Here is a 56,771-nt window from a genome sequence, read left to right on the forward strand (position 1 = left end):
GAGTCTGCTCTGTCGCTGAAGGACTGGCAGGCGCTCGCCGATGCTGACCTGGAGCCTGCCGGCCCGGTGGCCTTCGGTCTGGACGTCACCCCGCAGCGCGACTATGCGGCGATCGTGGCGGCCCGCCTGCTGCCGGATGGCCGCGTGTGGGTGGAGATCGCCGACCACGGTGTGGGGCTGGACTGGGTCCCTGCGCGCATGGCGGAGCTCAAGGATGCCTGGTCGCCGGTGCGGATCATGATCAACGCCGCCGACGCCGCCGGCGCGCTGGTGCCAGACCTACGTCGGTCCGGGGTGCCGACGACGCAGCTCACCGCACGGCAGTACGCCCAGGCGTGCGGACAGTTCCTCGACGACATCAACCAAACCCGTCTCGTGCATCCGGGCCTCCAAGAGGAGATGGACAACGCTGTCGCGGCCGCGCAGTTCTCCTGGATGAACGAGTCCCTGTTCCGGTGGAAGCGCAAGAACGTGACCGAGAACATCAGCCCCCTCTGCGCCGCCACGCTGGCCGCACGCGGGCTGCAGTACAAGCGCAACAAGCTCGCCACCTCCGACGGCGTCGGTGGTGCCAAGAAGAGACCGAGGAGGCTGGCCGTTGGGTACTGAAGTGGCACCTCGGCAGGCGCCGGCCATCACCGGCAGCCCCTGGGTCCGAGGACTGGACACGACCACCACGAACACCTTCCACAAGCTCGCCGATCAGCTGCAGTCCAAGGCGACCCGGAACATGCTCCGCCAGGGCTACTACGACGCCAAGGCGACGATCCGTCACCTCGGCATCGCCGTCCCACCCCACCTGCAGCGATTCCAGACCACGGTCGGCTGGCCGTCCAAGGCCGTCGACATGCTGGAGCGCCGCATCCGCTTCCAAGGGTTCGTCACTCCGGCAGCCGACCCCGGCATGCTCGGGCTCGACGAGCTGATGGCAGAGATCCAGTTCGAGATGCTGGTCTCCCAGGCCGTCACGGGCGCCCTGGTGAACTCCAACTCGTGGATCTTCACCACAGCCGGCCAACCGGGCACCGAGGACCCCGACGTCGTCGTCACCGCCCGGACCGCGCTGCACGCCACCGGCCGCTGGGACGCCCGCCGACGACGCATCACCGACGCGATCGACGTGCTCTCCGTCGACGAGCAGGGCGAGGCCGACGCGGTCCTGATGTACACCCGAGACTCTGTGATCGGACTGGTGAAGGTCAACGGCATCTGGCACGGCCGCCACCGGCCGCACCAGCTCAGCCGCCCGCCGGCCGTCATGGTCCCCTACCGGCCCAGCCTGGACCGGCCCTTCGGGCGTTCGAAGATCTCCCGGCCCATGATGGGGATCACCGACAAGGCCGTGCGGACCGCGCTGCGCTCCGAGATCACCGCAGAGTTCTACAGCGCGCCCCAGCGCTACGTGCTCGACCTGGACCCGGGCACCCTCGACGATGGCGTCCCCGGCTGGGCACAGCTCATCGGCCGAATCCTCGCCTACGAGCGCGACGCCGACGACCCCGACGCGAAGACCCCGACTGTCGGCCAGTTCGCCCAGGCGACACAGACACCGCATATCGAGCACATGCGGGAGCTCGCCGCCGAGATGGCGGCAGAGGCCAACATCCCCGCCGGAGTCCTGGGCGTCTACCACGACAACCCGGCCTCCGACAGGGCCATGCACACCGCCTACATGCCCCTCGACGAGGACGCCGAACGGGCCCACACCCCCATCGGCTGGGCGCTGGAGCAGGTCGCCGTCCTGACGGTCATGATCCGCGACGGCCTCACGGAGCCCCCGTCCGCGCTGCGCGGCATCAGGTCACGCTTCCAGGACCCCGCCCGGCCCACCCGGGCGGCCGCCACCGACGCGGTCGTCAAGCAGGTCGAGACCGGCATCCTGCCGGCCGACTCCGAGGTCACCCTGCAGCAGCTCGGCTACGACGCCGCCACCATCCGCCAGATCCAGGAGGACCGGCGTCGCTCGCGGGTGAATCAGCTCATCTCTGGGGCGATCCGGCCCGCCGCCGAGCAGGCCAGCGCGGTCCCGGAGGTGGCGGAGGTGATGGAGCGCCGTGGTGCAGACACTTCTGGGCTCCCCGAGCTCCGCTGACCTCGCGGGTGTGAGCACTCTGTTCACCCCCGCGGACCTCCAGCCCTACGACTCAGCGGTCGATGACGTTCTGGCAGTCGCCGCCGGGGTGGTGAATCAGGCGTTCCGTGATCTGCAGGCCGAGACGGTGGACACGATCCGGGACGAGTTGCTCATGACGGTCCCGGCCACGGTCAGCACCTACGGGCCACAGATAGCAGACGTCGCCGGGGTCCAGTACCAGGACATGAGGATGCTCTCGGGCATCACCGCTCCGCACGTCACCCGGCTCTCGCCGGGGCCCTCGCCGCAGCGGCAGCAGTCGCTGGTCCGGTGGGCGCTCTCGCCGATCTTCTCGCCGACGCCGTCGCAGCGGCAGGCCTGGAGCCTGCTGGCCGGCGGGCTGGTCCGGATCCTGCTGGATTACCAGCGGGAAACGATGCTCGAGAACATGATCGACGACGTCATCGACGGGCCGGTCGGGTATCAGCGGGTTCCCCGCGCTGGGTGCTGCGCGTTCTGCGCGATGCTCGCCTCACAGGCAGCGGTCTACGGTCCCGGCGCCGGGTCTGACCGGACCGTCGTCGGCCGCGGCGTCCCACTCACCCAGTGGCGGCCCGGTGACCGTGGCCGCCCTGCCGGCGGCCGACGTCCTCGCGGCTCCCGCGACATAGGTCAGCTCTACCACGACTACTGCCGGTGCCGTGTTGTCCCGATCTACCGGTCCTCCGGTGTCCAACTGGCCGAGGACGCCGAGTCCTACTACCAGGAGTACCTCAACGCTCGTCGGCAGCTCGATGATCGCAAGGTCCTGGACTGGACCGAGACCCGGTCCCCCGACGGCAGCATCCGCCGCAAGTACACGTGGCGAGACCGCGAAACCGGCGAGGCAATCACCGGTCGCCAGGACCGCATGATCCTCGCCTGGATGCGCCAGCAGACCGGCCGCGCCTGACGGCCGGCACCACACAGCTTCCCTCCCGCACGGGAGGGTCCAGTAACCCCCTGCACAGGAGGACCACCCGTCATGCCCGAGATCCCCACCCCCAAGGACCTCGCCGAGGCCGCCGACCAGCTCGGTACCACCTCGACGACCGACGACACCAGCGCGGCCACCGAGGACGACACCTCGGGCCAGGGGCCCGCCGCCGACGAGCAGCAGCAGGAGACCAGCACGGAGCAGTCCAACACCGGCGACGACCCGGAGGCCAGCACCGAGGAGTCCACCGACACGGAGGACACCCCGGACGGCCAGGACCCCACCGACTGGAAGTCTCAGGCCCGCAAGCACGAGCAGCGAGCCAAGAGTCACCTGCGCGACCTGCAGGCCGAGCAGCAGAAGACCGCACAGTTGCAGGCCCGCGTCGAGGAGCTCGAACAGGCCGGACTCCGCAACGAGGTCGCCGTCGCCAAGGGTGTACCGGCGAACCTGCTCAAGGCCCGCACCCGGGAAGAGCTCGAAGAGGAGGCCGACGCCCTCGTCGCATTCGCCGGCAACCGCCGCACCGGCCCGGTCGTTCCGGAAGCCGGCCACGGCAACAACGGGGATCCCATCAGCGATGAAGCCCAGGAGGCCCTAAAGGCCCTCGGCTTCGACCAGTAGCCCATCAGCACCGCCACACCGGCGGGGAAAGTAGGCGATCATGCCGCTGCAGACCAGCCACTTCCAGGAGCACAACCTCCTGGACAAGAAGATCAGCAACAAGATCTGGGACATCGCCGTCGAGAACTCGGTGGTCCCGTCCCTGACGACTCAGGAGCCGGTCATCATCGGCGACAACGTCGTGCCCACCGTCGAGAGCCGCCCCCGAGCCTCGATGATCAACGAGGGCGCACCCAAGCGAGCCTCCGAACTGCGCTTCGGATCCCAGAAGCTCTACCGCGGCAAGGCCGTCGTCATGACGGAGGTCTCCCTGGAGACCGTCCTCGCCAACCCGGTCGAGACCCTCCGGATCATCCAGAACAGCTTCGGCACCGCTCTGGCCAACCAGATCGACCTCGCGATCATCCACAACCGGGACGCCCTCACCGGCGGCCAGATCTCCCAGGACGCGAACTGCGTGGGCGACACGACCCAGTCCGTCGTCCTCGACGAGGACGTCAACCGAGTGAAGAAGGACATCAACGCCGCCCAGGCGCTGGTGGCCTCCCACTCCATCGCCCCCGACGGGATCGCGCTGGACCCAGCGCTGATCGCCCGCATGGTCGAAGCGGAGAACCAGCTCGGCCAGGAGCTCTACCCGAACCTCAACATCGGCGCCCGCCAGGCCGGCGTCGTCAACGGGCTGCGCTCCGCCGTCGGCGACACCGTCTCCGGCCGCGTCTACGAGGACTCCGACGACACCGGAGTCCGCGGCATCGTCGGCCGCTGGGACGCCGTCCGCTGGGGCAAGACCACCACCATCCCGATGCGCAAGGTCGAGTACGGCGACCCCACCGGCAACGGAGACCTGCAGGCCCGCAACCACGTCGCGTTCATCTCGGAGATCATCTTCGGCTGGCGCGTCCTCGACGTGGACCGCGCCTTCGCGTCCATCACCGCCGCAGCCCCGACCGAGGGCTGATCCTCCCCGTGAGTGACCCCGCCCCACTCCCACACGAGTGGGGCGGGGTCACTCACACCCACCAGACACCGGAAGGACCACCGCCATGAAGCAGCTGACCAGCCCCACCGGAGCCACCGTCGTCGTCAACGACAAGCACGCCGAGAAGCTCCAGGCCCAGGGCTACACCCCCAAGAACAAGACAACCAAGGCCGGCGGCGCTCGCGGACGTCGCAAGACCAAGCAGCCAGAGACGAAACCGGAGACCTCGGAGACCACCGAGGCCGAGACCCCCGAGAACGCCGGGGCGTCTGAAGCTGACGAGAACAGCTGAAGGTGAGGTGATCCCCGGTGGAGAACTGGACAGCGGCCGAGAAGGTAAGAAGCCGGTGGATCGCCGAGGAGCCGCCCGAAGACGACGACCTGCTGAACACGAAGATCGGCCAGGTCGAGCGGCTCATCCGCCGGCACTTCCCTGACATGCAAGCCCGCCTGGAGGCCACTGTCGCCGACGGCGGCCTGGCAGAGCCCGATCTAGCCGAGACGATCGCCGATGTGGTCGCCGATCTGCTCCAGGAGCACTTCGCGAATCCCCTCGGCGTGCGGTCCATGCAGGACACCGAAGGACCCTGGACGCTGCAGCAGACGATGGCCGGTGACGCCCCAGGCAAGCTGGTCCTCTCGGCCGAACACAAGAAGATGCTCGCCCCGCCGATGACCTCCCGCTCGCGGTTGCGCACCATCAACACCGAACAGGGCTCCTACCTCGCGGCCGCGGCCATGACGTCGTCCGAGACCCCGGACGGGTGGCCGACATGAGGTTCGGCGCGTGGGGCATGCGCCGCCGGAAAGCGAAGTACACCGAGGCCGAGGTCCACCGCGGCGGCCTAGACAACCGAGGCCGACCACTGGACCAGGCCGCCCCGGTGACACTGCCTCGGGTGCTCCCCTGGGACCGAGACTCCTCCGAGGCCCGAGACGGGTCGCCGGTCACCCACGATCGTGCAGCGATCCTCGTCAACTGGGCCGACGCCCCGGACGGACTCAGCATCTTCCCGGAAGACCAGATCCGGATCGACTCGGGCCGCCTCGTCGGGTGGTGGACCGTGGACGGTCGCCCCACCGAGTGGCCCCGAGGCCTCAAGGTCAACATCACCCGCGGCCGCCGTGCTGACTCCCGGAGGTGACCGACATGGCTCGCGGTGAGATCAGGTTCCGCAGCTACAAGCCAGACCGGCGGGGCCTCGCGAAGCTGCAGAACTCTCCCCGCCTGGGAGCCGCGACGCTCGCCCTGGCCGCCCGGGGCGCGCAGCTGGCCAACCAGGCCGACCCGGAGGGGAACTACACCGCCTCGCCCCGCACCGTGGCCGCCGGATGGCGCCTGGAGCGTCGTGCCGGTGCAGTCATCAGCCAGACCAGCCCGTCGTGGATCGCTGAGCGTGACCGGACGCTCGTCCAGATTGCCCGAGCCCTGAGAAGCCGATGAGGAGACACCGATGACCACCGCCCTCGTGTGGCCCGACACAGTCGAGGCCCTCTTCGAACTGCTGGACGGCACAGAACATGCCGGCCACCCGATCAAGCTCATCGAAGAAGAGCCACCGCCGATCCCGGATCAGGCCGAGCTCGGCGCAGATCAGCCCGTCGTGGTGGTCAACCTCGACGACTCCGCGATCGGGGAGATCGACCGGGTCGACAAGTTCCGGCTCGAGGTCCACGCGCACGGTCGGGCGCTGGCTCGCACCGTGGCTGAGTCGATCACCGCGCTGGTGTGTGTCGAGGGCGGCTGGGAGACCCCCTCGGCTCTGATCGACCTGGCCGAGCACCGCACCGGCCCCGCCGTCGTGCCGCACCCATCCCAGAACGTCCGGAAGGTCGCCGTGACCTTCTGGCTCACCACGCGCCCGCTGTAAGCCCCGCCACCGGGGACCCCTGGAAGAACACATCCCGAGCCCACAGGAGGGGCACACCATGTCTACCACCATCTCTGAGATCCGGCAGGAAGCCGACCAGCGGGAACTGGTGCGGAAGATCCGCCGGGCGGTCGCGTTCATCGCAGACACCACGGTCGAGCTGCCGGAGCAGATCACCACTGAGGACCACAAGATCATCGACCTGAAGGAAGCAGGCTGGACCCCCTTCGGTCTGGTCTCCCGCGACGGCTACACCTTCAACCGTGAGGTCGAGAAGTCCCAGGTGGACGCCCTCGGCTACATGGACCCGGTCCGCAAGGACGTCGAGAACATCGAGCGTTCCGTGGAGCTGCAGCTGCTCCAGTGGGGTCAGCGCAAGATCCACGAGCTCGTCGACGGCGCGGACTACTCCGGCATCCGGCCCAAGGCCAACGGCGAGATCGTCTACGACGAGCCCGACATCCCGTTCTTCGCGGACTACCGGATGATCGTCATCGGTGAAGACGGCCGCATCACCAACAACTGGATCATGGGCAACGGCTACGGACTCGTGCAGCTCGGCTCCGCGGACTCCATCACCTGGAACCAGGAAAGCTCCGTGGCCCAGGCCATCACCCTCGACGTCCTCGTCGACCCCGCACTCGGCTCCCCGAAGCGGAACTACCTCGGCGGCTCCGCCATCGGCCAGTACCACGACGTGCTCGGCTGGGGCGAGCCCGAGACCGCCCCGGAGGGCTGATCAAACGGGGGTCGCCGGCGCCGGAAGTCTGGGCGCGTGGGACGGCGCCGGCGGCCCCTCCATTCCTCCCTCCCCACGTGCCACTGCTCACGATCACTGAGAGGACAGGACTATGCCGAAGTTCGTCAAGAAGGACCAGCCCACCATCACCACCAACCACCCGGCCACCCAGGTCGAACTGCTCGCCTCCGGCTACACCAAGCTCCCGGACGAAACGACAGATCACGACCCCAAGACGGAGGCCACCAGCCCAGACAAGCCCGCGGACGACGCCCCTGCCGCCAAGCCGGTCCAGGAGGTCCCCACAACCTCCGCCGGGCGCGGCGCAAAGAAGCCCAGCAAGTAAGTCCCCCCTCCCCCACGCCCACACAGGAAGGCCCAGACACATGACCGACAGCCTCAAGCCGACCATCACCGTCGCGGAGTTCCTCGCCAAGCACGGATCCGAGGAACGCCCCTTCGTGTTCAAGCTCGGCGGCAACCGCGGCAACATCGTCTTCCCCGACTACAACGCCGGCAGCGTCGACGAAGCCCGCCAGACCGAACACCGCATCCAGCGCGCCATCGACCCGATGGACGCGATGAAGGAATGGCTCCCCGCCGAGGACTACGCAAAGCTCGAGAAGCTCGACCTCAACGCCCGCAAGATCGAGTCTCTCTTCGCGATGGCCCACGCCTACGTCAATGGAGAGAAACGGGCGCGCTCGCAGATCACCCGCAACGCCCTCGACGCGGAGTGCCCAGACCCGACCCCGTTCAGCATGATCTCCGGCGACGGCAAGCGCATCATCTTCCCGGACTTCGCCACCCAGAGCGTCGAAGCCGTCCGAGAGTTCTACGAGACCCTCCGCATCCACCAGCACGCGCCGGAGATCATCCTGCGCACCTGGCTGGATGAGAAGTCCTACGAGAACCTCATGGCCCTCGACCTCAACGCCCGCCAGCTGTCCAACCTGTGCAACGACGTCGTCGAGCACTACATGGCAGCCAAGGGCACCCCGGGGGAATCGAACGCCTCCTAGAGCTCCTCGAGAAGTTCCGCCCCGAGATCCGCGCCGACCTGCTCCAGCATTTCGGCGTGGATCTCGGGCTCTGGTGGAGCCAAGGACGATGGCGCCCCCTGCTGGAACTCATCGAGAAGATCCCCCAGGCCTCACTGCTCTGGGAGGCACGACTCAACGACCCCGTCGAGGCCGCCAAGATCCTCGACCAGATCGAACACGACGAAGCAACCAACCCCGGGCGCTCGCAGAAGCCCCGGGTCGCGATCCGTGAACACGATCGCCAGTCGCAGCAGATGGAGAAGCTCACGGCGGCCGTCATGAGCCTCACCAACACGGTCCGGAAGGCGCTGAAGGCCCAACCGATCAAGTACGAGGCCGACCAGCCGGAGACCCTGCTCGAGCAGCTCCGCTGGGAACGCGACGTCGACAGTGCGGCGCCGCTGCTCGCGGCCGCTGGATTCGACCCAGACGAGGCGATGCCTCGGATCTGACCCACAGCCCAATAGCGCATCGGAGGTGCCGACATGGCCGTCGTTGGTGTCGCCGATGTGGAGGTCCGTCCCTCGTTCCGTGGGCTGCAGACCCAGGTGGGCCGGGAGATGCGCGGCGTCGGCCGCACCATGGAGGACCAGTCGGGCCCCGGCCTCGGTGCCCGACTGATGTCCGGGATCGGCCGAGGCCTGCGACGCACCGCGCAGGTCACCGGTGTGGCCGTCGGCGGCATCTTGGCCACCGCCCTCGTGAAGGGCTGGCAGCGCCTGACCGCGATCGAGGACGCCGAGGCCAAGCTGCGCGGCCTCGGACACACGGCCTCAGACATCGAGTCCATCATGGACAACGCCCTCAACGCTGTCCTGGGAACCGCGTTCGGCATGGACGAGGCCGCCACCGTCGCGGCCTCCGCTGTCGCCGCTGGCATCCAGCCGGGCCAGGACCTCGAGGACGTGCTGCGCCTGACCGCCGACGCGGCCACCGTCGCCGGTGCCGGCATGGACGAGATGGGATCGATCTTCAACAAGGTCGCCTCCTCCAACAAGGTCCAGGGCGACGTGATCGCTCAGCTCCACGACCGCGGCATCCCCATCATCCAGATGCTCGCCAAGGAGCTCGGCACCTCCGTCGAGGAGACCTACCGTCTGGCCTCCGCCGGCGAGATCGGCTTCGACACCTTCCGCGCAGCCATGGAAGACGGCCTCGGCGGAGCCGCTCAGTCCGCCGGCGACACCACCACTGGCGCATTCGCGAACATGATGGCCGCCCTCGCCCGGTTCGGAGCCCAGCTGCTCACCGGCGTCTACCCGCTGGCCAAGCACGTCTTCGGCGGCATCACCAGCTTCCTCGACGACCTCACCCTCGGGATCGAACCACTGGTCACGGGACTCTCCGAGCGCCTCGTCGACGGACTGAAGGCCTTCGCCGGCGCCTGGTCCGGCACCACCTCCGACGTCGAGGCCACCGGGTTCGTCGGATTCATGCAGCGCTTCGGCGACACCGCCCGCGACGTCTTCGACTCCGTCGTCGGGTGGATCACCCGGTTCCGCGACGGCTGGAAAGAATCGGCCGACGACGTCGAGCGGTCCGGCATCGCCGGGTTCTTCGAACGCTTCGCGCTCGCCGCTGGGGATGCGGGCTCCATGGCATCGACCACGGGCGGAATCGTGGAGTCCCTGTCGAGCATCTTCGCCGGCGTCGCGCAGGTGCTTCCTGGGCTGATCGACTCGGGCCTGCGGATCCTCAGTGACGTCCTGGGCTGGGTCGCGGACAACATGCACATCATCGCGCCGCTGCTGCCGATCGTCGCCGGCGGGTTCCTGGCCTGGCGGGCGGCCTCCTTCGGGCTCACCGTGGCGATGACGCGCCTGCAGGCCGCTCAGGTGGCCATGGCGCCGGTCATGCTGACTTCCAACCTGGCTCGGCTGGCCGCCGTGCGAGCAGAGCAGCGTCTGGCCCTGGCCACTGGAACGACCACCGCGGCGACGACGACTCAGACGGGCGCCATGCGCGGCAAGGCTGCGGCCACTGCAGTGGCCACGGGTGCACAGCGCGGCCTCAACGCGGCGATGCGCGCCAACCCGATCGGGGCGATCATCACCGCGATCACGCTGCTGATCGGTGCGCTGGTCTGGTTCTTCACCCAGACGGAGCTGGGGCAGGCGATCTGGCAGAACGTCTGGAACGGAATCAAGACCGCGACCGCTGCTGTCGTCGACTGGTTCCAGACCCATGTGGTCCCGGTGCTGGAACGTGTCTGGAACGCGATCGCCACGGGCGCGATGTGGCTCTACGAGAACGCGATCCGCCCAGCCTGGGACGGCATCATGCTCGCCGTCCGGGTCGCCTCCGCGTGGATCCGGGACAAGGTCGTGCCCATCCTGCTCACCGCCTGGAACGCGGTCGCTTCCGGGATCAGCTGGCTCTACGAGAACGTCGCGAAGCCACTCTTCCGCGCCTTCTCAGCTGCCTTCAACACGGCCGCCTCGGTGATCCAGTGGATCTGGAATGGGGTGCTGAAGCCCACGTTCACCCTCGTCGGCGACATCATCGTCTGGCTGTGGAACAACATGGCCAGGCCGTACTTCCAGCGGATCCAGGACGGGTGGAACCTGCTCAAGGACGCGCTGGTGTACGCCTGGCACGTCCACATCCGGCCGATGATCCACTCCTTCGGCGCCTGGATCAAGGACCTGTGGCAGAACCAGATCCAGCCTCGCCTGCAACGCATCCAGGACCGGTGGAACCTGCTCAAGGACGCCCTGGTCTACGCGTGGAAGGTCCACATTCAGCCGATGCTGCAGACCTTCGGACGGTGGGCGAAGCGGCTCTACAACGAATACGTGAAGCCCGCCCTGAACTGGATCTCGGACCGGTGGGACTGGCTGTCGGGGAAGATCTCTGACTTCTGGGAGAACACGATCAAGCCGGTTCTCAACGCCTTCGGTGACTTCATCAAAGAAGACGTGCCCGACATGGTCGAGACCGGAGTCGAGATGATCGACAAGGCCTGGCGGAAGGTCGCGAACTTCTTCCGGGACCCCATCAACGGCGTGATCAACTTCGTCTGGAATGACGGCATCAAGGCTGCCTTCGACGCGGTCGCCAAAGCGGTGAACTCCGATGCCCGGCTGGCTGAGATTCCGGAGATCCCAGAGTTCGCCCGGGGCGGCCACCACCGCGGCGGCTGGGCGGTCGTCGGCGAGGAGGGCCCTGAGCTCGCCTACTTCGGCTCCGATGCCCGGATCCTGACTGCCTCCCAGACCCGCAACGCCTTCGTCGACGCCTACTCGTCCCGCGGAGAGGACGTCCCGGAGGACGCCGAGCGGTCGCTGCTGGGCGGCTCTCCGGCTCAGTCGCTGCTGCCGGCGGGCAACTGGTTCACCGATGCGGCCTCCGGAGCTTGGGACTGGGTCTCCGACACGGTCTCAGGAGCCATCTCCTGGGTGCGAGGCGGACTCGCCAAAGCCGCCGAGACGCTGCTGAAGCCAGTCAAGGACACCGTCGTCGGCATCGTCGAGAACTTCGGGTCTATGGGCAAGCTCGCCGGCGGTCTCGCGGACTGGGGGTTTGACCAGCTGATGGACTGGATTCGCGGCGAAGACACCGTCGACGAGGACAGCGCCGACTACACCCAGTACACGGGCGACCTCGGATCGTTCTTCCGGCCATCCGCTGGTCCGATCACCAGCCGCTACGGCCCCAGGTGGGGCTCCCACCACGCGGGAATCGACATCGCTGGCGGCGGCAGGGTCTATGCGCCCTGGAACGGCCGAGTCGTCCGTACCGGCTCCAACATCGGACCGGGCAGGACGGGTCAGGGCATCTTGCTCTCGCACGGGAACAACGTGTGGACCTACACCGGCCACCACCCCTACGGTGCGATCCGTGTCCGCGCCGGCGACCGAGTCTCCGCCGGTGACTGGATCGGCGCCCAGGGCGCCACCGGCAACGTCACCGGGGTGCACACGCACTTCGAACTCCACCGCGGCCGCCCCTGGGCAGACGTCAACCCCGGGTTCCTCTTCGACAAGGGCGGAGTGGTCCAGCCCGGCACGACGATGATCCACAACCAGCTCCGGCAGCCGGAGGCACTGCTCAACCCGGGCCAGTGGCGCGACATGCACTCCATCGCCCAGGCCGTGGCCGACTCCGGTGTCGGTGAAGGGATCAACCTGACCCAGATCAACAACGACTCCCGGAGCCGTTACGCGGACGCCCAGGATCTCCGGTTCGCCATGCGGCAGGAGATGCGGAAGTCCAGAAAGGTGGGGGTCTGATGCTGGTCCGATTCCAAGACATCGAGGTCGGGCAGGTCGGAGGGCCCCGCAACGTGGTCATCGAGAACTTCGAACCCTCGTACCCGGAGATCCGGTCCTCTGACGCAGCCCGGGAGTCCCGTGATGGCGTGCTGCCGGGCCGAGACTACTTCGGGGCTCGCACCCTCGGCTTCGACCTGGTCTCGAACCGCCACACGATGGCGGCCGCCCGAGAGTCGATCGCGGAGTTCCTCACCGCCTGGCGCGACACGAAGGTCCGTCTGGTGGCCGGAGCCATGGTCCCTCTCGAGTATCGGGCCGTCGATGACCCCCGCTGGCGGCGGGTCATCGGCCGACCTCGTCGAGCCGACGAGCCAACCTTCGACTTCCAGATGCGCCAGGGCGTCGGCAGGTTCACCGTCGAGTTCGAAGTCCTGCAGCCGCAGGTCTACGCCGGCGGCGAGGAAGGCCTGAACCGGGTGAGGTTCAACCAGGTCGCGGACTTCACCCCGGGCGGCTGGCGGTGGCCCCGTGATCCCGGATGGCCGGTCCTGGGCCAGACGGTCACCGGCACCCGGGAGGGCTCCATCACCGTCACAGGCACCGAGACCACCCCGGCGATCGTGACCTTCCACGGCCCGGGCCGCCGGTTCTCGTTGGACGGGAACCGCGGGTGGCACGTCGGACTCGACCCGGAGGTCACCCTGGCCGCTGACGAGGCCATCACGATCGACCCTCTGGCCGGCACCGTCACGGACAACTTCGGTCGCAGCCGCTTCGGAGCACTCGACCGGCGGTCCGGGCTCTACGACGTCCAGTTGCAGCCGGGGTCGGAGAACGTGTTCTTCTCCGCCGACGACGTCACCCTCGAGGCGCACGCCGTCCTGTCATGGCGGTCCGCCTACTCAACCATGGTCTGAACAGGAGAATCATCGTGGTAGCCAACGATTCCACCCTCTGGGCGGTCAACGGGCCGGTCGAGACCGACGCCCGCCAGCCTCGACACTTCGCGCACTCCGCCCTCGGCGGCCAGACCGGCATCATCGGGCCGCTCTCCTGCGAGGTGCTCGCCCAGCCCACGCCGAACAACACGGTCCGTATCCTGCCGGGTGGCTTCTGCATCGAGGCCAACCACGGCGGCGGTCCTCTGGGCTACCCGGAGGCCCCGCGGCAGATGTATGTGCACGACCTTATGCAGACCATCTCGCAGGAGATCGACCCCACTGACTCCTCCGGCGGGCGCATCGACGTTGTCGGCATCGTCATCGACGACCCCCAGTTCGAGGGGACGACCGAGCTGATCGACTGGGAGACGCACCGGTTCTGGCGTCCCCACGTCGCCAAGGGAGTGTCTTCGATCGCGAACCGCCCCCAGCACTTCCCAGAGGTCGGTCGCCCCTTCCTGCCCCTGGCCCGTGTCACGATCCCCGCGTCCACGGCGACGATCACCCAGGACATGATCACCGACATCAGGTTCCTGGCCGTGGAGCGGACGAAGTTCGACACCATCGTGCAGCGCCCCGACGAGTCTCGGACCCTGACGACCTCCAACGCCTCGGACTACGTCAGCCTCGACCAGATCCGCAGCATCATCATTCCCCAGTGGGCCACCCACGTGAAGCTCGACGGCGAGATCATCGGCTGCGCCGCCACCGGATCGGGTGACGTCAACGGCCGTGTCCGCTTTGTCTTCTCCCCCGGCACGGGGAACAAGTACACCGGCAGCGTCCCCTTCAACGAGTCCAACGCTTGGTCACGGTTCACACTGCCGGCCTTCGGCACCATCCCTCTCGACGACAACGAACGCGGCCGCCGATCGTTCTTCCGCTTCCAGGTCCAGCGCACCACCGGATCAGGAGGGCTGAGCATCGCCTCCCACCTCACTGCCTACAAGATCCGCGTGACCTTCGTCGAAGACCCCATCACCAGCTGAGGAGCACCCCATGAAGTGGATCGCGTTCGCTCTGCCCAGCCTGGAACAGCTCCACCCGGATGTGCCCCTCCGTGATGTCCACGTCACTCAGGGCATCAACGAGCCCGACGCCCTGACCGCAGTCCTGGACAGCGCCCGGGCCTTCGAGAGCATCTACCTGGAGCAGTCAGGACGAACCCGTCCCCTGCTCCAGAAGTACGGGACACTCATCGCCTCCCCGGGGACCACCACCAGCGGTGCCGGGGCACGGGCATTCATCATCGACGACGTCCCGCCCGACGCCACCGACCAACAGACCCTCAAGGTCTCCGGCGTCGGCATCGGCGCCATCCCCGAGGGAACCCCGTGGCTGGCCTCCCGATTCGACGGCATCGAAGTCGACCCCCTCGACATCGTCCGACTCATCTGGGACCACCTCACCGAGCACCCCGACGACCTGACCGTCACAGTCGACTCGACGCGCTCGCCGGTCAGGGTCGGTGAGGAGGAACGCGAGGTCAACTTCACCACCAGCGATGGCCGGGACGTGACCTTCGACGCCGGGCCCCGCCGCCTGAACTGGTGGAGCACCGACGACCTGATGCGCACCCTCGACGACCTGGCAACAGAGACACCGTTCGAGTGGTCCGAGCGGATCACCCTCTCCCCGACCGCCGACACGCCCCCGGCGTTCCACATCCAGCTCGGGTACCCAATGATCACCCCACGCGTGATGCGAGACCTGCACTTCGAGATCGGCGTCAACGTCTTCGAACCAGAACCACCCGTCGAAGACGAGTACTTCAGCCACGTCTTCGTCCTGGGACGCGGCGACGGGTCCGCCAAGAAGCGCGGATCCGACAGCCGTCCGGCCACCGGCCGACTCCGCCGCGTCAAAGTGATCACCGACCAGTCGATCACCACCAACCGGCAAGCCAACGAAGTCGCGAAAGAGGAAGTGGCTCGCGCCGAACGCGACGCCCACTTCATCGAGACCTGCCGGATCCACGAACACCCGGCCGCCCCGATCGGCAGCTTCCGCAAGGGAGACGTCATCCACATCAAGGGCCACACCGCATGGGGCCCACACCAGCAGTGGTGCCGCATCGTCCGCACCGAACACCGCCTCGAGGACAACACCATCGCCCTCACCCTTGCCCGCTGGCGCGAAAACTGAACCAGGAGGACCCCAGTGCCCCAGTCGTCTATGGACCTCATTGCCGCACGCCTCGCCGCACTCGAGCGCCAGCAGCGCGCCCTCGCCGCCCAGCCCCGCCTCGCCGACGCGTCCCTGGACGACACCAGCCTGCCGATCCGCGACCGCAACGACCGCATCACCGGCACCATCGGCAAACAGCCCGACGGCTCCTTCGGCACCATCGTCCGCAACAGCCCACCCCAGGGAACCCCCACCGCAGCCCACCTCTCAGCCGGCGAGATGGGAGCCGTCGAGAGCACCTGGGACGGCAACGTCACCGAAGGCCAGGTCTACGAAGTCCACGGACACATCGAAGTCCACACGGCGCTCGCCGATGGTGACGTGGCCCCGACCCCGGAGGACGCGCACTTGGCGTCGACGATTCGGGACAGGGAGGGTGGGACGACGACGGTCGTGTGCTCGCGTCCCGGCACGTGGTGGGTGTGGCTGCGCATGGTCGGTGCTGATCGGGTCACCAAGGGCGAGTTCTCCGAGCCCTCGCAGATCGAGATCACCGAGCTGGTGGACACAGGCGCGATCGAGGAGCGCCTAGACGAGGCTGAGCAGCGGATCGCGGATGCCCGGAGCGACTTCGAACAGGGCCAGGCTCAGTTGGGAGACAACCTGGAGCATCTGAACGAGGTTCGGCTGCCGGGCCTGGAGAGCGACCTGAACTCGGCCATCGCCGCGGTGCAGTCTGATCTCGATGCGTTCCAGTTGGAGTGGGATGAGAACTGGGACCCTGCCGCGTTCGACGAGCTTCGCGACCGCGCAGACAGCCTCGAGCAGAACATCCAGGACGGGCTCGCCAACGCGGACGCGCAGATCCGATCCCTGGCCATCACGGACCCGCACAACCTCATTCGGGACGTAGCGTTCGAAACCCTCTATGAGTCAGGGGACCCTGTCCCCGACAGGCCGGAGTGGCACTCCACTTCATCAGGTGGTGCCTGGGAACCTGTCACGACCAGTTGGGGGGACCCGTACAAGAGCTTTCTTCGGTACAACCCCAGCATCCTTGAGGACTCCACAAACTACTTCCTCTGGTACGGCGGGCACCTGTTCGCGAACCGTTGGATCAAGGTGACCCCCGGCGAGCAGCTGAGAGTGCGGTGGCAGGTCCTCAGGTACGCCGGATGGACTGTCGACGATGGTTTCAGCTTCAACGCCCGGATGCAGGACGCCGAGGGAAACGGGGTCTCTTGGACACCAACCTACGACTGGTCCGACATCGAGAATCAGGGGTGGGCGGAAGTCATCGTTGAAGTGCCGGCGGGCGCTGCGTTGGTCGGCTTCCGGTGGTGGCGGTCCGGCAGTACCTCAGGGGCATCGCGTGGCCTGGGAAACGTGCACGTAACCCGGATGGCGGCCGGCGAGCTCATAGTGGACGGGTCGGTGCTCGCCCGCCACATCGACACCGAGAGCCTGTCAGCTCACGTCGGATTCATCGACCAGCTTGAAACTAGTCTGTTGAAGGCTCGGTTTCTGGAGGCCGAGGCCGCCCTGATCGATGGCGTACTACTGAAGGACGGTGCTGTCAGCACTCGGAAGCTCATCGTCGGAAACACGGAGAACCTCTTCCGCGAGGAATGGTTCGACCCGCAGGGCTCGGCGTACGTCTTCCAGGGGGCCGGCGCGTGGGCCGACTCCTCCGGTACCAGCGCGCGGTTCCTGGCCGAGACACACCCCATTGGCGCACAACACTGGGTTCCCCATTCTGAGGCTGGATACCGCGGGTTCCGCTTCACGGGTGGCACCAGCAACGTGAGCATGTGCTTCCGCATGGCACCAGGGAGGGGCATCCCGGTCCAGCCCGGAGAGCAATACACGATCCGATGCCGAGTGAAGGACTTGAAGGATGACGGCGTACTGCGCTGGATCCTTTACCTCTTCGCGCCGGACGGCACGGCGCTCTCGTCGAACCAGTCCGGGCTGTACTGGGACTTGAGGGCGATCGCAGACCCCAGCGCGGTCGTGTCGCATACGTTCACCATCCCAGCGCTGGGCTCCAACCCTCCCTACATGTGGATGGTTCCCACTCTTCGTAGCGTAGGCGGCTCAAGTACGGAGATCCGGACCGTCCTCGATCCGAAGATCACGCGCGCGGTTGACGGCCATGTCATCATCGACGGCGCAGTACAGGCACGTCACGTAGACGCCGAGTCTGTCTTCGCCGACGAGGCCGTGATCAACAAGATCTGGTCCGATATCGTCCGCGCCCGGATGCTGGAAGCTGACGAGGCGTTCATCGGTGGGGCCGTGATCATGGATGACGCGATCGACGTCTCCAAGATCAACGTCACGGAGTCTCTGGCGGCGGCTCTCGGTGAGTTCTTGCACCTGGTGACGGGCAGTATCGAGATGAACGAGTTCATCGCCAACTCGGGTCTGGTCGGCAGGCTGGAAGCTCTCGGCATCACGCTCTCTGATGAGGCGGCCGGCCGTCGGTTTGAGGTCTCCGGCCAGGGGTGGCGTCTCGAGGACACCACGACGGGGAACACCCTGTCGCAGATGGGCCTCCACGGTGACGATCTGCTGAGCATGCATGACTCGGAGACGGGCGAGCCGACCGTGTCGATGACTGGCGCTGGCGGGGTCTCGGCGGTGCAGCTTCACTCCGGTGAGGACATGACGATCGCGGGCAAGTCGCTGGTCGGTCGACTGATGGACACGGCTCCCTGGCATGCTGCCCAGTCGGTGCTGGAGACCATGGGCCAGGGCGCGCCTCGCGTGTTCATCCGGCAGGTGGCGGGTCTCTCGCACAGCAACTCGCGGGCGATCGCTCACCTGGAGGCGAAGATCATCCCGGGCCGGTCATATCGGATCTCGGTTCCGGACTTCCAGATGTCGGACCGCCAGCACTACTTCATGACGGCCTACTACACGACGTCGTCGGATCCGTCCGTGCGGCCGTCGACACCGACGAACTCCAGCGCGCAGCTGGGCACCACGACCGGCCGTGTCCCGCCCTCGGGCCTCGGCTGGCCGTCCACGACGCTCTCGTTCGAGAAGGTCTATGGCCCGCGGACGGCCCAGTGGATCCGGATTCTGTTCGTCGTCGGGAACTACGAGGGCACCGGGATCACATTCGGCTCAACCAACACCATCGCCCACAACCCGCGATTCCTCATCCAGGATCTCGGTCCACGTGTGGGGGACGGCGGTGTTCTGACCTGGCGGGACCCGAGCTCAGCGCTGGCGACGGCCGAGCCGTCGGACCTGGTCTCCCAGCCGTACCCGATCCTGCGGACCGCTACCTACACCTGGGACCCGAACACCGGGGAAGCGACGCGGCAAGGCATCGACGTGGAACCCAGGTTCGGGTACTGGCCGGACGGGACGTTCTATCTCACCCTCGTCCAGTTCGGAGCCTGGGACCAGGGCGGCCAGTTCAACAGCGTCGACGTCCAGGCCACCGTCGCCCGCTGGGCCACGAGCGCGGGCCAGGTGCTGCAGTCAGGGCTCACGACGATCACGGGCACACCGCCGACGAGCTTCCACGCCCCGACGGAGAACCACCGTCTGCCGGACCTGACCCGTGTCGGCGCCGGCAGCACCCGACGTCTCCCCACAGAGAAGGAAGAAGAAGCCGACCAGGCCGCCCAGGTGCGCGCCTCGGTGCTCATCGGCTGGTCCGGATGGACCGGCGCACACCTGAACAACGCGGCCGCCGGCGTCGTGCACCGCAATCACACCTACGCGATGCTCTCGACGTCCACGTCCACCCAAGACTGAGAAGTGAGGCCACACGATGGAGGGAATCCCACAGATGACTGACGAGGAGCTCGACGCCCTCGCACAGAAGCTGCAGGCCGAGACGGAGCGTCGCCGCGCCCTCCGGGACGCCCCAGCTCAGGTCGACAGCCTGGTCCAGAAGTACCTGGCCGCCCTGGGCCGGGCTGGTGGAGCCGACTGGCAGCAGCCGTCCTCCGCCCTGGACGCCTACCCCCTCGGTGCCGTCGTCACCCACGGAGACATCACCTGGGAGTCCATCATGGCCTGCAACGTCTGGGAACCCGGCGTCTCCGGGTGGCGCGAGGTCACCGAAGACGGCGAGCCCGCACCGTGGCGGCAGCCCACGGGCGCCCAAGACGCCTACCACGCCGGCGACGAGGTCATCCACGACGGTCAGACCTGGACCAGCGACATAGACAACAACGTCTGGGAGCCGGGAGAACACGGATGGTCCCCCACCACCCCGGAAGATCAGGAAGACCCCGACGGGCCCGACGAGCCGGCCGACCCCGATCCGGAAGACCCCGCACCCGAGCACCCGGCCCAGTGGCAGCAGCCCTCCGGAGCCCACGACGCCTACCAGACCGGCGACCGAGTCACCTACGAAGACCAGATCTGGGAATCCACCCAGGACGACAACATCTGGTCCCCCACCGACCACCCCGAAGGCTGGCAACTCATCGCGGACGGAGACGACCGATGAACGAAGACATCATCGCCAGCACCCGCACCAACTCCATCGTGCGGCTCTGGCACTTCATCAAAGAGCCCCGCAACATCACCATCACCTTCTGGGTCTTCTACGCCGCCCTCACCATCGGCGGCACATGGACCCTCATCCATCCCCCACAGTCCATCTCCACCTACTTCGGAGACACTGTCGCCACCATCGCCGTCATCACCTGGCCCACCCTCTGGGCCACCGGCGGCGCAATCGGGCTCCTCGTTACCCTCCAAGGCTGGTGGTGGGCCGAACGCATCGCCCTCGTCCTCATCGCCGGCGGCGCCTTCATCTACTACGGCTCCATCATCGAAGCCGCGCTCGCAGGAGGCGGCAGCAGATCCGCCATGCTCACCGCCGTCTCGGCCCTGTTCTTCCTCGTCGTCGTGCGGTTCATGCTCATCTCCCGCGCTGACTTCAACCCCGAGAAGGCCTGACCACCGCCACTGACACAAGAGGGGAGGCCTCGGGTGGAGGTCATGGAAATCATCACCGCACTCGGCGGCGGAACGTTCATCATCGCCGCCATCACCATGCTCGGCCAGGGCATCCGCAAAGCCTGGACCGGCCAATTCCGCAGAGAACGCGAAGCCGTCCGCGACATGCGACAACGCCGCGACGAAGTCCTTGACCGACTCAAGGCCGCAGAGACCCGACGAGAAGAGGCAGAAGAGCTCGCACGCACTGAACGGATCCGCGCCGACCGCCGCGTCCGCATCCTCTCCGAGTACGCCTCCGAACTCCGCCGCTTCTGCATCAACCACGGCACCCCCATCGGCGACCTACCACCCTGGCCCAAGACTGACCGATAGCCCAACCCACCACCCCAGCCCCGGCACTCGCCGGGGCTTTCTCATGCCACGAGGAGGCACCGATGGGAGACACCGAAGAGATCGAGATCCCTGACATCACCGATGAGGACGAGCCCTGTCCCGATGGGCCGCCCGCAGACGAGCAGGAGGTCGACCAGTGACCACGTACAGCTCACCAGTCCCAGCCCGCTCCCGGCTCACCTCGCCGTTCGGCGTCCGGTGGGGAACCTTGCACGCTGGCACCGACTACGGGCCTCCCACTCCTGGCCGGAAGGTGTCCGTGTACGCGGCTGCCGACGGTGTCGTCTCCCGCACGGGCCGCGGAGACGGCGGCCCCGGCGCGGCAGTTGTGCCCTGGCACTCCGGCCACGGCATCTGGATCGACCACGGAACCATCGGCGGTGATCGGATGCGGAGCTACTACGGGCACCTCGACAAGATCATTGTCCGGGTCGGGCAGCGAGTGCGTGCCGGTGAGCAGATCGGCGTCATGGGCGGGTCCGGTGCCCGGACCATGTCCGACTTCGCGGTGCACCTGCACTTCGGTGTCGCTCAGAACCACGACCGCCCGGTCGCCGCAGCGCGTTCGCTGGGTGCGCCGGGGTGGATCGACGCTGACCGGTGGCTGCGCTCGAAGGGTGTCCGAGTCGGCCAGGACTCCCCCGTGACGCCGGCGGCCGCGTCCGGTGGTTCATCGGCCGGCGGGTCGAAGGCGTCGACGGATCACGCCGTACCGAACTCCACGCTCACGAACCGCCTCGACATTGCCGGCTACCCGCGGCAGCGGTGGCTGCGTGACCGGGTCAAGCGCTACCAGGAGTCCCAGCTGCACCCCTCCGGCCGGGCCGCCTTGGTCGCTGACGGCCGCTGGGGGCCGGTCACCGAGGCCCACTACCAGTGGACGCTGCGCCTGCAGCGCGCCCTGAACCAGTGGCGCGGATCTGACATCCCCGTCGACGGCGACTGCCGACGAGTGACCATCAACCGAGTCCGAGAGGTCCAACAGCGCAACCACGGCGGCGCATACACCGGCCGTGTGGACGGCGTTCCCGGACCAGTCACCTGCCGAATGCTCGGCATCCCCAATCACCCCAGCGTCTGAAAGGAATCGTCATGCCCGACAAGATCATGACCGTATCTCGCCGAGTGCCCGTCTACTGGGTGGTGCTCGTCGTTGCAGTGGTCGCCCTGGTGTGGATCGCCGTTGAGGCGTTCATCCCTGGGGTGACTGACCAGGTGACGACCGCTGCCGAGACTGTGGCGGGGTCGGCCGCGACTGTGGTGACCGCGATCGGCGCGATCATCGCCGCAGTGCTGGCGCTGCGGAACCGCCTAGACGACGAGCCGCCAGGCGACGACGGGTAAGAGTCCGGCCCGTAGCACACGATCAAAGCCGATGCGCCCCGTCTCCCGATCGGGAGACGGGGCGCATTCGGTGCGTTGATGAGCGTCGCTCACATGAGGCGAAGCCGGTCATTCATCATTGGATCTGATCTGACCACGCTGGAGAACTGGCAGCAACACTGGGCGTCCGAAGACACGCGATGTTGCGCTCGAGATGCCCTCGCGAAGATACGGAAACAGCGTCATCATCCCGACCTCGGTGGCGAACAGTTCAAGCAACTCAGGAGCCGGGGTAAGTCCGCTGTTCAATTCGTACTCGGCTGCAACAACTGCCTTAGCTTCACCGGACGCCGAGGTGAGCTCCACTTGTGCTCGGACCCCGAACAGGTTCTCACCAGCCCGTGTCTGGTAACGCAGGGTTACATCTGCTTCCTCTGGAACGTCAGGATCAACCGCTTTGACATTGCTGTGGAGCTTAGCGGAAAGCTCGTGGAACTGAATGCCGGCGAGGTCAGACCGCTGGATCAGCTCTCTGAGCTGAGACTGCTCTTCAGGTGAAAGTTCCGACATCAGCGGTCACGCCATCAGGCTGAAATCGACTTGCTTCGAGTCCTGACTGAGGGTCGCGATCTCCGACCATTGTTCACGCGCCCCCCGGGCAGAAGCGAGTGTGGAGCTCGACGCGGCAGGCAACTTCACCTCTGACCAGGGGCGCTCGGGAGAGTCCTGGAGTGACCGGCCATGGTCAGGTTCGACGCTAATGGTCAACAGTGCCCCGACCGCATTTGCATACGCTCGCACGGTCTCAAGGTTGAGCTCGGCGTCGTAGCGTTCGATGTCGGAGACACGCTGTTGCGTAACACCGAGAACCTCAGCGACGTGTCGCTGCTTCATGCCAGAATCCACTCGCTGTTTCACGAGCTTCGCGTGCATCTCCCGGGTCGCCCGAGACAGCACTTTGGCACGGGCTCGGACGATACCGGGAGCAGACAAGTGCTCCCACCCCCCAAAATCGGTGGAGGCGGCATGTGAGGCGTTCGCTGCAGACGCAGAGGTGGTGGCTGGCATGTAGCAGAGCATAGACCGCGCGGACCCCGTTTACAACATCAAGGTTGTATCCACGATCGAAGCACTCAGAGGTAGCCGCGATAGACCTCGACGGCATCGTCGATGGCTGCCTGGGCAGCCTGGACGCCCGGCTTCACGTGGCGATGCAACGAGAGGAGCAGAGCAGGCTCACGGCTCGGCTCTGCGTGGTAGAACCTGACATGCCTGCTCATGAAAGTGAGACGAAGCTCGTAGACCTCGGGGTGCGTGTGGATAGGCTTGATGGACTCGCCCGGATCGTCCGACGACTCCCAAAGGAGTCCTTGCTCCGAGGCCTCGAAGAGGTCATCAATCTCCCCCAGGAGCTGCTCGCGAGCGAATGGGATGAGCGAAGCCATCCAGGCCTCCAGCTCCTGAACGGCAGGGTGACCAGGATCGTGTACCTCTCGCCACACATACGGCGCATTCCACGGGCAACAACAGCGTGAGTCACTCCCGCTCCTACGATCCATAACACTGAATACTAACTGTGAAAGGCCTCACATAGAACTTGGGATTCCGCGGCTTGATCTGAACGGCAATCACCATGAGCTCTGGATCTCCTCGATCTGGCGTTCGAGTTCCTCGGCTTCCGGGGACCCGGGTTCTGCCTGATCCCACTCGTCCCAGAGACGTTGCTCTTCCTTGATGAGCTCGAGCTGGTCGTAGGTCATGGGCTCGCCGGCGGGCCAGCCGGGGGCGTACTCGGCGATCTCCTCGACCGGGACGAGATCCTCAGCGGCTGCGTCCTGAGTGTCTTCGGCAGGCTCCTCGGTGTCCTCGGTCTGCCATTCCTCGGGGACGCTTTCCATGAATTCGCGGTCCCAGCGCTCCTGGCACTCTTCAATGGTTTCGTCGTCCTCGCAGCCGAGGAACTCCCGGTTGAGAGGGCTGTCGTCTTCAACTTCTTCGGGCAAGTCGCCGTCCATCAGCTGGCGGAAGGTGCCGCCCATGGCGAAGACGGCCGAGTAGAGGACGAGGTCCTCGAACCACTCGGGGAACTCGTCGTCGGGGAGGTGGCCGTACTCGTCATCGAGCTCGGTGTAGACCTCTTCGATGTCGACCTCGGCGGCCGCAGTCTCTTCCTCGGCTGCCTGGCCGTCCATGTTGAAGAGGATGGTGGCGGCTTCGTTCTCGCGCTCGATCAGCTCGTCGGGCCGCTCGGCTTCGTCCGGCTGCTCGTCCCCGGGTTCATCGTCGGCTGCCGGTTCTGCTTCGGCGGCCTCGGTGGTGGTCTCGGGTGTTTCGGGTTCGGCGTCGTCGTTGGCGCTGCAGGCGCTCAGCAGCAGTGCAAGGGCTGCCAGAGCGGCGACGTACTTGGATGCGGGGTTCAAGGGAACGGTCCTCTCGGTGCGAACGGGAGAGCACTCCGGTGCGAGTGCAGTTTCAGACTATGGCGTGTCAGCGCGAACGGAAAGCACTGATCAGGCAACTTCGGCGGGCATCAGCTCCTGTCTGTGCGGTGGCGGCGGATGCCCGTGGGGCGGCCGAGCTGGTCGCGGCGTCCCACCAACTACGCTCGGCCGCAGCGTCGAAGCTCCGAACGCGGCCCGCCGCATGGCTCCATCGGGGACAGCAGCGTATCGCTGCGTCGTGGTCGCGGAGGCGTGGCCGAGCAGCTCCTGCACGGCACGGATGTCCCGGGTCTCCGCGTAGGCGCGGGAAGCGAACCGATGCCGCAGCGTGTGCCCAGTCCAGGAGTCCCCCAGCACCTCAGACAGCAGCTCGGAGACACGCTTCGGGGAAAGGTGACCATCGATCCGCCCCGGAAAGGCGTAGCCGCCATGCTCGTGACAGTAGCGCTTCAGCACCAGTGCCAGGTCCTGGGTCAGCGGGATGACTCGGTCCTTCTGCCCCTTCCCGTGGGCGATCAGAGACCACCCGTCGACGTCAACGAAGATGTCGGACTCGTGGATCCTCGCGATCTCGCACGCCCGCATTCCGGCAAACGCGGCGCACATGATCATGACCCGCTCGCGTTCGCCGGCGTGGTTGAGGGCGTCCTGGACGACGCCGTCGGGCGCGGGGCGCGGTCGGACGGTCTTGGCGCGGGATGGGGGGAGGCCGGCGGCGGGATCGGTGTCGCAGCGCCCTGTGGCGCGGGCCCATGCGTAGAAGGATCGGAAGGCTGCACGGTGGCCGCGGAGGGTGTCGGAGTCCCAGTTCTGCGTGGCGATCCAGCGGACGAGTGTCTCGTTGTCGAGTTCCCAGGGTGTGAGGTGTGGGAATGCTCGGCCGAGGCGGCGGACCTGTGAGCCCCTCAGCTTCACGGTCGACTCGGCGCGTCCGGCGACTTTGAGCCATGACTGCCACTCGGTGATTGCGTTGTTCCAGGCGAGAGTGATGTGCTTCATTGGGCGATTTTGCCCGGCAGCCGCGATGGGAATGACGACTGAGTCTCGAAGATTACGAAGTGCAACCATGTCCAGGTCTGTCCTGGTCAGGCGGCGGCCGCGAGGCGCCGCTGCCGCCAAAGCGACAAATCTGCAGGTTCCGGGTTCGAGTCCCGGGGGGCCCACTCTGACGAGTGCAGGTCGTCGCCTCCGCGGGAAGCCCCGTCTCCAGCTGGAGACGGGGCTTCCCGCGTCTGCGCCGGGGCCATGTCGACTCGGGCCGTCGCCGTGCGCAGGGCCCGGGCTCACACGGGATTCATGTCCTCGAGCCGGTCCAGGAAGAAGTCCACGAACTCCGTGAAGTCCCGGACGTCCCGCCGCTGGTCCAGCGTGACCTCGGGCAGCTCGTCGAAGCTCACGCGACCCCGGACGTCCAGGACCACGCGGTGACCGGTGGACAGGGCGATGGTCACAGACGCCCGCTCGACGTCGCCCTCAGCGGCCATGCCCGCCAGGTTCGTCATGTTCACCGGCAGGGGCACCGTCGGCGTCGCGTCGTCCGCCGGATCCGCGGCCGCCCCGGTGATCCGTGGCATCGCTTCGGCGAGATCCACCGGGCACAGCACGATCTCAGTGGGCTGGCGCCGGTAGCCGACCAACAGGTGCTCGGCCATGCTCACGGCGTCCTGGACCGAGTCGGCGCTCTCCCCGGGAAGGACGGCACGAGCATCATTCGCCTCGAGATTGGCGGCGTAGAGGATGTTGTAGGAGCCGAAGTTCATCACCGAGACGTCGAAGGTACCGCGCAGGGCCGCGACCAGGCGCTGCTCCTGCTCTCCGCGGTTCGGCTGCTCCACCATGGCGGCCAGTCTACGGACCACGGCGGACCGCGCCCAGGACCCTACACACCGTTTCCCCCACCGCCGCGTCCCGCAGGCCGACGATCGACAGGCCCACGATCGATAGGCTGGGAGGTGCTCCACGGCGACCCGAGGACATCTCGAGCCCGTCCGAGGAGACGCCCGTACTGCGCCGCCGCCGGCGGCACCCCCACGTCGAAAGGTTCCCTGCATGGCACAGCGACTAGCACCTGGTGACGCAGCACCCGAGTTCACCCTGCCCGCGGTCGGCGGAGGCACCGTCAGCCTCGGCGACCTCCGCGGACAGAAGGTCATCGTCTACTTCTACCCGAAGGCCTCCACCCCGGGCTGCACCAAGGAGGCCTGCGACTTCCGTGACTCGCTGGCGTCGCTGCAGTCCTCCGGATACGCCGTGCTCGGCCTCTCCCCCGACCCGGTCTCCGCACTGGAGAAGTTCACCGCGAACGAGTCGCTGAACTTCCCGCTGCTCAGCGATGAGGACCACCAGGTCGCGGAGGCCTACGGCGCCTGGGGCGAGAAGAAGAACTACGGCCGCGTGACCGAAGGGCTGATCCGCTCGACGATCGTCGTCGACGAGGACGGCGCGGTGGAGCTCGCCCAGTACAACGTGAAGGCCACCGGCCACGTGGCACGGCTGCGCGACAAGCTCGGGGCCTGAGACGCCGCACCGCGCTGGCGTGAGCCGCACCGCCGGCCCGGCGGGGCGGCTCTTGTAGACTGATGGGCCGCGGCCGCCACAGTCTCGACGGCGCGCCGCGGCATCGGCGGGCGTGGCGGAATTGGTAGACGCGCTGGATTTAGGTTCCAGTGTCTTTGACGTGGGGGTTCAAGTCCCCCCGCCCGCACTCACTCGGTCCGGGGGCGCCGTCGTCCGCCGACGAGCACCCCGGCCACCACCAGCACGGCCCCGACCAGCTCCAGCCCTGCCGGTCGCTCCCCCAGCAGCGCCCAGGCGGCGACGAGGCCCACCACCGGCACCAGCATCGAGTAGGGCGCCACCGTCCCGGCCGGATGCCGCCTCAGCAGCCAGACCCACACCACCGGCGCCAGCAGCGAACCGACCAGCACCGTATAGGTCAGTCCCGCCCACGCGGGGACCGCCTGCCAGGAGATCGAAGCGGCCAGGGCGTCTCGGATCTCCTCAGGCCCTTCGACCACGAGGGACAGTCCCAGCAATGGGACAGGGGGCACCACGGCCATCCATAGCACCAGGGCCAGGGGATCCTCGGCCTGAGCCCGCCGGGAGGCCAGGGTGCCCGCAGCCCAGCCCACCGCACCGAGCAGGACGAGAAGGAACGGTGCCCACTCTCCGCCGCCACCGCCGCGCGCCCAACCGGCCAGCGCCAGGCCCCCCAGCGCCAGACCGGCACCGGCGGCGGCGCTGCCGCTCATCGGCTCGCGCAGCAGGATCACCCCGAGCACCAGGGTCAACGGGGCCGCGCAGGTGAGCACCAGCGAGGCGACGCCCGCGGGGAGTCCCGCCGCCATGCCGAGATACAGTCCCACGAACTGCACAGTGCCGGTGCCCAGCCCGAAGCCCAGCAGGTGCCGGAGCCGCACCCCCGGCCACGGGACGAAGATCACCGCGGGAAGCGCCAGCAGCAGGAAGCGCGCTCCGGCGAGGAACAACGGCGGGAAGTGCTCCAGGGAGATGTGGATGGCGATGACGTTCAGTCCCCAGCACAGCGAGGCCAGGACAGCGAGAGCACGGTGGGTCAGGGTCACGGCTCCATCCTCGAAGCCTCGACCCCTCAGGTCTATCTAATACTTCTTACGCGATCATTTAGGCTGACTGAATGGAGATCCGTCACCTGGAACTGCTGCGCGAGCTCTCCGCACGGGGCAGCCTCGCAGCCGTCGCACGCGCCACCCACCGCACCCCCGCCGCACTGTCCCAACAGCTGCGCACGGCCGAGCGGGACCTGGGGGTGAAGCTGGTCGAACCGGTCTCCCGAGGGATCCGCCTCACCTCTGCCGGTCAGCTCCTCGCCGACGGCGCCGGCGACATCCTGCACCGCCTAGCGGCCCTGCGGGCTCAGCTCGACGCCGCCACCGGGGAGCCCCGCGGCACCGTCGCCGTGCAGGCTCTCCCCAGTGCCGGCGCCGCGTTGCTTCCGGACCTCGTGCAGAGGTTCTCCGAGACCGCCATCACCGTCGAGCTCAGTGACTTCCTGTCCATGGACCGCTTCGCAGACTTCGCTCGGGACGCGGACGTCGTGGTCGGTCACCGGACTGTGCCGCAGCAGGACGACGCCTCCGACCTCATCACGACCGTGCTGGCTCGGGAGCCTCTGGACATCGCACTGCCGAGCGACCACCCCCTGGCAGCCGAGGAGCATCTGCATCCCCGCCAGCTCGTGGACCTTCCGTGGATCGGGGTGCCCACCGGCTACCCCTTCGATGCCGTCCCTGCGGCAGTCGAGCAGGCCACGGGGCGGGCGGTCCACCGAGCAGTGCGCCTGCGGGACAACCACCTCGTGGAGGCTCTGGTGGCCCGTGGAGCGGGAGTGGGCGTCCTGCCGCGGTTCTCCTCCCGCATCGGCCCGGGAGTGACTCTCCGACCCCTGCGCGGCGTCCCGGCCGAACGGACCATCATCGCCCTGAGCCGACCGGAGAGGCATGCCCGCCAGGCGGTGCGCACCGTGCTGGCGGAGCTCGAGAGGATCGGACGACGACTGACTCCCCCGCGCTGACTCCCCCGCACCGACCGGCCCCTCCCGGGCGCTTCAGGCTGTGCATTTCAGGCCGTGCGCGCGGAGATGCGGCGCCTGCATCGTGCCGGCGTCCGACCGCACAGGCGGTAGCATTGTCAGGTCCGTCCGCGACTGTCACGAGGAGACCTGCCCGCATGGCCGAAGAGCTGAACCGCCGGCAGATGCTGGGAGCATCGACGGCGGCGGCCGCCGCCGGGCTGTTCCTCGGGCCGACCGCCGCCTCACCCGCGGCCTCAGCATCGTCGACGGCGCCCTCCCACGACGACGCCTCCCGGGATGAGCGTCGTGACCGCACCGCCGTCATCGCAGGGGTGTCGGCCGTCACCTCCCTGGATCCGTCGCTCGCCGTCGACACGGAGACCGAACGGGTCTGCCGGCAGGTGTACGAGGGCCTGCTGGGCGTGGACCAGGAGACCGGCGCCACCGAGCCGCTGCTGGCCCGTGACGTGGATGTCGACGAGGCCGGGCTCGTCCACCGTTTCACCCTGCGTGAGGGAGTCCTCTTCCACGACGATACGGCCCTTGACGCCGACGCCGTGGTCGCCAACGTGGAGCGGTGGGGGCGGCTTCCCGAGCTGCATGGCTCCGGCAATCTCCGCCGCACCGCAACCCTGCCGTTCGAGGCCATCTTCGGCGGCTACCTGGGAGACGAGGACTGCGTCCTGGAATCGGTCGAGGCCGAGGATCCGTCCACGGTGGTCCTCACGTTGAGCGAGCCGATCGTGTTCCTCCACCAGGCACTGACCCTGCCCGCCTTCGGGATCGTCTCTCCTGCAGTCCTCTCCGACGATGACCCGGGCCTGGTGGCCCGCTCCCCGGTGGGGACCGGAGCCTACCGCGTGATGGAGACCCATGAGGGGGACGTCACCTTGGAGGCCTTCCCCGACTACTGGAACGGCCCGGTCACGGCCTCCGCCGAGGAGACTCCGGACGGTCCGGCCCCCGAGCGCGTGGAGATCCGCGCCATCCCTCGGTCCTTCGATCGGCTGCGGGATCTGCAGCGGGGCCAGGTCGACGTCTATGACTACATCACCGCGGACAATCTGCGCCCGCTGGTGCAGTCCGGGCGCCTGATCCTGCAGCGTGATCCGTTCTCCGTGCTCTATCTGGGGTTCAACCTGGCCCATCCCGTGATGGAGGACCATCGGGTCCGCGAGGCCGCTGCGCGGGCGATCAACCGCTCCGACCTGGTGAGCGAGCACTTCCTGGAGGGGACGCGCCCGGCGCACCAGTTCACCCCGGCTGCCCTGGGCGTGCATTCCGAGACCGCGGAACGGTACGGCCGTGACCTCCAGGAGGCCCAGGATCTCCTGGACGACGCCGGCTATGACGGGGAGCCGCTGCGCTTCTACTATCCGATGACCGCGACCCGCAGCTACCTTCCCCGCCCCGAGGCCGTCTACGCCTCGCTGGCCCGCGATCTCACCCAGGCCGGCTTCGTGATCGAGCCCCGCCCCGTCCCCTGGGACGCCGGCTACCTGGAGGAGCTCCTCGAGGACGACGACCGAGCGATGCACCTGCTGGGGCGCAACGGAGGCTACCGGTCCCCGCACTCCTTCTTCGGTCCGCTGTTCCAACGCTCCTCCCGAGAGTTCGGCTATGACTCCGACGACGTCCAGGACCTGCTGCACCAGGCGCGTTCCGAGACGGACGATGAGCAGCGCGCGACGCTCTACCGCGAGGTGGCCGACGTCGTGGCCGAGGACCTTCCCGCGCTCCCGCTGGTGCATCCGATCTCCGGTCTCGCCCTGGGACGACGCGTGGCCGACTACCCCATGTCTCCGGTGCTGTTCGAGCCTTTCCGGCAGATCCGCATGAGCTGAGCTGATCCGTCCGTCACACTGCCCGCCCAGATTTCATGGCTCGAGTTCCCCGGCGGTAAAGTCTCCTCGGAGCCCGTCCGAGTTCAGCCGCCCCCGGTGCACCGGCTGACCTGCGTGGCCAGCACCCGGCTGGCCCACCCCCACCCGCCGGACAACCTCAAGGAGAGTTCTGTGGCCACGTCAACGTCGACCAGCGCGGACAAACGGTTCGATGTCATTCTCATCGGAGGTGGCATCATGTCCACCACCCTGGGGAGCATCCTCCAGGAGCTCGAGCCGAACTGGTCGATCGCCCTGTACGAGACTCTCGACCAGTCGGGTCAGGAGTCTTCGGACCCCTGGAACAACGCCGGCACCGGCCACGCCGCACTGTGCGAGCTGAACTACACCCCGCGCGACGCCGACGGCAGCATCTCCCTGACCAAGGCCCGCGGCATCAACGAGCAGTACCAGGTCTCCCGGCAGCTGTGGTCCCACTGGGTGGAGTCCGGCACGCTGGGCTCGCCACGGACCTTCATCAATGCCCTGCCGCACATCAGCTTCGTCTGGGGCGAGGACAACGCCCGCTACCTCAAGGACCGCTACGAAGCCATGAAGGCCGAGCCGCTGTTCTCAGACATCGAGCACACCGAGGACCTCGACGAGATCGCCTCCTGGGCCCCGCTGCTCGCCGAGGGCCGCGATCCCCAACAGCGCGTGGCGGCGTCGAAGATCGACTCCGGCACCGACGTCGACTTCGGCTCGCTCACCCGGCAGCTGGCCAACCACCTCAACGAGGCCGGTGCGGAGGTCCGCTACGGCCACGAGGTCACCTCCATCTCCCGCGGCTCCGACGGCCGGTGGCAGCTGAAGGTGCGCAACTCGGCCTCCGGAGAGAAGTTCACCGCCACGGCGCGGTTCGTGTTCGTGGGCGCAGGCGGCGGGGCGCTGAGCCTGCTGCAGTCCTCCGGCATCCCAGAGATCAAGGGCTTCGGCGGCTTCCCCGTCTCGGGCAAGTTCCTGCGCAGCACAGACTCCGCCGTCGCCGACCGGCACCACGCCAAGGTCTACGGGCTGGCCTCGGTGGGCGCCCCGCCGATGTCGGTGCCGCACCTGGACACCCGGTTCGTGGAGGGACGCCGCACGCTGATGTTCGGCCCCTACGCCGGGTTCTCCACCAACTTCCTGAAGAACGGCTCCATCACCGACCTTCCGTTCTCGGTGCGTCCGCACAACCTGCTGCCCATGATGCAGGTGGGCGCGGCCAACACCGATCTGGTGACCTACCTGGTGAAGGAGGTCTCCAAGTCCGCGAAGAAGAAGATCGAGACCCTGCGGGACTTCTACCCTGAGGCCGAGACGGACTCTTGGGAGCTGATCACCGCCGGCCAGCGTGTCCAGGTGATGAAGAAGAACGGTCAGGGCAAGGGTGTGCTGCAGTTCGGCACGGAGCTGGTGGCCGGCGCCGACGGCACGATCGCCGGCCTGCTGGGCGCCTCTCCAGGCGCCTCCACCGCGCCCTCCATCATGCTCAAGCTGCTCGAGCGTTGCTTCCCCGCCCAGGTGGAGTCCTGGAAGCCGCGGCTGCAGGACATGGTCCCCTCCTACGGGCGTCTCCTCAGCGAGGACCCCGCCCTGCTCTCCGAGGTCACCGCCGCGACGAACCGTTCGCTGCAGCTGGAGAACTGAGCTCGCCCGCGCGCCATCGGAGGCCGCCATGGACCGGTGTCCTGTCTGAGAGAGGCTGACGTGTCCCGACTCCTGCATCCCGCACCCGAGACCTGGCGCACCCCGTCGGGTCTCACGGCGCACCTGTGGCGTCGGCCCTTCGCCGACAGGGCACCGGTGCTTCTGGTGCACGGCTATGCGTCGAACGTGCTCTACAACTGGGTCAAGACGGGCTGGCTGGATCCGTTGGCCGCCCAGGGCCGCAGCGTGCTCGCCGTGGATCTCCCCGGGCATGGTTCCTCGGCCGACGTCGACCCGACCCGTCTGAGCGTGCAGGACCTGCTCGACGACCTCCACGGACTCAGCGCCGAGATGGTGGCCGATGAACCCTCGGGCGACGCCATCGCGGTCCACGGCTATTCCCTGGGGTCACGGCTGGCCTGGCAGCTCGCGGCCGCTCACCCGGAGCTCGTGGCCTCGTTGATCGTCGGCGGCGCCCCGGCCGCCGATCGACTGACCGGGCTCGACGCTGAGGCGGCGCGCCGGTGGGCCCGCGACGGCGTCGTCCCCCAGGATCCGCTGACGCGATCGGTGGTGACCGTCGCCGCCGCCATGCCCGACCAGAATCTTCCGCATGTGGTGGAGCTGCTCCTCGCGGTCGCCCGGACACCCTTCGACCCCGCAGCAACCGTGCCTGCCGCACCGACCCTGGTGGTGGCCGGTGCCCGGGACGAGATCGCCGCCGGCTCGGCACGTCTGGCAGAGCTGGTGGTCGCCGCGGGGCACCCGGCACGTCTTGTCGAGGTCCCCGGTCGCGACCACGTCAACGTGCTCACCTCACGGATCTACAAGGACGCTGTGCTCGACGCGCTCCCCTGAGAGCCGTCCGGGCGGGGCCCGGCATGGCGGCGCATGCCGCCCCGCAGCCGCTGGCCACGGCGCAGGGCCACGAGGGCTGGGGCGGCAGCACCGGCGATGACGACGACGGAGCTGAAGACCCCAGCACCTGCCTCTGCGAGAAGCCCCGCGGTGATCAGCCCGACCACCAGTCCGATGAGCAGAGAGCCGGCCACGCTGCTGAGAGTCGAGACGAGCTCGGCCGTCGGAGCCCGTCGAGCGACCACCCGGTAGACCTCCACCAGCAGGACGCCGGCAGAGGCTCCGAGCATCAGGTAGAGCCCGACCGCCGCGCTGGCCCGCAGCAGCGTCCCCACCCAGGGGCCGCCCTCGGCCGGCCCCACGGCGAGCAGCGCCGTCAGCAGCCCCGCCGTCAGCAGCAGCAGCAGCGCGAAGAGCCGGCGCCGCCGCAGGACGTCGAGGGCACGCAGGCGCCGAGGCAGGCGCCGGGAGCTGAGCATCGCCGCTGCGGCGCACAGTCCCAGGAGGAGGCCCAGGGCCTCCGGACGGTGGGACTGGGAGGAGAGGACCAGAGCCGAGATCGCGGAGCCGCCGATCGCCACACCGAGCCCCAGGCTGACGAGGAGAGCTCCGACGACGCTGGGGCCGGCCCCTGCACGACGAGGCTGCACAGCCCGGGTCGGGTCCCCAGGCCGTTCCGGACACATCCCCCGGGCCTCGGCCACCATCTGCTGGCCGTGCTCCACCGCCGGCCATGGCACGCGCAGCGGCTCCAGAGGTCCCTCGGGGACCTCCGCCGAGCCCCCCGCCGCAGTCCTGCCCGCATCCCCAGGGTCGGAGAGCGGGTCCGCCACAGGGTCCATGGCGTAGGCAGGGACTGCGAGCGCTCCCAGCAGCGCCGCCATCATGAGCCCGGCCCCTGGCCCCAGCCTGCCGCTGAGCAGCGCCGCGAGCACCGGAGCCAGCACCAGCAGCAGCTCGTCCACGGCCGCTTCGCGGCGCATCCAGGCGCCGAGCCCGACACCGAGGTCAGGGCGGTGATGATGGAGGTGCCACCCGCGGGCCCGGCTCATCGCACTGGCCGATGGGGCGGTCAGTCCGGCCCCGAGGGCGAAGATCACGGCGACGGAGATCACCAGGGAAGAGGGACCGTCCGCCGCATCCGTCGCGACCGGGGTGGACCCGGCGGCGGTCAGCTGGAGGCGAGGCAGCACCGCCAGGACGAGGACGAGCAGGATGACGTGCGCTCCAGCGGTGGCGAGCAGCACAGGCCGTTGACCGTGGCGGTCAGCGGCTGCGCCGGCGATCGGCACCGACAGGGCCAGGCCGATCAGGGCGAAGCTGGTCATCAGCGCGGCCGTCATCGGAGAGCCGGTGCCCGCCGCGGCCAAGAGCATCCCGGCCGGAAGCAGGGCCGCCGGTGCCCGCGCGGCGACACCGAGCCACTCGACCGGCCCCGGACTACGCATCCATGCCTCCCAGTCTCGAGAGCACCTCCGTCCCGGCCTCAGGCCCGTCGTCCGCCGGACCTCCCACCGGGTGTTCCGGGGAGTCTATGGCACCGGGGAGCACCATCCGCGCAGTGGAGCCGGTGCGCCGCCGGATGACGCGCAGCTGGGTGGGGATCGCCCGGTGCATCTCCGTGACATGACTGACCATCCCCACCCGGCGCCCCTCTCCCTGGAGCCGGTGCAGGGCCACCATCACGTGGTCGAGGCTCTCTTCGTCCAGAGAACCGAAGCCCTCATCGATGAACAGGCTCTCGAGGCCGATCCCGCCGGCCTCCGATTGGACGACCTCGGCGAGCCCCAGCGCCATGGCCAGGGATGCCATGAAGGTCTCGCCTCCGGACAGGGAGGAGGTGGGGCGCTGGTGGTCGCTGTGCTCATCGTGGACCTTCAGCTCCAGCCCGTGGCGGCGGCCCGGCCCCTCGGCGTCGTCATGGAGGAGACGGTAGCGACCTTCGGACATGGTCTGCAGGTGCCGGGTGGCAGCCGCAGCCACCTTCTCGAGGCGGGCAGCCAGGACGTAGCTGGTCAGCGTCATCCGCCGGGGGTTGTCCGGCCCGCCTCCACCGAGCGTCTCCGCCAGCTCGGCGAGACGCCGGTGCTCGATCAGCTCGGAGTCCCGTGAGGCGAGAGCCGCACGGAGCCTCTCGGCGGCCTCGGCCACGGCGTCCCGACGGTCGGCGGCCCGGTCCCGCGCCGTCCGCTCAGCGTCGCGCCGCGTCGACGTCGCCTTCGCCTCCTCGACCGCTTCGGTGACCGCATCTTCTGCGGGGGTCGTCGGCTCGCGGCGACGGACTTCCCGCGCCGCGGAGATGTCCTCGGACTCCTCGGCGAGCGCCAGACGTCCGGCCTGTCGGTCCCACTCCTCCACCTGCTGGTGGTGCTGCCGCCGCAGCGCAGGGTCCAGGATCGCGCCGTCCAGCGCCTCCCGCGTGCCCAGCCCAGAGTCCACCAGCTGTCGGTGCGCCTCGCTGTGGGCCTCCTGCGCCGTCTTCTGGGCCGATCGCCAGGCCTCGATTCCCTCGGAGGCGGACCGGCACGTCTGGTGCAGGATGTCGAGAGCGTCCAACCGAGCGGCGACGCTGCTGTAGGAGCCGCGCAGTCGGCCGAGCATCTCATCACGGTCTGCGAGCTCCGCGGTGAGCCGTTCGACCTCCTGGGCGGCGTGCCCGACCGCGAGCCCGGCCGCTTCGTGGAGACGCCGCTGCTCGGCCAAGTCCTCCCGCAGCGCCGTCCTGGAAGCCTCGCGCCGGCGCTGATCGCGCCACGCCTGGTCCGCGGCGTCCCGCCTGCGCCGCGCGTCGGCGAAGGAGGCCTCCGCCTCATCACGACGCACGGCGGTGCCGCCCTCCCCGAGGGACTGCTCCGGTGCGGCCGCCCGGATCTCGGCCTCGGCCGCGGCCAGACGGTCCTCGATCTCCGTCATGCTCGCTTCGGCCGCCTCCAGGAGGGACTCTGAGCGGGCGCGCTCCCGGGCGGCCTCGTGCACCCGGGCGGTCGCCGCCTCCACGTCCTCCTCACTCGCCGTCTCCTCACTCGCCGTCTCCTCACTCGCCGGCTCGTCGTGGGGACCCGGCTCGGGGACGCTGTCGCCGCCCGGCTGCCCGGCCTCCGTCTCCGTGCTCGGCAGGGCGGCCGTGCGGCGCATGGCCGGCGCGGCTGCCGCGGGGTGCTCGGTGGCTCCGCAGACCAGGCACGGGACGCCGGGACGCAGATCGGCGGCCAGTCGCCGCGCCACCGCCTGGAGATGATCCGCCAGCAGCTCCCGACGCCGGGACTCCGCCATCTGCTCCGCCTGCTCCGCACGGTGGGCCGCCTCCTGCGCCTGGCGGACGGCGGCCCGCCGGCCCTCCAGCTGGTCCACCAGCTCCACCCGTCGCCGGGTGAGCTCCATGAGGTTCTCGCACGCGGCGCGATGGGAGTCCAGCTCCTCCGCATCCTGCCACTGGGCGTTCAGCGCCGTCTCCTGCTCCTGCAGCGCGGCGATCGCCTCCTCGGCGGCCTGCCGGACGGCTCTCTGCTCGTCACGCCGGCGTTCAGCGGCGGTCAGTGCAGTCGCCGTCTGACGCCGCTGGGATTCGAGACGGGCGGCGTCCTGGTCTTCCAACCCTCCCCGTAGGGCCGTCACCTCGGCGATGAGGTCCCGCAGTGCGTCGGGGGCGGGGTCGCCGGCCTCGGTGGTCAGTGTCGAGGCGGCCGTGGACGACGCGTCGACGTCGTCTTGATCGGCCAGCCGGTCCCGCAGGTCGCGGAGCTGATCCAACGACCTGCGCCGTACGTCTTCGGTGTGCTCCGCGAGCTGCTGAGCGTGTTGGAACCACCGGCGCACTTCGGTGGCCTTCTGGTGCTGCTCCAGCTGGTCACGGATCTGGTCCACCGCCTCGCGCCGGGCCTCATGGTCGGCCTGGCGCTGCTCATGGTCGCTCAGCAGAGTCAGCAGACGACGGCGGCGCTGCAGGTCCGCAGCCCGCTCGGAGGCGCTCTCCGCGGCCGCTGAGGCCAGCTCGACGCGCTGCTCGAGATCCCGGGACATCCACGCCCCCAGCAGTCGGACGGCTTCCTCGAGGTCTTCGGGCGGCACGCTGGTGAAGCGGGCGAGTTCCGCTCCCAGCACCGGCTCGAGCATGGACTCGGCCTGTGCCCGCACGGTGGCTGCGGTCACCTCCACCCGATGCTCAGCCTCCACGATGCGTTGGCGCAGAGTCTTGGCACGATCGCTGAGCTCAGCTTCGAGACGCTGGTAGAGGTTGGTGTCGAAGAGCTTCTGCAGCAGCTTCTGCTTCTCCGTACTGGTCGCATGGAGGAAGTGTGCGAACTCTCCCTGCGGCAGCAGGATGACCTTGGTGAACTGGTGGCGGTCCAGCGGCAGGATGTCCTGGATCTCCTGGGAGGCGGCTTGGACGCCGCTGGTCACCTCGCGCCACAGAGCACCGTCGTGGACCTTCAGTACGACTGTCTGGTTCTGGGCGACGAATCCGGACTTCGCCCGGCGGCTGGGCCGTCGGTGCGGCGGGGTGCGGCGGATCAGCCACCGTCGGTCTGCCTGGGTGAACTCGAGCTCGACCGCCGGCTCGCGCTCCGGCGGCGCATGGTGGCTGTGGAGCCCATTGACGTCACGCTGGCCGGGGACGTCGCCGTAGAGGGCGAAGGTGATGGCGTCCAGCACCGTCGTCTTGCCGGATCCCGTCCGTCCGTGGAGGAGGAACAGGCCGTCGGCGCTCAACGCGTCGAAGTCGATCTCCTCGGTGCCCGGGAACGGGCCGAAGGCCGTCAGGGTCAGTCGGTGGAGCCTCATGGCTGAATCTCCTTCCCCGGTGCAGCGGTCCCGCTGCGGGCGAGCTCCCTCCGCACCGCCGCCACGGCGTCGTCGAGGATCTCCCGTTCCTGTCCATCGGCCCCGCGACCCCGCACGTGCTCCAGGAACGACTCCACCACCTGCCCCGGCGTCTCGGCCCGGTGCATCGCCTCGGCATAGGTCAGGGCCGCACCCTGACGCTCCGGAGGCCGATGCACGAACGTCGCCAGATACGGATAGGCCTCCTGGGTCCGTTGGAAGGCGCGTTCGGGGCGCTGCGGGTCGGTGACGGTGACCTGGACGAAGTCTTCCCGATGGCGGCGGACCATCTCCTCGTCGAGGATCTCCTCCAAGGGCCCGCTCAGCTGGGCGAGTCCCCGCCCGATGGCCCAGTCCACCGCGGTGATCGCCTCCCAGTCCGCGCTGTCCCACAGCCAGGCCCCCTTGGCCTGGCGCGACTCGGAGAAGGAGTAGCGCAGCGGAGAACCGCTGTATCTGACCCGCGGGGCCAGCCTCTGGCGGCCGTGGAGGTGCCCCAGGGCCGTGTAGTCGAACTCGTCGAAGAGCTCGAGCGGCACCACGGCCAGCCCTCCGGAGCTCTCCTCGGAGTGCTCCACGGGCTCCCCGGCTGGCGCTTCCACGCCGATCACCCGTTCTGAATCCGATCCCACTCCCCGGGCGGCGAACAGGTGCGCCATGAGCACGGTCCTCACCGGCCCTGACTCCGTCAGCTCCCGTCGGCGACGCTCGACGTCCTGACGGATACGTGCGATGACCTCGGTCATCACCGCCGTGTGGGTGGCGCGCCGCAACTCGAGCCGGGAGCTGACGAGCTGAGGCTCCAGATACGGCACGCCGTAGACGAGCACGGTCTCGGATCCGTCCTCGAGCACCACCGGGGACCAGGCGTCGTCGAGCGCGGTGCGCAGATGCACACCTGAGGCCGCCATCAGTCCCCGGCCGAAGCCCAGCCGCTGGGCGGAGTCATGGTTGCCGGAGGTGATGATCACCGTGGTCCCGGCCTCGGCGAGACGCAGCAGGCAACGCTCCAGCATGCTGACCGCCCACTCGGGAGGCAGGGCCCGGTCGTAGACGTCGCCGGCCACGAGCAGCACGTCCACGCTGTGCTCCTCCACGGTGCGGCAGACGGTGTCCAGCATCTCCTGCTGCGCGTCGTGCAGCGAAGTGCCGTGGAATCCGCGTCCCAGGTGCCAGTCGGAGGTGTGGAGCCATCGCATGCCACCACGGTATCCGCACGGTGTGACCCGTCCGCCGCACGGCGCGCAGCAGCTCGCCGGCACAGGGTCGCCAGCGCAGGGTCGACAGCACAGGATCGCCAGCACAGGGTCGATAGAGTAGGGGCGTGAGCAGTGATCAGAGCCCGTCAGCACAGAGCCCGTCAGCACAGAGCCCGTCCACCGCTGGTCCTGCCGCGGCAGACGCCGCACCCTCCCCCGATGCCCTGCTGATCCGCCGTCTGGGCCCGGTGCTGCGGGCGGGCCTCAGCGCCACGCTGGCTCCCGACCGGGAGACGCACCTCCTGCACGCGGAGGCCGCCCATCAGCTGTGCCTCGCGGACGGCCTCCTGGAGCTGCTGGACTGGACGCGCCAGGGTGTCCCCGCCGACCCGTTGGCCTGCCTGTGGCTCAGCTCCCTGCGGTGGCACCGGCTGCTGACCGGGGCCTTCCCCGATGGAGCCCCTGAGCCTCCGCGACGACCGCTCGACGCCGGTCTGGCCGCTCTGCTGCAGGAACCGCATCCGCGCCTGCGCCTGCAGGCAGACACCGGTGGGGTCTCCCTGGCGGGTCTCGCCGACGGCGAGATGGCCTACCTCTCGGTGCCCTCCCAGCCCTCCGCCCGCGATGCCGCCGGACTGGTGCGTCTGGTGCCGCTGGCACTGGTGCCCTATGTGGAGGAACAGATGCTGCTCAGCTGGGCGGAGCAGGCACTGGCCCTGACCCAGGGGCATCCCGAGGTCCTCAGCGCCGCGCGCGAGCTGATCAGCCTGATCCGGAGCATCGCTCAGCGTCCGCACATGCCCGAGGCCGAGCGACAGGCGGCCGTGCGGCGGGCCGATGACCTGATGGCCGGTGCCGACGACGGCGCCCGCGCCGTCGTGCGGGCCCAGGTCGCCGCGGCAGCCGCCTCGATGCAGCAGGACAAGCCGATGGAGCAGGACAAGCCGGTGGAGCAGAACAGCCCGGAGGACAGTGCCGCCCGCGTCGGTGCCGCACCAGCTCCGGTGCTCCCTCAGGAGCTCGAGGACGTTCTGAGGACATCTCTGCTCACGGACTGGGAGCAGGTCACCGCTCCGGCGTGAGCCGCACGGCCGCCGTCGGCGGCGGCTCGGTCGCGGCGGGCCACGCGCGTCCCAGCATGCCGCGGAACTCGGACTCGTCGAGCACCCGGAGCGGCTGCCCGAGATCCCGCCGGCGCAGCGCGTCCCGGGCCTTGTTCGTGTGCAGCTGCTCCTGATCCGCGGGCCCCTGTACGGTGTACCCGTCACCGACCACGACGATCGTGGTGCCGGCGGTCACCCGGGACGTCGTCTGACCGCCGTGGGCGGCCACGAGCCGCTTCGCCTCAGGTCGGGGAATGCTGAGTCCGCCGGTGAAGACCACGTGCTGGCCGTAGAGCGGATGCCGGGGATCCGCGTCCGCGGCGGGCGGGAGGTTGCGGCCCTCGTCCTGCCAGCGCAGCAGGTCGGGCAGCGCCTCGTCCGGCACCGTGCGCAGTCGAGAGTCGAAGATCGGCCCCATGGCCCGCACCTGCGTGGTGGCACGGGAGACACGGTCCGGTGCCCCAGACCAGGCAGGAAGCCGCAGCCGCTCCAAGCCCTGGGCGAGGAAGAGCTCCTCGAGGTCCGCGGCCCCGGTCCGCGAGGCGATGTCGCAGACGATCGCCGCCGAGGCGCGAGCGTCCTCGAGCGCATGATGGTGACGGCTGAGCACATGCCCCGCTTCGGCCGCGGCGCGAGGCAAGGCGTGGGAGGGCAGGTCGTAGACCGCTCGGGACAGCTGCACGGAGCACCAGGACTCCAGACCCGGGGAGTCCATGCCGCTGACCTCCAGGGCGGCCTGGAACACCTCGACGTCGAAGGAGGCGTTGTGCGCCACCACGGTGTCATCGCCGATGAAGTCGATGACCTCGGGGAACACCTCGGAGAAGCGCGGCGCAGAGGCTACGGCCTCGGCGGTGATCCCGTGCACCGCGACGTTCTTGGGATCGAAGCGGTCGTAGCCCTCCGGCGGTCTCAGCTCGCGGTACAGTGTCTGCGCCTCGGCACCGTCGCGGATCCGCACCAGCCCCACGGAGCAGGGCGATCCCCGGAACCCGTTGGCCGTCTCGAAGTCGACCGCGGTGAAGTTCAGGCTCACCGCTGGCCGGCCCCCTGGAGGGCCGCCACGATGTGCTCACGCAGGGCGGCGAAGGCCTGCCCCCGGTGAGAGATCGCGTTCTTCTCCGCCATCGTCAGCTCCGCGCAGCTGCGGGTCTCCCCCGTCGGCTGGAGGATGGGGTCATAGCCGAAGCCGCCTTCGCCTCGCGGCGCGCCCAGCAGCGTCCCCTCGAGGCGGCCGATGCGCGTGGTCTCCTGGCCATCGGGGGTCACCAGGGCCGCCGCACAGACGAACGCCGCCCCGCGGTGTTCCGCGGTGATGTCGGCCAGCTGTTCGAGCAGCAGGTGCAGGTTCCGCGCATCGGAGGACTGCGCCCCCGCCCATCGGGCGGAGAAGATCCCCGGCGCTCCTCCCAGGATGTCGACGGCGAGCCCGGAATCATCGGCCACTGCCGGCAGGCCGGTCGCGTCGGCCACGGCCCGGGCCTTGAGCAGGGCGTTCTCCTCGAAGGTCACGCCCGTCTCCGCGACGACGGGGCAGCCGGCGGCCGCGGCGTCGAGGACGGCGGCCTCCAGGTCGAGACCCTGCAGCCCGGGGGCGTCGGCGAGCAGGGCACGCAGCTCACGGACCTTCCCGGCGTTGTGGGTGGCCAGCACGAGGCGGGCTCCATGAGGGGCGGAGATGGTGCTCACGAGGCCAGCGCCTCCTGCTGCAGTCGAGTCAGCCGCGCAGTGCCGGTCAGAGCCAGGTCCAGCAGGGAGTCCAGCTCGTCCCGGCGGAACGGGGCTCCTTCAGCAGTGCCCTGGACCTCCACGAACTCTCCGTCACCCGTGGCGACCACGTTCATGTCGGTCTGCGCCGTGGAGTCCTCCGAGTAGGGCAGGTCGAGCACCGGCGTGCCGTCTGGCAGGATCCCCACCGAGATCGCGGCCACGGATCCGGTCAGGACCTCGGCGCGACGCGCCACGTGGCCCTGCTCCCGAGCCCACGCCACCGCGTCGGCGAGCGCCACATAGGCGCCGGTGATGGCGGCGGTGCGCGTGCCGCCGTCGGCCTGGAGGACGTCGCAGTCCAGGGTGATCATGTTCTCCCCCAGTGCGGCCGTGTCCACCACTGCCCGCAGGGACCGTCCGATCAGTCGCGAGATCTCGTGGGTGCGGCCGCCGATCTTCCCCTTCACGGATTCGCGGGAGGAGCGGGTGTTGGTGGCCCGCGGCAGCATCGCGTACTCGGCGGTGACCCACCCGGTGCCGCGGCCCTTGAGCCATCGAGGGACGTTCGACTCGAAGGAGGCGGTGCACAGCACGCGGGTGTCACCGAACTCGATGAGGGCGGATCCCTCGGCATGTCCGGACCAGCCTCGGGTGATGGTGATCTCACGCAGCTGGTCGGGTGCGCGGCCGTCGGCTCGCAGGAGGTTCTCAGTCACGCTGTGGTCTCACGGTCCTCTCGGGATGATGCGACGGATGTGGTGACGGCCGGGGTCGGCGCGCCCACCTGATAGGTGACGCCGCCGACTGCGACGGCGATGTCGCCGTCGTAGGTGGCGGCCGCGTGCTCCAGCAGGACCTTCTTGGAGGTCCATACGGGGATGTGGGTCAGCAGCAGGCGCCCGGCCTCGGCGGCGGAGGCCATCTCACCGGCGCGTCGGCCGTTGAGGTGGACGCCCTCGATGTGGTCGTCACGGCCGTCCTCGAAGGCGGCCTCGCACAGGAACAGGTCCGTGCCGCGCGCAGCTTCTACGAGGTTGTCGCAGGCGTCGGTGTCGCCGGAATAGGTCAGCGTCCTCAGGCGACCATCGGCTCCCGGGGCCTCGACGCGCAGGGCATAGGCCTCGTCGATGGGATGCCGCACCGGGATCGCCGTGATGCGGAAGGGCCCGATCTGCTGGACTTGCCACGGGTTCCAGCTGTGGAAGTCGAAGTCCGGGTGCATGCCAGGGTCGGGCTCCATGCCGTAGGCGTTGGCGATGCGCTGATCGGTGTTCAGCGGCCCGAACACCGGAAGGTGGGGGCCCGGCCAGCCCCCGGGGCGCCAGCGGATGGCCACGTGGAGGCCGCACAGGTCCATGTAGTGGTCCGGGTGCAGGTGGCTCAGGCACACCGCATCCAGGTCCTCCAGGGCGATGTGCTGCTGCAGCTTGCCCAGGGCGCCGTTGCCGAGGTCCAGGATGATCCGCCACGTGCGCCCGTCGTGCTCGGCGCTGAGCAGATAGCACGACGCCGGGGACTCCGGCCCGGGGAATGAGCCGCTGCATCCGATGATCGTCAGTTCCATGTCCTGCCCCGTCCCCTCAGGTCGTGTCTCCGCCGACGGTGGGCGACGCGGCCGGTGTCGATGGACCGGCCTGCGCGGCCGCACGGGCCAGCATAGCGTCGGTGACCTGCGGAATCACACCGGTCGGATACGTCTCCGTCACGTCGTCGAGCTGACGGACGTCCCCGACCTCGGGCCCCAGGAAGCGGCGGGCCAGCCGATGGAAGGACGCCGCCGACCCGGTGGAGAGGAAGACGTGCTCCCCCGCGCCGGCGGAGTCGTCTCTGAGCAGGCCGTGGCGGGTCAGCGCCCGGAACAGATCCTTGGCGGTCTCCTCCGCCGAGGAGACCAAGGTCACGGCGTCTCCCATCACATAGGACAGCACGCCGGTGAGCAGCGGGTAGTGCGTGCAGCCCAGGACGAGCGTGTCAACGTGAGCTTCGCGCAACGGTGCCGTGTAGCCCTCGGCGAGGGTGATCAGTTCGGGCGAGGCGGTGATGCCTCCTTCGACGAACTCCACGAACCGGGGGCAGGCCGCCGAGGTGATCTGCAGGTGCGGGGCCGCGGCGAAGGTGTCCTCGTAGGCCCGGGATCCGATGGTCGCTTCGGTGCCGATGACGCCGATGCGTCCGGTCCGAGTGGCGGCCACCGCCCGGCGGACCGCCGGCTGGATGACCTCCACCACCGGGATGCCGTACCGCGCGGTGTACCGTTCGCGGGCGTCCCGCAGCACCGCCGACGAGGCGGAGTTGCACGCGATGACCAGGGCTTTGACGCCGGAGTCGACGAGTTCGTCCATCACGCCCAGCGACTGCGCCCGCACCTTGGCGATGGGAAGGGGGCCATAGGGCCCGCGGGCGGTGTCGCCGATGTAGAGCACAGACTCGCCGGGCAGCTGGTCGAGCACGGCGCGCGCCACGGTGAGCCCTCCGACACCCGAGTCGAAGATGCCGATGGGAGCCTCCGGTCGCGGCGGGGCCGTCACCGTCGGTCCCCGCCGTCGGCGTCGGGGGTCCCGCCGGGGTCCTGCTCGTCCTGCTCGTCCTGCTCATCTTCCTCGGGGAGGAGCTCGACCATGGCGGTGAAGAGCGTCTCCTGCAGCCAGGTGATGAAGGTGTAGATCTCGGCCATGAACGTCTCGGTGGTCTTGGCCCGGGAGGAGACGGCGGACTGGTGGACGGTCTCGGCGTCGGCTTCGGTGCGGATCCCGAGGCGGGTGGCCAGGGTGAGCCGGACGTCGTTGAGTGCCCGTCCGAACGGCGGGGCCTGCTCCTCGGTCACATGGACCGGGGAGGTCTCCAGCAGCATGCGGGCGGTGCGCAGGTCGGAGATCTTCGACTCCCGCAGCGAGCCCTCGGAGAGCCGGCGCAGCTGCGCGGCCTGCTCGGGGTCGCCGGAGGCGTCCGGCAGGAGTCTGGCCAGGACCTCGTCCTGGGGCGCCTCCAGGCTCTCGGAGGCGTCGAGTCCGGCCAGCTCGGCGCGGAAGTGCGCGAAGACGGAGGCCTCCTCGGTGCTCTCAGCCCGCTCCTCGCTGAGCGGGGGTCCCGAACCGGCTGGATCGGAGGCGTCGGCGAGCTCGGCGGTGCGCGCCTCCAGGAGCTCGATGACGTCGGCGCACAGCGAGCTGAGCAGGCGTCGCTCATGGGCGTCCAGATCGGCGCGGTAGCCGCGGGATGAGGCGCGGAATGCGGTGGCCACGGGTCAGGACTCCTCGAGGGTGGCCTGCAGGCCGTAGTGATGCATGGCAGTGACATCCCGTTCGGCCTGCTCGCGGGTTCCGGTGGCCACCACGGCGCGCCCCTGCTCGTGGACCTGCAGCATCAGCTGGTGGGCCCGCTCTCGCGGATGGCCGAAGTAGGTGCGGAACACCCAGGCGACGTAGGACATGAGATTGACGGGGTCGTTCCAGACGACGACCTGATACGGACGCTGCACCTCAGGGAGCGACGAGAACTCGGCCTCGAGATCGGTCTCCTCACGGGTGAGCGTCGACCCTTCCACGGAGCTCATGGCGAGTATTCTACGCTGGAGGGCGTGACAGATTCATTCCGCCGCGAGGCCTCCGGCCCGTCCCCGGCCCCGAGCTCGTCCACCGCCCTGCTGACCGACCAGTACGAGCTGACCATGCTCCAGGCCGCGCTGCACTCGGGCGCGGCGCACCGGCGCTGCACCTTCGAGGTCTTCACCCGCAGCCTGCCTGCCGGGCGCCGCTACGGCATCGTCGCCGGCACGGGTCGTCTGCTCGAGGGACTGGCGGACTTCCGCTTCGGGGACGAGGAGCTGGGCTTCCTGGCGGACCATCGGATCGTCGACGATGCGACGCTGGACTTCCTGCGCGGCTACCGCTTCAGCGGCAGCATCCACGGCTACGCCGAGGGTGAGATCTTCCTGCCGCATTCGCCGGTGCTGCGCGTGGAGTCCACCTTCGCCGAGGCGACCCTGCTGGAGACCTATGTGCTCTCGGTGCTCAACCATGACTCGGCGGTGGCCTCGGCCGCGTCCCGCATGACCATGGCCGCAGGCGATCGGCCCTGTGTGGAGATGGGCTCCCGCCGCACCCAGGAGTCCTCAGCGGTCGCCGCGGCGCGCGCAGCCGTGATCACCGGATTCTCCGCGACCTCGAACCTGGAGGCCGGTCGCCGGTGGCAGCTGCCCACATTGGGCACCGCGGCGCACGCCTTCACCCTGCTGCATGATTCCGAGGAGCAGGCCTTCGCCGCCCAGGTGGAGGCCTTCGGCGCGGGCACCTCGCTGCTGGTGGACACCTATGACGTCGAGGCGGCGGTGCGGCGGGCGGTGGAGATCGCCGGCCGGGAACTGGGCGCGGTCCGCCTGGACTCGGGCGACCTCGTGGAGCAGGCCCATCAGGTCCGCGCCCTGCTGGACTCGCTGGGCAACACCGAGACCCGCATCATCGTCACCTCGGATCTCGACGAGTACGCGATCGCCCGTCTGCAGTCCGCTCCGGTGGACTCCTACGGGGTGGGCACCCAGCTGGTGACCGGATCGGGGGCTCCCACCGCCTCGATGGTCTACAAGCTGGTGGAGCGCACCGACGACGACGGCGCCCCGGTTCCGGTCGCCAAGACGGCGGTGGGCAAACGCAGTGTGGGCGGCACGAAGCATCCGGTGCGGACCTATGACGGCGACGGTGTGGCCGACGCCGAGGTGATCGGCGTGGGCCACGCCCCGCAGCTGGAGACGGACTCGTTCCGCGAGCTGATGGTGCCGCTGGTCGTCGACGGCGAGATCCGCACTGAGCACACCGGCGCGCCGGGGGTCGAGCGCGCCCGCGAGCGTCACCGGGCTTCGGTGGCGGAGCTGCCGCCCGCGGCCGCCCGGCTGCAGGACGGCGAGCCGGTCCTGCCCACGATCTTCTCGTGAGGCCCGGGGCTCACCGACCCGCAGCTGACCGGCCCGCAGCTGACCAGCCCGCAGCTGACCGACCCGGAGCCGTCACTGGTCGGCCCCGTCGGCGGCCGTGTGCGGTGCCACACCCTCTTCGCTGAAGAGGCTGATGATCTCGGCCTCTCCCGGGCCGGCCGCGCTGAGGTTGTGCGGGATGAGCGTGTCGAACTCGGCGGCCTCTCCGCGGCCGAGGATCAGCTCCTCGTCGCCGAGCTGCAGCCGCAGTCGGCCGGAGGCCACATAGAACCACTCATAGCCCGGATGGGTGTGCAGCTGCTCCTGCCGGGGACGTTCCGCGTAGGTGATCCGGAACGCGTTGACCGGGGACCGCTCCTCGGACAGCGGCTGGACGACCATGTCCTCGGTGCGCCATCCGGGGCGACATACCCGTGGGTCCGGCGTCTGGAGGACCAGCAGGTCGTCGACGGCGATCCCGAGCTCACGCGTCAGAGGCAGCAGCAGCTCGAGGCTGGCCTGGCGCTTTCCGGACTCCAGCCGCGAGATCGTCGAGGCGGAGATCCCCGAGGCACGGGCCAGTCGGTCCAGGGTCCAGCCGCGTCCCGTCCGGGCGGCCCGCAGCCTGATGCCGACCTGGGCGAGTTCCTTCATCTGCGGCCATCCTCTCCGACGACACGTCCTGTCCCCTCGATCCTGCCCAGTTTTTGCCGTTTCTGCAAGATGTCTTTCTGAGAACGTGTCGCAGGAGGACCATGGAGCCATGACCACAGACACTCCTCACATCACTCCGTCCACCGACCACTCCCCCTCCACCGCCGAGGGAGAGCAGTATGACGCCCTCGTCATCGGCGGCGGCCCCGCCGGGCTCAGCGCCGCCGTCGCCCTGGGACGCTCCCTGCGGCGGGTGCTGATCATCGACGCCGGAGCCCCGCGCAATCGCTTCGCCTCCCATATGCACACGGTGCTCGGCCACGAAGGGATCGATCCCGCCGAGCTGCTGCGTCGCGGCCGCCAGGAGGCGCTGAGCTACGGGGCCGACATCATCTCCGGGCGCGTCACCCGGCTGGCCGAGGCCACCGGTGCCGGCCCCGCGTCCATGGTCGCCGCCCTGGAGGACGGCCGGACCGTCTTCGGCCGCGTCGTCATCGCCGCCGCAGGCCTGGCCGACCAGCTCCCGGAGATTCCCGGCCTGGCCGAGCGCTGGGGCCGTTCCGTGCTCCACTGCCCCTACTGCCACGGCTGGGAGGTCCGGGGACAGCGCATCGGCGTGCTGGCCACGAGCCCGTTCGCCCTCCACCACGCCGAGCTGCTGCGCCAGTGGACCGACCGGATCACCTTTTTCAGCGCCGGCGCCGGAGAGCTCTCCGAGGAGACCGCCGCCCGCCTGAGCTCACGGGGCGTGAGGATCGAGCCTGTCGAGGTGACGGAGGTCGAGGGGGCAGGTGATGCACTCTCCGGGGTGGTCCTGGCCGACGGGCGCCACGTGCCGGTGGACGCGCTGTTCACCCTCGGGGCGCTGCGCCCCCATGACGGCTTCCTCGCCGGCTTCGAGCTGGACCGAACCCCGAGCCCCATGGGTGACGTCCTCGCCGTCGACGCCACCGGCCGCACCAGCCACCCACGCATCTGGGCCGCCGGGAACGTGGCCAGCCCGGCAGCCAATGTGGTGGTGTCGATGAGCGGGGGCACCATGGCCGGCGCCGGGGCCAACATGGCGCTGGTGACCGAAGACTTCGACCTCGCCCAGCAGACCGCTCAGCAGCAGGACGCCGCGCTCGACGGCACGCCAGGAGCCCTCGCATCGCGCACGTGACCCCTCCCTCGGCGGTGCAGTAGCGTGGTCACCACGTGGACGATCCCACGCCCACCGTCGAAGGAGGAGTTCCATGGCCGACGCTCTGATCATCGTCGACGTCCAGCAAGATTTCTGTGAAGGCGGCGCGCTCGCCGTGCAGGGCGGCGCCCAGGTGGCCGGCGAGATCAGCGAGCACCTGGAAGTCGCCCACGCGGACTATGACGCCGTGGCCACCACTCAGGACTGGCACATCGACCCGGGCGGCCACTTCTCCGCCGACCCGGACTTCCGGACCAGCTGGCCGGTCCACTGTGTGGCGGGCGAGCGCGGAGCCGAGCTGCACGACGACCTGGACACCGAGCACGTCGGGGCCCGCTTCCTCAAGGGGCTGTACTCCGACGGCTACTCGGGCTTCGAAGGGATGTTGGGAGACCCGGAGCGGGTCGGCACCCTGGAGGGCGAGAAGGGCGTCAAGGTCACCCCGGGCGACGCCGTGGCCGAGGACGCGCCGGACCTGCACGCCTGGCTGACGGAACAGGAGATCGACACCGTCACCGTGGTGGGGCTGGCCACCGACCACTGTGTGCGCGCCACGGTCCTGGACGCCGTGGAGAACGGGTATCAGGTCCGGGTGATCCGGGAGCTGACCGCAGGGGTGGACCCGGACAGGACCGCAGAGGCCTGGGAGGAGTTCGCCGAGGCGGACGTGGAGATCCTCAGCCTCGACGACCTGTGAGCCCCGCACGGCCGGCCCTGCCGGCACCGGCGGGATGCACGGTGCCGCAGTCTGCTCATCTCCGGCCGACGAACCAGTTCTGCAGCTTCTTCAGCCGAGCCTCCAGCTGCGCCTGGGTGGCCTGGCCCACCTGAGGCCCGCCGCAGGCCTCCCGGAGCTTGTTGTGCACCGTGCCCTGGTGCATGCCCGTCTTGGCCGAGTAGGCCGAGACCGAGGAGTTGAGCTGGCTGCGCAGCTTCTTGAGCTGCCGGTGGTCCACCACGTCGGCCGGCCGCTCCCGGGCCGCCTCCGGTCGGCGCTTGAGCTGCTGGGCCTGGTGCTGCTTCAGCAGGGTGGAGACCTGCTCCGGCTCGAGAAGCCCGGGGATGCCCAGGAAGTCCATCTCCTCCTCGGAGCCCACGGCCCCTCCGAGGCCGAACTCGTCACCGTCGAAGAGGACCTTGTCGAAGGCGGCGTTCGAGTGGAGCGCGGCGAACTTCCCCTTGGTCAGCTCCTCGGAGGCGCGGTCCTCCTTCTCCGCCTCGTCCAGGAGGTCCTGCTCCGGGATCTCGCCCTCCTCATCGTGGGCCTGCGGCACCTCCAGGGCGTGGTCCCGCTCCTCCTCCATCTCGTTGGCCAGCTCGGTGAGCACCGGCACGGAGGGCAGGAAGACGCTGGCGACCTCGTTGGCCTGGCGGCGACGCACGAAGCGACCGATCGCCTGGGCGAAGAACAGCGGCGTCGACGTCGAGGTCGCATAGACTCCCACGCACAGCCGAGGCACGTCCACGCCTTCGGAGACCATCCGGACCGCGACCATCCACATCCGCGAGCCGTCCGCGGAGAAGTCCTCGATGCGTTGCGAGGCCTCCTTGTCATCCGAGAGGACGATCGTCGTCTTCTGACCGGTGAGCTGGTCCAACTGGGCGGCATAGGCACGTGCCGTCTCGTGGTCGGTCGCGATGACCAGCCCCCCAGCGTCCTCCACCTTCTCCCGCACGTTCAGCAGCCGCCGATGGGCGGCCGAGAGCACAGCGGGGATCCACTCACCCTCGGGATTCAGCGCCGTGCGCCAGGCGTGATTGGTGATGTCCTTGGTGGCGGCCGCCCCGAGCTGGGCCTCCATCTCCTCACCGGCGGAGGTGCGCCAGCGCATGTTGCCCGAGTAGGCCATGAAGACCACGGGCCGCACGACCTTGTCCTTCAGCGCAGGTCCGTAGCCGTACGAGTAGTCCGCCTTCGAGCGTCGCACACCATCGGCAGCCTCCACGTAGTCGACGAACGGGATGGGTGAGGTGTCCGAGCGGAACGGTGTGCCGGTCAGGGCGAGCCGGCGCCTGGCGGGGATGAAGGCCTCGCGGATGCCGTCGCCCCAGGAGAGTGCGTCCCCGGCATGGTGGATCTCGTCCAGGATCACCAGGGTGCGTCCTGCTTCGGTCTTGTTCCGATGCAGGGCCGGCTTGTTCGCCACCTGGGCATACGTCACCGCGACTCCGATGTACTGCCGGCCGTGACGGCCGTCGGAGTTCTTGAAGTTCGGGTCGATGGCCAGGCCGATGCGGGAGGCAGCATCGGCCCACTGATGCTTGAGGTGCTCGGTGGGCGCCACCACACAGATGCGATTGATCTCCCCGGAGTCCACCAGCAGCTTCGCCACACGCAGAGCGAAGGTCGTCTTGCCGGCCCCGGGCGTGGCGACCGCCATGAAGTCCTGCGGAGACTTCTGGATGTAGAGGTCGAGGGCCTCCTGCTGCCATTGTCGCAGCTTCGGCGCGGTGCCGCGGGCGGCACGGTGCGGATAGACCGGCGGCATCGAGGCCCCGACGTCGGTGCCGACGTCGAACAGCGACTCGGTCTGAACGCCTGAGGAATCAGTCACGGCTGTACTTGCACCCTTGATGGTCGAGTTCCGGTGATGACGAGAGGCGGCTGGGACGGCCGCAGGCGCGGGTCTGCGCCGCGAAGGATCTGCTCATGGCGCCGGCGCACTGCGCACCCGGCGGCCCGGTGGAGGGCACACGCTGACGATGCCCCGACAGGCACGCACACCGGGGCGAGATCGGATCAGTGCACCAGGAGCCGCGCTGATGGGGCAGGCTCAGCGATTCCGGCCGAAGCCGAAGAAGCCGCCGCCTCGACGACCGCCGGACTCACCGTCGCCGTCGCCGCCGCCCTGAAGTCCTTCGTAGATCTCCTGGCACTCGGGGCAGACCGGGAACTTCTTGGGGTCCCGGGACGGAACCCACACCTTCCCACAGAGGGCCACGACGGCGCCGCCCTCCAGGGCGGACTCCATGATCCGGTCCTTCTTCACGTAGTGGGAGAAGCGCTCGTGGTCGCCCGGCTCGGACAGCTGCTCCTGGTGCTCCCGCTCGATCGTCGCCGCGCCGCCGGGCGACGGAGCCGAGGACGGGTCCGCAGTGTGCATGCCGAAGGGGACCCGGGCCGCGGCCGCGGCGAGGTCCTCCTCACGGGACGGGCGGAGGCTGTGCTGGTGAACCATCATGGCCGCCATTCTACCGGTCCACCCTGACAGAGGGGAGCAGGCGACGTCGGCGTCGCTCACCCCGGATCCACAACGTGGGCGCACAGTCGCCGGTGCAGGGCGGCGTCGAGGCCGGCGCGTTCCAGTCGGTCACGCAGTCCCTCCGGGCCGCCCAGCTGCTCCAGCATCGCCCGCATCGTGGCCGCCGGGGCCCGCAGCATCGCGTGGTTCCGGTCGACGTCCCGCATGCGCCCGTCAGGGGCCGCGACATGGCCTGCCGACCTCAGCCGTGTCAGCACGGCGGGAACTTTGGCATCGGTGGCGGTGTAGTCGGCGACGATGTCCTCGGTCCGGGCCCCCAGAGCTGCCAGCACGGCGGCCACCACCACACCGGTGCGGTCCTTGCCCGCCGCGCAGTGGACCAGGGCACCTCCCGGATGCTCCGCGACGTGCCGCACCGCCTGCACCAGATCGGCGGCCCGTCCGTCCACCAGCGAGGCGTACCAGCGGCCGGCGCCCTCGGGGCTCGTCGTCTGCTCGAACACCGCCGCCATCACCTCGGGGTCGGCCACCTCCTGGGTCAGCGGAAGATGATGCCTGCGCATGCCATAGTGGGCCGCCAGACCCGGGCCCGTGGCCCGCAGCTCTTGGTCCGAGCGCAGGTCGATGATCCTCCGCAGACCAGTGGCGGCCAGCTCTGCCAGCTGGTCCGCCGAGGCGAGGGCGACGTCGTCGGCGCGCCACAGCCGCGCCGGACGCAGTATCCCTCCGCGGACGGGCAGTCCCCCGAGGTCCCGCAGGTTCTCGAGCCGGGACAGCCGCAGACGGGGCCGGGAGCCCGACTGCGCGGGTGAGGACTCAGGCATGGGCCTGCACCTGCTGGAACAGCTCCGGCTGGCTGCGGTCGAAGACCCGTGCGCCCAGGAGGAGTCCCGCCCCCAGGATGCCAGCTCCCTTGAGCACGGCGACCGTCGCCGTCACCGCGCCCACCCAGCCGATGCCGGTGAACGTCCAGACGATCCAGCCCACCAGCTCCGGGGCCATGAGCAGTCCGATGGCCGCCATGGAGAGGAGCTGGATCACCATGACCCGCCCCAGCGCGCCCTGCGGCTGTTTGAACGGGCTGTCCCCCGGCTTGGGCACCGGGTAGGTGAAGCGCGCCGAGACCAGGGAGGAGACGCCCACAGCGGTCAGCAGCATCCCGACGCTGACCGTCGTCGTCAGCACCATCGGCATCAGCCCACCGGCGATCCAGGAAGGGACCATCGCGGCGAGCAGCGTCGCCGGAAGGGCGAAGGTCAGCAGGGCGACAGCCCGACCCGCGCGATCGTCGATGCCGCGGATCCCGGCGGTCACATGCAGGCTGAAGGCCGTGTGGTCATAGGAGACGTCCGCGGAGATCGCATAGCCGAGGGTGAAGGCGAGGAACGGTCCAAGGCCGTAGAGGAAGACCGTCTGGCCGGTCTGCAGATGCAGGAAGATCGCCAGGATCACCAGCCCGGGGACCACCACCAGCGATCCCCCATACCGCGGGTCCTTGAGCCAGTACGTCAGCGACCGGGCCGCGACTGCGCCCCACGGGCGGTCGGGGAAGATCGTGAAGAGACCCAGCCTGCCCTGCTGAGCGGATCGTCGTCGTGTCTTCGGTGCCGGCGGTCGTTCGGTGAGCGTGACGAGACCGGCCCGGACCACCAGCAGGGCCGCCGCGATCGTCGCAGCGAGCACCAACAGGTGCAGCGCGAGGGCTCCCCAGCGACCGGCGGCGACGTCCCCGGGCAGCGCCGCCCCCGCGCCGAGCGGGGTGTAGGACACCACACCGGCGATCGTCGGCATCGCCTCGGCGAGACCTCCGGCGGTGTTCTGCACCATGGTGATCGCCGGCCAGATGAGCATGGCGAGCCCCAGGCCCAGGATCGCCATGAGGTCCCGGAACCGGCGCCCGTCGAGCCAGGCGCTGGCCGCCGTCACCGCGGCCTGGCTGACCAGGGAGAACGTCAGCAGCAGCACGGGCGCGCTGACGAACGCGACGACCAGGGCGGCAGGCTCCGCCCGCCAGTAGAGGATGTAGCCGATCAGCCACAGCAGCGTCAGGACCGACCCGATCGAGACCAGCCCGCACAGCAGCAGACCCACCACCAGGGTGCGCCGCGGCAGCCCGTAGGTCACCAGCTGCTTCGGATCCATCACCGTGTCTCCGCCGGTCAGGAAGAGCGGGACCAGCAGCCAGAGGAGCATCACGCCCGCACCGAGCAGCACCGAGTACGTCTGGCGCAGCTCCGGCTCCAGGCCCACCAGAGGTGACCCGCCGGCCACCATCCCGGCGACCACCACTCCCGTGATGCCCACCCCGTAGAGCAGGGCGAAGAGGGTGCCGACCACCTGCCAGGCGGATCGCTTGAAGCTGTTGGCGGACAGCGTGAGCTTGAGCCGGATCAGAGTCGCAACCATGACAGCTCCTGTTCGCCGCCTTCGAGCCCGACGAGCTCCACGAAGCGGCTCTCCAGGTCCTGGCCGTCGCGGACCTGCTCGACCGTGCCGGAGGCCAGGAGCCGTCCCTCGGCGATGACGCCCACATGCGTGCACATGCGCTCGACCAGGTCCATCACGTGGCTGGAGAGGATCACGGTGCCGCCGGAGGCCACATAGCTGTCGAGCAGCCCGCGAATGGTGCGGGCCGAGACCGGGTCGACCGCTTCGAACGGTTCGTCGAGCACCAGAAGCTCCGGGGCGTGGATCATCGAGGAGGCCAGGGCGATCTTCTTGGTCATGCCTGCCGAATAGTCGGCGACCAGCGTGTCCGCGGCCTCGGCGAGGCCCAGCACGCGCAGCAGGTCAGCGGAGCGCTGAGCCACGGTCTCCCGATCCATGCCGCGCAGCAGCCCCGCATAGGTCACCAGCTGCTCACCGGTGAGCCGATCGAACAGCACGACGCCGTCGGCCAGCACGCCCATGCGCCTCTTGGCCGCCAGAGGTCGCTCCCAGACGTCGATGCCGCCGACCTCCGCCGCGCCCTGGTCCGGGCGCAGCAGCCCGGTCGCCATGGAGAGCGACGTCGTCTTGCCGGCGCCGTTGGGACCCACGAAGCCGTAGAAGGATCCGCGGGGGACCTCCAGGTCCAGGCCGGCCACCGCGAGCTTCTCGCCGAAACGCTTGGTGAGGCCTCGCAGCCGCAGGGCCGCGACGCCGGCGTCCTGGCGGGCCGAGCCGGCCGGAGCGGGGAACGGTGTCTCAGCGATGTCTGCCATGGGCCACAGGCTACTGGCCCGATCCGATGTCGAGCATCCACCCTCGGGATGATCCAGGAGGTCGGTGTCCGCCGGCGACGGGCTCAGAAGAGGGCGCGGGCGAGCTGCTGGCGGGACCTGTTCACCCGCGGATCGGTGTCTCCGACGATCGAGTAGAGCTCGACCAGATGCGCTCGGGCCTTCTCTCGGTCATCACCGGTGTGCGCCCGGATGAAGCCGATGAGCCGTGCGAAGGCGTCCTCCACATGGCCGCCCAGGACGTCCACGTCGGCCACGGCGATCTGCGCGTCGACGTCGTCCGGGTTCTCGGCGGCCCCAGTGCGCGTCTGCTGCACGTCCAGGTCCTGGGTGCGCCGCATGAGCTTCACCTGGGCCAGTCCCAGCGAAGCCTGGGAGTCATCCGGCTTCTCCCGCAGCGCCTTCTCATAGGCGGCCACAGCGGCCTCGAGGTCCCCACGCTCCAGGGCGTCGTGCGCCTCCTGATGCAGGGGCGGCAGCTCGGGCTCCTCGCCGGCAGTTCCCGCACGGCGGCTCTGCGGGGGCAGCTTCTGTGTCATGCCGTTCTGGGTGGCCAGCTGGACCATCTGGGTCACGACCTCGCCGAGCTGATCCGCCGGCACGGTGGAGTCGAACTCTCCCACCGGGCGTCCGCCGATGAAGGCGGTGGCCACCGGGATCTGGTCTGCACCCTGGGCCTGGGCGAGCTCAGGGCTGGTCGAGGCGTCCACCTCGGCCAGCAGCACGCGGCCCTGCTGAGCATCCACATGGTCGGCGAGCGTCGTGCGCATCGTCGCCGAGGCCTCGTCCGCACCATGGATGAGGACGAGGACCGGGGCCTGTGCGGAGAGCTGGACGATCTGCTGCAGCTGCTCGGGCCGGATCGGCACGACCCAGCTGTCGGCGCCGGCCGCGTGCTCGCCGCCGGGCTGGCCGGGATCGGGCTGCGGTCCGCCGCCGCCCAGCTGGGAGAGGTCGACGGCGCCGCGCGTGTTCACCGACGCGTGCGCCTCGGTCTGGGATTCGGGTCCTGGCTGGGTCACAGCGCTCACTCCTCCATCAGTGCTGCTCATCGGTTGCTGCTCCTCATGACCGTGGCCCGGCCGTGCGCGGGCCCGCGGCCGCCTCAGTCGAGGATGTGCACGTCATTCACGATATCGTGCACGCCCAGCAGGACGACCGGGTCC

General features: G+C 69.1%; 58 protein-coding genes and 1 tRNA gene (2 of these 59 running past the window's edge). 34 read left to right on the top strand and 25 right to left on the bottom strand.

The window, feature by feature from the left end; translation table 11 throughout:
• The 24 genes from Q7C18_RS07375 to Q7C18_RS07490 form a co-directional block, all read left to right on the top strand.
• Positions 1-609: the end of a terminase large subunit domain-containing protein gene (locus Q7C18_RS07375; RefSeq protein ID WP_311024809.1), read on the top strand. Its footprint begins 924 nt before the window's first position; only the last 609 of its 1,533 coding nucleotides appear in the window; its start codon lies beyond the left edge, outside the window; its stop codon occupies positions 607-609.
• Complete coding sequence (locus tag Q7C18_RS07380; protein WP_311024810.1) at positions 599-2,092, top strand: phage portal protein; 1,494 nt, start codon at positions 599-601, stop codon at positions 2,090-2,092. The genes Q7C18_RS07375 and Q7C18_RS07380 overlap by 11 nt, the downstream gene beginning before the upstream one ends.
• Positions 2,055-3,026, top strand: coding sequence for a hypothetical protein (locus Q7C18_RS07385; protein ID WP_311024811.1), 972 nt, complete (start codon positions 2,055-2,057; stop codon positions 3,024-3,026). Before Q7C18_RS07380 ends, Q7C18_RS07385 begins: the two co-directional genes overlap by 38 nt.
• 72 nt (positions 3,027-3,098) lie before the next feature.
• Positions 3,099-3,674 carry a hypothetical protein gene (locus Q7C18_RS07390; protein WP_311024812.1) on the top strand — a complete coding sequence of 192 codons (576 nt, stop codon included), beginning with the start codon at positions 3,099-3,101 and terminating at the stop codon, positions 3,672-3,674.
• A gap of 40 nt (positions 3,675-3,714) precedes the next feature.
• On the top strand, positions 3,715-4,635 hold the full coding sequence (locus Q7C18_RS07395; RefSeq protein WP_311024813.1) for a phage major capsid protein: 921 nt from the start codon (positions 3,715-3,717) through the stop codon (positions 4,633-4,635).
• Between the two features lie 85 nt (positions 4,636-4,720).
• The gene (locus Q7C18_RS07400; protein WP_311024814.1) at positions 4,721-4,948 is read left to right on the top strand and encodes a hypothetical protein; all 228 of its coding nucleotides are present in this window, start codon (positions 4,721-4,723) and stop codon (positions 4,946-4,948) included.
• A 17-nt stretch (positions 4,949-4,965) separates the two neighbouring features.
• The gene (locus Q7C18_RS07405) at positions 4,966-5,433 is read left to right on the top strand and encodes a hypothetical protein (RefSeq protein ID WP_311024815.1); all 468 of its coding nucleotides are present in this window, start codon (positions 4,966-4,968) and stop codon (positions 5,431-5,433) included.
• Positions 5,430-5,801, top strand: coding sequence for a hypothetical protein (locus Q7C18_RS07410; RefSeq protein ID WP_311024816.1), 372 nt, complete (start codon positions 5,430-5,432; stop codon positions 5,799-5,801). Before Q7C18_RS07405 ends, Q7C18_RS07410 begins: the two co-directional genes overlap by 4 nt.
• Before the next feature lie 5 nt (positions 5,802-5,806).
• Complete coding sequence (locus tag Q7C18_RS07415; RefSeq protein WP_311024817.1) at positions 5,807-6,100, top strand: hypothetical protein; 294 nt, start codon at positions 5,807-5,809, stop codon at positions 6,098-6,100.
• A 10-nt stretch (positions 6,101-6,110) separates the two neighbouring features.
• Positions 6,111-6,527, top strand: a complete 417-nt coding sequence (locus Q7C18_RS07420; RefSeq protein WP_311024818.1) for a hypothetical protein — start codon at positions 6,111-6,113, stop codon at positions 6,525-6,527.
• A 58-nt stretch (positions 6,528-6,585) separates the two neighbouring features.
• The gene (locus tag Q7C18_RS07425) at positions 6,586-7,266 is read left to right on the top strand and encodes a hypothetical protein (RefSeq protein ID WP_311024819.1); all 681 of its coding nucleotides are present in this window, start codon (positions 6,586-6,588) and stop codon (positions 7,264-7,266) included.
• 112 nt (positions 7,267-7,378) lie between these two features.
• Entirely contained in the window at positions 7,379-7,612 is a 234-nt protein-coding gene (locus tag Q7C18_RS07430; protein ID WP_311024820.1) for a hypothetical protein, read from the top strand.
• 40 nt (positions 7,613-7,652) lie between these two features.
• Positions 7,653-8,288 carry a hypothetical protein gene (locus Q7C18_RS07435; protein ID WP_311024821.1) on the top strand — a complete coding sequence of 212 codons (636 nt, stop codon included), beginning with the start codon at positions 7,653-7,655 and terminating at the stop codon, positions 8,286-8,288.
• A 56-nt stretch (positions 8,289-8,344) separates the two neighbouring features.
• Entirely contained in the window at positions 8,345-8,761 is a 417-nt protein-coding gene (locus Q7C18_RS07440) for a hypothetical protein (RefSeq protein WP_311024822.1), read from the top strand.
• Between the two features lie 33 nt (positions 8,762-8,794).
• Positions 8,795-12,541, top strand: coding sequence for a tape measure protein (locus Q7C18_RS07445; protein WP_311024823.1), 3,747 nt, complete (start codon positions 8,795-8,797; stop codon positions 12,539-12,541).
• Positions 12,541-13,440 (top strand): hypothetical protein, encoded by a 900-nt coding sequence (locus tag Q7C18_RS07450; protein WP_311024824.1) that lies wholly within the window; start codon positions 12,541-12,543, stop codon positions 13,438-13,440. The genes Q7C18_RS07445 and Q7C18_RS07450 overlap by 1 nt, the downstream gene beginning before the upstream one ends.
• 14 nt (positions 13,441-13,454) lie before the next feature.
• Positions 13,455-14,453: a hypothetical protein gene (locus Q7C18_RS07455; protein WP_311024825.1), complete on the top strand. Its 999-nt coding sequence runs from the start codon at positions 13,455-13,457 to the stop codon at positions 14,451-14,453.
• A 10-nt stretch (positions 14,454-14,463) separates the two neighbouring features.
• On the top strand, positions 14,464-15,609 hold the full coding sequence (locus Q7C18_RS07460) for a hypothetical protein (protein ID WP_311024826.1): 1,146 nt from the start codon (positions 14,464-14,466) through the stop codon (positions 15,607-15,609).
• A 15-nt stretch (positions 15,610-15,624) separates the two neighbouring features.
• Complete coding sequence (locus Q7C18_RS07465; RefSeq protein ID WP_311024827.1) at positions 15,625-19,365, top strand: hypothetical protein; 3,741 nt, start codon at positions 15,625-15,627, stop codon at positions 19,363-19,365.
• A gap of 34 nt (positions 19,366-19,399) precedes the next feature.
• On the top strand, positions 19,400-20,068 hold the full coding sequence (locus tag Q7C18_RS07470; RefSeq protein WP_311024828.1) for a hypothetical protein: 669 nt from the start codon (positions 19,400-19,402) through the stop codon (positions 20,066-20,068).
• Positions 20,065-20,523 carry a hypothetical protein gene (locus Q7C18_RS07475; protein WP_311024829.1) on the top strand — a complete coding sequence of 153 codons (459 nt, stop codon included), beginning with the start codon at positions 20,065-20,067 and terminating at the stop codon, positions 20,521-20,523. The genes Q7C18_RS07470 and Q7C18_RS07475 overlap by 4 nt, the downstream gene beginning before the upstream one ends.
• A 42-nt stretch (positions 20,524-20,565) precedes the next feature.
• Positions 20,566-20,898: a hypothetical protein gene (locus Q7C18_RS07480; protein ID WP_311024830.1), complete on the top strand. Its 333-nt coding sequence runs from the start codon at positions 20,566-20,568 to the stop codon at positions 20,896-20,898.
• A gap of 157 nt (positions 20,899-21,055) precedes the next feature.
• Positions 21,056-22,000: a M23 family metallopeptidase gene (locus Q7C18_RS07485; RefSeq protein WP_311024831.1), complete on the top strand. Its 945-nt coding sequence runs from the start codon at positions 21,056-21,058 to the stop codon at positions 21,998-22,000.
• An 11-nt stretch (positions 22,001-22,011) separates the two neighbouring features.
• A complete protein-coding gene (locus Q7C18_RS07490) occupies positions 22,012-22,263 on the top strand; it encodes a hypothetical protein (protein ID WP_311024832.1) in 252 nt (83 codons plus the stop codon).
• A gap of 108 nt (positions 22,264-22,371) precedes the next feature.
• On the opposite strand, the gene Q7C18_RS07495 is transcribed toward Q7C18_RS07490, so the two are convergent.
• The 6 genes from Q7C18_RS07495 to Q7C18_RS07520 form a co-directional block, all read right to left on the bottom strand.
• Positions 22,372-22,812, bottom strand: coding sequence for a hypothetical protein (locus Q7C18_RS07495; RefSeq protein WP_311024833.1), 441 nt, complete (start codon positions 22,810-22,812; stop codon positions 22,372-22,374).
• A gap of 6 nt (positions 22,813-22,818) precedes the next feature.
• Positions 22,819-23,310 (bottom strand): helix-turn-helix transcriptional regulator, encoded by a 492-nt coding sequence (locus Q7C18_RS07500; protein WP_311024834.1) that lies wholly within the window; start codon positions 23,308-23,310, stop codon positions 22,819-22,821.
• A 65-nt stretch (positions 23,311-23,375) separates the two neighbouring features.
• Positions 23,376-23,687 (bottom strand): hypothetical protein, encoded by a 312-nt coding sequence (locus Q7C18_RS07505; RefSeq protein ID WP_311024835.1) that lies wholly within the window; start codon positions 23,685-23,687, stop codon positions 23,376-23,378.
• Positions 23,688-23,870: 183 nt separating this feature from the next.
• Positions 23,871-24,662 (bottom strand): hypothetical protein, encoded by a 792-nt coding sequence (locus tag Q7C18_RS07510; protein WP_311024836.1) that lies wholly within the window; start codon positions 24,660-24,662, stop codon positions 23,871-23,873.
• 90 nt (positions 24,663-24,752) lie between these two features.
• A complete protein-coding gene (locus tag Q7C18_RS07515) occupies positions 24,753-25,682 on the bottom strand; it encodes a tyrosine-type recombinase/integrase (RefSeq protein ID WP_311024837.1) in 930 nt (309 codons plus the stop codon).
• A 284-nt stretch (positions 25,683-25,966) separates the two neighbouring features.
• Positions 25,967-26,521, bottom strand: coding sequence for a hypothetical protein (locus Q7C18_RS07520; RefSeq protein WP_311024838.1), 555 nt, complete (start codon positions 26,519-26,521; stop codon positions 25,967-25,969).
• Between the two features lie 211 nt (positions 26,522-26,732).
• Between Q7C18_RS07520 and bcp the strand changes: the two genes are divergently transcribed.
• Positions 26,733-27,200, top strand: coding sequence for a thioredoxin-dependent thiol peroxidase (gene bcp, locus Q7C18_RS07525; protein WP_311024839.1), 468 nt, complete (start codon positions 26,733-26,735; stop codon positions 27,198-27,200).
• 106 nt (positions 27,201-27,306) lie between these two features.
• Positions 27,307-27,387, top strand: a tRNA-Leu gene (locus Q7C18_RS07530).
• A 1-nt stretch (position 27,388) separates the two neighbouring features.
• On the opposite strand, the gene Q7C18_RS07535 is transcribed toward Q7C18_RS07530, so the two are convergent.
• A complete protein-coding gene (locus Q7C18_RS07535; RefSeq protein WP_311024840.1) occupies positions 27,389-28,267 on the bottom strand; it encodes an EamA family transporter in 879 nt (292 codons plus the stop codon).
• Positions 28,268-28,338: 71 nt separating this feature from the next.
• Here Q7C18_RS07535 and Q7C18_RS07540 point away from each other — a divergent pair, with 71 nt between their 5' ends.
• From Q7C18_RS07540 to Q7C18_RS07555, 4 genes are all read left to right on the top strand, one after another.
• Entirely contained in the window at positions 28,339-29,235 is an 897-nt protein-coding gene (locus Q7C18_RS07540) for a LysR family transcriptional regulator (protein WP_311024841.1), read from the top strand.
• A gap of 155 nt (positions 29,236-29,390) precedes the next feature.
• The gene (locus Q7C18_RS07545) at positions 29,391-31,079 is read left to right on the top strand and encodes an ABC transporter substrate-binding protein (RefSeq protein WP_070160490.1); all 1,689 of its coding nucleotides are present in this window, start codon (positions 29,391-29,393) and stop codon (positions 31,077-31,079) included.
• A 171-nt stretch (positions 31,080-31,250) separates the two neighbouring features.
• Positions 31,251-32,747, top strand: a complete 1,497-nt coding sequence (locus Q7C18_RS07550; RefSeq protein WP_311024842.1) for a malate:quinone oxidoreductase — start codon at positions 31,251-31,253, stop codon at positions 32,745-32,747.
• 60 nt (positions 32,748-32,807) lie between these two features.
• Positions 32,808-33,605, top strand: coding sequence for an alpha/beta fold hydrolase (locus Q7C18_RS07555; protein ID WP_311024843.1), 798 nt, complete (start codon positions 32,808-32,810; stop codon positions 33,603-33,605).
• Here the strand turns inward: Q7C18_RS07555 and Q7C18_RS07560 are convergent.
• The 3 genes from Q7C18_RS07560 to Q7C18_RS07570 are packed head-to-tail and all read right to left on the bottom strand — an operon-like array spanning position 33,572 to position 39,625.
• Positions 33,572-35,053: a hypothetical protein gene (locus Q7C18_RS07560; protein WP_311024844.1), complete on the bottom strand. Its 1,482-nt coding sequence runs from the start codon at positions 35,051-35,053 to the stop codon at positions 33,572-33,574. The genes Q7C18_RS07555 and Q7C18_RS07560 overlap by 34 nt on opposite strands.
• Positions 35,046-38,387, bottom strand: coding sequence for an SMC family ATPase (locus Q7C18_RS07565; protein WP_311024845.1), 3,342 nt, complete (start codon positions 38,385-38,387; stop codon positions 35,046-35,048). The genes Q7C18_RS07560 and Q7C18_RS07565 overlap by 8 nt, the downstream gene beginning before the upstream one ends.
• Positions 38,384-39,625 (bottom strand): exonuclease SbcCD subunit D, encoded by a 1,242-nt coding sequence (locus Q7C18_RS07570; RefSeq protein WP_070162077.1) that lies wholly within the window; start codon positions 39,623-39,625, stop codon positions 38,384-38,386. The genes Q7C18_RS07565 and Q7C18_RS07570 overlap by 4 nt, the downstream gene beginning before the upstream one ends.
• 125 nt (positions 39,626-39,750) lie before the next feature.
• Between Q7C18_RS07570 and Q7C18_RS07575 the strand changes: the two genes are divergently transcribed.
• Positions 39,751-40,707 (top strand): ADP-ribosylglycohydrolase family protein, encoded by a 957-nt coding sequence (locus Q7C18_RS07575; RefSeq protein WP_311024846.1) that lies wholly within the window; start codon positions 39,751-39,753, stop codon positions 40,705-40,707.
• Here Q7C18_RS07575 and Q7C18_RS07580 read toward each other — a convergent pair.
• From Q7C18_RS07580 to clpS, 7 genes are read right to left on the bottom strand one after another with little or no spacing between them, the layout of a single operon-like run.
• Entirely contained in the window at positions 40,691-41,764 is a 1,074-nt protein-coding gene (locus tag Q7C18_RS07580) for an exonuclease domain-containing protein (protein ID WP_311024847.1), read from the bottom strand. The two genes, Q7C18_RS07575 and Q7C18_RS07580, sit on opposite strands and share 17 nt — an antisense overlap.
• Positions 41,761-42,417 (bottom strand): RdgB/HAM1 family non-canonical purine NTP pyrophosphatase, encoded by a 657-nt coding sequence (rdgB, locus tag Q7C18_RS07585; protein ID WP_396954346.1) that lies wholly within the window; start codon positions 42,415-42,417, stop codon positions 41,761-41,763. Before rdgB ends, Q7C18_RS07580 begins: the two co-directional genes overlap by 4 nt.
• On the bottom strand, positions 42,414-43,154 hold the full coding sequence (gene rph / locus Q7C18_RS07590) for a ribonuclease PH (protein WP_085437183.1): 741 nt from the start codon (positions 43,152-43,154) through the stop codon (positions 42,414-42,416). The genes rdgB and rph overlap by 4 nt, the downstream gene beginning before the upstream one ends.
• The gene (locus Q7C18_RS07595) at positions 43,151-44,002 is read right to left on the bottom strand and encodes an MBL fold metallo-hydrolase (protein WP_311024848.1); all 852 of its coding nucleotides are present in this window, start codon (positions 44,000-44,002) and stop codon (positions 43,151-43,153) included. The genes rph and Q7C18_RS07595 overlap by 4 nt, the downstream gene beginning before the upstream one ends.
• Positions 44,003-44,018: 16 nt before the next feature.
• Positions 44,019-44,966: a glutamate racemase gene (gene murI, locus Q7C18_RS07600; protein ID WP_070162086.1), complete on the bottom strand. Its 948-nt coding sequence runs from the start codon at positions 44,964-44,966 to the stop codon at positions 44,019-44,021.
• Positions 44,963-45,679 carry a DUF2017 domain-containing protein gene (locus tag Q7C18_RS07605; protein WP_311024849.1) on the bottom strand — a complete coding sequence of 239 codons (717 nt, stop codon included), beginning with the start codon at positions 45,677-45,679 and terminating at the stop codon, positions 44,963-44,965. The genes murI and Q7C18_RS07605 overlap by 4 nt, the downstream gene beginning before the upstream one ends.
• A gap of 3 nt (positions 45,680-45,682) precedes the next feature.
• The gene (gene clpS, locus Q7C18_RS07610) at positions 45,683-45,991 is read right to left on the bottom strand and encodes an ATP-dependent Clp protease adapter ClpS (RefSeq protein WP_070162090.1); all 309 of its coding nucleotides are present in this window, start codon (positions 45,989-45,991) and stop codon (positions 45,683-45,685) included.
• 114 nt (positions 45,992-46,105) lie between these two features.
• Here clpS and Q7C18_RS07615 point away from each other — a divergent pair, with 114 nt between their 5' ends.
• Complete coding sequence (locus Q7C18_RS07615; protein WP_396954350.1) at positions 46,106-47,365, top strand: nicotinate phosphoribosyltransferase; 1,260 nt, start codon at positions 46,106-46,108, stop codon at positions 47,363-47,365.
• 72 nt (positions 47,366-47,437) lie between these two features.
• Here Q7C18_RS07615 and Q7C18_RS07620 read toward each other — a convergent pair whose 3' ends face one another.
• The gene (locus Q7C18_RS07620) at positions 47,438-47,998 is read right to left on the bottom strand and encodes a helix-turn-helix domain-containing protein (RefSeq protein WP_070162092.1); all 561 of its coding nucleotides are present in this window, start codon (positions 47,996-47,998) and stop codon (positions 47,438-47,440) included.
• Positions 47,999-48,107: 109 nt separating this feature from the next.
• Here Q7C18_RS07620 and Q7C18_RS07625 point away from each other — a divergent pair, with 109 nt between their 5' ends.
• Both Q7C18_RS07625 and Q7C18_RS07630 read left to right on the top strand, forming a co-directional pair.
• Positions 48,108-49,160, top strand: coding sequence for an NAD(P)/FAD-dependent oxidoreductase (locus tag Q7C18_RS07625; RefSeq protein WP_311024851.1), 1,053 nt, complete (start codon positions 48,108-48,110; stop codon positions 49,158-49,160).
• A 73-nt stretch (positions 49,161-49,233) separates the two neighbouring features.
• Entirely contained in the window at positions 49,234-49,878 is a 645-nt protein-coding gene (locus Q7C18_RS07630) for an isochorismatase family protein (protein ID WP_070162094.1), read from the top strand.
• 55 nt (positions 49,879-49,933) lie between these two features.
• Here the strand turns inward: Q7C18_RS07630 and Q7C18_RS07635 are convergent, their stop codons facing one another.
• From Q7C18_RS07635 to Q7C18_RS07665, 7 genes are all read right to left on the bottom strand, one after another.
• Positions 49,934-51,670: a DEAD/DEAH box helicase gene (locus tag Q7C18_RS07635; protein ID WP_311024937.1), complete on the bottom strand. Its 1,737-nt coding sequence runs from the start codon at positions 51,668-51,670 to the stop codon at positions 49,934-49,936.
• Between the two features lie 285 nt (positions 51,671-51,955).
• Positions 51,956-52,363: a DUF3039 domain-containing protein gene (locus Q7C18_RS07640; RefSeq protein ID WP_396954347.1), complete on the bottom strand. Its 408-nt coding sequence runs from the start codon at positions 52,361-52,363 to the stop codon at positions 51,956-51,958.
• Between the two features lie 56 nt (positions 52,364-52,419).
• Positions 52,420-53,208: a tyrosine-protein phosphatase gene (locus tag Q7C18_RS07645; protein WP_311024852.1), complete on the bottom strand. Its 789-nt coding sequence runs from the start codon at positions 53,206-53,208 to the stop codon at positions 52,420-52,422.
• A complete protein-coding gene (locus tag Q7C18_RS07650; protein WP_311024853.1) occupies positions 53,201-54,790 on the bottom strand; it encodes a transporter in 1,590 nt (529 codons plus the stop codon). Before Q7C18_RS07650 ends, Q7C18_RS07645 begins: the two co-directional genes overlap by 8 nt.
• On the bottom strand, positions 54,775-55,587 hold the full coding sequence (locus tag Q7C18_RS07655) for an ABC transporter ATP-binding protein (protein WP_311024854.1): 813 nt from the start codon (positions 55,585-55,587) through the stop codon (positions 54,775-54,777). The genes Q7C18_RS07650 and Q7C18_RS07655 overlap by 16 nt, the downstream gene beginning before the upstream one ends.
• An 83-nt stretch (positions 55,588-55,670) precedes the next feature.
• Positions 55,671-56,657 (bottom strand): tetratricopeptide repeat protein, encoded by a 987-nt coding sequence (locus tag Q7C18_RS07660; protein ID WP_311024855.1) that lies wholly within the window; start codon positions 56,655-56,657, stop codon positions 55,671-55,673.
• Between the two features lie 53 nt (positions 56,658-56,710).
• A protein-coding gene (locus Q7C18_RS07665) for a hypothetical protein (protein WP_311024856.1) crosses the window boundary here: on the bottom strand, positions 56,711-56,771 show its 3' end. The gene runs 2,345 nt beyond the window's last position; only the last 61 of its 2,406 coding nucleotides appear in the window; the start codon falls outside the window, past its right edge — the gene reads right to left on this strand; it ends in the stop codon at positions 56,711-56,713.

It is taken from the genome of Nesterenkonia sp. CL21 (assembly GCF_031705515.1).
Classification (GTDB): Bacteria; Actinomycetota; Actinomycetes; order Actinomycetales; family Micrococcaceae; genus Nesterenkonia; species Nesterenkonia aethiopica.

Coding starts and splice junctions, on each gene's coding strand:
- Q7C18_RS07390 (WP_311024812.1), top strand. CDS start 3,099: ATGCCCGAGATCCCCACCCCCAAGGACCTCGCCGAGGCCGCCGACCAG.
- Q7C18_RS07395 (WP_311024813.1), top strand. CDS start 3,715: ATGCCGCTGCAGACCAGCCACTTCCAGGAGCACAACCTCCTGGACAAG.
- Q7C18_RS07400 (WP_311024814.1), top strand. CDS start 4,721: ATGAAGCAGCTGACCAGCCCCACCGGAGCCACCGTCGTCGTCAACGAC.
- Q7C18_RS07410 (WP_311024816.1), top strand. CDS start 5,430: ATGAGGTTCGGCGCGTGGGGCATGCGCCGCCGGAAAGCGAAGTACACC.
- Q7C18_RS07415 (WP_311024817.1), top strand. CDS start 5,807: ATGGCTCGCGGTGAGATCAGGTTCCGCAGCTACAAGCCAGACCGGCGG.
- Q7C18_RS07420 (WP_311024818.1), top strand. CDS start 6,111: ATGACCACCGCCCTCGTGTGGCCCGACACAGTCGAGGCCCTCTTCGAA.
- Q7C18_RS07425 (WP_311024819.1), top strand. CDS start 6,586: ATGTCTACCACCATCTCTGAGATCCGGCAGGAAGCCGACCAGCGGGAA.
- Q7C18_RS07430 (WP_311024820.1), top strand. CDS start 7,379: ATGCCGAAGTTCGTCAAGAAGGACCAGCCCACCATCACCACCAACCAC.
- Q7C18_RS07435 (WP_311024821.1), top strand. CDS start 7,653: ATGACCGACAGCCTCAAGCCGACCATCACCGTCGCGGAGTTCCTCGCC.
- Q7C18_RS07445 (WP_311024823.1), top strand. CDS start 8,795: ATGGCCGTCGTTGGTGTCGCCGATGTGGAGGTCCGTCCCTCGTTCCGT.
- Q7C18_RS07450 (WP_311024824.1), top strand. CDS start 12,541: ATGCTGGTCCGATTCCAAGACATCGAGGTCGGGCAGGTCGGAGGGCCC.
- Q7C18_RS07460 (WP_311024826.1), top strand. CDS start 14,464: ATGAAGTGGATCGCGTTCGCTCTGCCCAGCCTGGAACAGCTCCACCCG.
- Q7C18_RS07470 (WP_311024828.1), top strand. CDS start 19,400: ATGACTGACGAGGAGCTCGACGCCCTCGCACAGAAGCTGCAGGCCGAG.
- Q7C18_RS07475 (WP_311024829.1), top strand. CDS start 20,065: ATGAACGAAGACATCATCGCCAGCACCCGCACCAACTCCATCGTGCGG.
- Q7C18_RS07480 (WP_311024830.1), top strand. CDS start 20,566: ATGGAAATCATCACCGCACTCGGCGGCGGAACGTTCATCATCGCCGCC.
- Q7C18_RS07490 (WP_311024832.1), top strand. CDS start 22,012: ATGCCCGACAAGATCATGACCGTATCTCGCCGAGTGCCCGTCTACTGG.
- Q7C18_RS07495 (WP_311024833.1), bottom strand. CDS start 22,812: ATGTCGGAACTTTCACCTGAAGAGCAGTCTCAGCTCAGAGAGCTGATC.
- Q7C18_RS07500 (WP_311024834.1), bottom strand. CDS start 23,310: ATGCCAGCCACCACCTCTGCGTCTGCAGCGAACGCCTCACATGCCGCC.
- Q7C18_RS07505 (WP_311024835.1), bottom strand. CDS start 23,687: ATGGCTTCGCTCATCCCATTCGCTCGCGAGCAGCTCCTGGGGGAGATT.
- Q7C18_RS07515 (WP_311024837.1), bottom strand. CDS start 25,682: ATGAAGCACATCACTCTCGCCTGGAACAACGCAATCACCGAGTGGCAG.
- Q7C18_RS07520 (WP_311024838.1), bottom strand. CDS start 26,521: ATGGTGGAGCAGCCGAACCGCGGAGAGCAGGAGCAGCGCCTGGTCGCG.
- bcp (WP_311024839.1), top strand. CDS start 26,733: ATGGCACAGCGACTAGCACCTGGTGACGCAGCACCCGAGTTCACCCTG.
- Q7C18_RS07540 (WP_311024841.1), top strand. CDS start 28,339: ATGGAGATCCGTCACCTGGAACTGCTGCGCGAGCTCTCCGCACGGGGC.
- Q7C18_RS07545 (WP_070160490.1), top strand. CDS start 29,391: ATGGCCGAAGAGCTGAACCGCCGGCAGATGCTGGGAGCATCGACGGCG.
- Q7C18_RS07560 (WP_311024844.1), bottom strand. CDS start 35,053: ATGCGTAGTCCGGGGCCGGTCGAGTGGCTCGGTGTCGCCGCGCGGGCA.
- Q7C18_RS07565 (WP_311024845.1), bottom strand. CDS start 38,387: ATGAGGCTCCACCGACTGACCCTGACGGCCTTCGGCCCGTTCCCGGGC.
- Q7C18_RS07570 (WP_070162077.1), bottom strand. CDS start 39,625: ATGCGATGGCTCCACACCTCCGACTGGCACCTGGGACGCGGATTCCAC.
- Q7C18_RS07595 (WP_311024848.1), bottom strand. CDS start 44,002: ATGGAACTGACGATCATCGGATGCAGCGGCTCATTCCCCGGGCCGGAG.
- clpS (WP_070162090.1), bottom strand. CDS start 45,991: ATGAGCTCCGTGGAAGGGTCGACGCTCACCCGTGAGGAGACCGATCTC.
- Q7C18_RS07615 (WP_396954350.1), top strand. CDS start 46,106: ATGCTCCAGGCCGCGCTGCACTCGGGCGCGGCGCACCGGCGCTGCACC.
- Q7C18_RS07620 (WP_070162092.1), bottom strand. CDS start 47,998: ATGAAGGAACTCGCCCAGGTCGGCATCAGGCTGCGGGCCGCCCGGACG.
- Q7C18_RS07625 (WP_311024851.1), top strand. CDS start 48,108: ATGACCACAGACACTCCTCACATCACTCCGTCCACCGACCACTCCCCC.
- Q7C18_RS07630 (WP_070162094.1), top strand. CDS start 49,234: ATGGCCGACGCTCTGATCATCGTCGACGTCCAGCAAGATTTCTGTGAA.
- Q7C18_RS07635 (WP_311024937.1), bottom strand. CDS start 51,670: ATGCCGCCGGTCTATCCGCACCGTGCCGCCCGCGGCACCGCGCCGAAG.
- Q7C18_RS07640 (WP_396954347.1), bottom strand. CDS start 52,363: ATGATGGTTCACCAGCACAGCCTCCGCCCGTCCCGTGAGGAGGACCTC.
- Q7C18_RS07645 (WP_311024852.1), bottom strand. CDS start 53,208: ATGCCTGAGTCCTCACCCGCGCAGTCGGGCTCCCGGCCCCGTCTGCGG.
- Q7C18_RS07650 (WP_311024853.1), bottom strand. CDS start 54,790: ATGGTTGCGACTCTGATCCGGCTCAAGCTCACGCTGTCCGCCAACAGC.
- Q7C18_RS07655 (WP_311024854.1), bottom strand. CDS start 55,587: ATGGCAGACATCGCTGAGACACCGTTCCCCGCTCCGGCCGGCTCGGCC.
- Q7C18_RS07660 (WP_311024855.1), bottom strand. CDS start 56,657: ATGAGCAGCACTGATGGAGGAGTGAGCGCTGTGACCCAGCCAGGACCC.